Annotated in this window: 44 protein-coding genes and 1 pseudogene; 22 read left to right on the forward strand and 23 right to left on the reverse strand. The window is 72.5% G+C overall.

Annotated elements, in window-relative coordinates; all coding sequences use genetic code 11:
- A pseudogene (locus C3488_RS23155) lies at positions 1-1,671 on the forward strand (ATP-binding protein); the annotation flags it as partial.
- 8 nt (positions 1,672-1,679) lie between these two features.
- Here the strand turns inward: C3488_RS23155 and C3488_RS23160 are convergent.
- Positions 1,680-2,096, reverse strand: coding sequence for an ATP-binding protein (locus tag C3488_RS23160; protein WP_103842337.1), 417 nt, complete (start codon positions 2,094-2,096; stop codon positions 1,680-1,682).
- Between the two features lie 146 nt (positions 2,097-2,242).
- On the opposite strand from C3488_RS23160, the gene C3488_RS23165 reads away from it, so the two are divergent.
- Positions 2,243-3,010: an IclR family transcriptional regulator gene (locus C3488_RS23165; RefSeq protein WP_103842339.1), complete on the forward strand. Its 768-nt coding sequence runs from the start codon at positions 2,243-2,245 to the stop codon at positions 3,008-3,010.
- Between the two features lie 41 nt (positions 3,011-3,051).
- The gene (gene glpK, locus C3488_RS23170) at positions 3,052-4,566 is read left to right on the forward strand and encodes a glycerol kinase GlpK (RefSeq protein ID WP_103842341.1); all 1,515 of its coding nucleotides are present in this window, start codon (positions 3,052-3,054) and stop codon (positions 4,564-4,566) included.
- Between the two features lie 268 nt (positions 4,567-4,834).
- On the opposite strand, the gene C3488_RS23175 is transcribed toward glpK, so the two are convergent.
- Positions 4,835-5,527, reverse strand: coding sequence for an NAD(P)-dependent oxidoreductase (locus C3488_RS23175; RefSeq protein WP_308460686.1), 693 nt, complete (start codon positions 5,525-5,527; stop codon positions 4,835-4,837).
- A 124-nt stretch (positions 5,528-5,651) separates the two neighbouring features.
- On the reverse strand, positions 5,652-6,317 hold the full coding sequence (locus C3488_RS40705) for a hypothetical protein (RefSeq protein ID WP_181139156.1): 666 nt from the start codon (positions 6,315-6,317) through the stop codon (positions 5,652-5,654).
- A 29-nt stretch (positions 6,318-6,346) separates the two neighbouring features.
- Between C3488_RS40705 and C3488_RS23190 the strand changes: the two genes are divergently transcribed.
- From C3488_RS23190 to C3488_RS23200, 3 genes are all read left to right on the forward strand, one after another.
- The gene (locus tag C3488_RS23190; RefSeq protein WP_103842347.1) at positions 6,347-7,081 is read left to right on the forward strand and encodes a glycosyl hydrolase family 28 protein; all 735 of its coding nucleotides are present in this window, start codon (positions 6,347-6,349) and stop codon (positions 7,079-7,081) included.
- A 25-nt stretch (positions 7,082-7,106) separates the two neighbouring features.
- Complete coding sequence (locus C3488_RS23195) at positions 7,107-9,317, forward strand: glycoside hydrolase 43 family protein (protein WP_103842349.1); 2,211 nt, start codon at positions 7,107-7,109, stop codon at positions 9,315-9,317.
- Between the two features lie 68 nt (positions 9,318-9,385).
- A complete protein-coding gene (locus C3488_RS23200) occupies positions 9,386-9,736 on the forward strand; it encodes a glycoside hydrolase family 95-like protein (protein ID WP_181139157.1) in 351 nt (116 codons plus the stop codon).
- Between the two features lie 191 nt (positions 9,737-9,927).
- On the opposite strand, the gene C3488_RS23205 is transcribed toward C3488_RS23200, so the two are convergent.
- Positions 9,928-11,664, reverse strand: coding sequence for a thiamine pyrophosphate-dependent enzyme (locus tag C3488_RS23205; protein WP_103842351.1), 1,737 nt, complete (start codon positions 11,662-11,664; stop codon positions 9,928-9,930).
- Between the two features lie 326 nt (positions 11,665-11,990).
- Here C3488_RS23205 and C3488_RS23210 point away from each other — a divergent pair, with 326 nt between their 5' ends.
- Positions 11,991-13,553: a cytochrome bc complex cytochrome b subunit gene (locus C3488_RS23210; RefSeq protein ID WP_103842417.1), complete on the forward strand. Its 1,563-nt coding sequence runs from the start codon at positions 11,991-11,993 to the stop codon at positions 13,551-13,553.
- A 13-nt stretch (positions 13,554-13,566) separates the two neighbouring features.
- On the opposite strand, the gene C3488_RS41755 is transcribed toward C3488_RS23210, so the two are convergent.
- From C3488_RS41755 to C3488_RS23265, 12 genes are all read right to left on the reverse strand, one after another.
- Positions 13,567-14,058, reverse strand: a complete 492-nt coding sequence (locus C3488_RS41755) for a hypothetical protein (RefSeq protein ID WP_258053606.1) — start codon at positions 14,056-14,058, stop codon at positions 13,567-13,569.
- Positions 14,059-14,061: 3 nt separating this feature from the next.
- Positions 14,062-14,424 carry a hypothetical protein gene (locus C3488_RS23220; protein ID WP_103842353.1) on the reverse strand — a complete coding sequence of 121 codons (363 nt, stop codon included), beginning with the start codon at positions 14,422-14,424 and terminating at the stop codon, positions 14,062-14,064.
- Positions 14,421-16,094, reverse strand: a complete 1,674-nt coding sequence (locus tag C3488_RS23225; RefSeq protein WP_103842356.1) for a cbb3-type cytochrome c oxidase subunit I — start codon at positions 16,092-16,094, stop codon at positions 14,421-14,423. The genes C3488_RS23220 and C3488_RS23225 overlap by 4 nt, the downstream gene beginning before the upstream one ends.
- Entirely contained in the window at positions 16,091-16,750 is a 660-nt protein-coding gene (locus tag C3488_RS23230) for a cytochrome c oxidase subunit II (protein ID WP_103842358.1), read from the reverse strand. The genes C3488_RS23225 and C3488_RS23230 overlap by 4 nt, the downstream gene beginning before the upstream one ends.
- A gap of 96 nt (positions 16,751-16,846) precedes the next feature.
- Positions 16,847-16,996, reverse strand: a complete 150-nt coding sequence (locus tag C3488_RS40710) for a hypothetical protein (RefSeq protein ID WP_181139158.1) — start codon at positions 16,994-16,996, stop codon at positions 16,847-16,849.
- Positions 16,997-17,077: 81 nt separating this feature from the next.
- Positions 17,078-17,284 carry a hypothetical protein gene (locus C3488_RS23235; RefSeq protein ID WP_103842360.1) on the reverse strand — a complete coding sequence of 69 codons (207 nt, stop codon included), beginning with the start codon at positions 17,282-17,284 and terminating at the stop codon, positions 17,078-17,080.
- Positions 17,285-17,304: 20 nt separating this feature from the next.
- Complete coding sequence (locus C3488_RS23240) at positions 17,305-17,892, reverse strand: DUF5947 family protein (protein WP_103842362.1); 588 nt, start codon at positions 17,890-17,892, stop codon at positions 17,305-17,307.
- The gene (locus C3488_RS23245; protein WP_103842364.1) at positions 17,889-18,440 is read right to left on the reverse strand and encodes a NifU family protein; all 552 of its coding nucleotides are present in this window, start codon (positions 18,438-18,440) and stop codon (positions 17,889-17,891) included. Before C3488_RS23245 ends, C3488_RS23240 begins: the two co-directional genes overlap by 4 nt.
- Entirely contained in the window at positions 18,433-20,226 is a 1,794-nt protein-coding gene (locus tag C3488_RS23250) for a nickel-dependent hydrogenase large subunit (RefSeq protein ID WP_103842366.1), read from the reverse strand. Before C3488_RS23250 ends, C3488_RS23245 begins: the two co-directional genes overlap by 8 nt.
- Before the next feature lie 8 nt (positions 20,227-20,234).
- Entirely contained in the window at positions 20,235-21,356 is a 1,122-nt protein-coding gene (locus tag C3488_RS23255) for a hydrogenase expression protein HypE (protein ID WP_103842368.1), read from the reverse strand.
- On the reverse strand, positions 21,353-21,898 hold the full coding sequence (locus C3488_RS23260; protein WP_103842370.1) for a hemerythrin domain-containing protein: 546 nt from the start codon (positions 21,896-21,898) through the stop codon (positions 21,353-21,355). The genes C3488_RS23255 and C3488_RS23260 overlap by 4 nt, the downstream gene beginning before the upstream one ends.
- 55 nt (positions 21,899-21,953) lie before the next feature.
- A complete protein-coding gene (locus C3488_RS23265; protein WP_146067911.1) occupies positions 21,954-23,051 on the reverse strand; it encodes a hypothetical protein in 1,098 nt (365 codons plus the stop codon).
- A gap of 218 nt (positions 23,052-23,269) precedes the next feature.
- On the opposite strand from C3488_RS23265, the gene C3488_RS23270 reads away from it, so the two are divergent.
- A complete protein-coding gene (locus C3488_RS23270; RefSeq protein ID WP_181139159.1) occupies positions 23,270-23,695 on the forward strand; it encodes a phage holin family protein in 426 nt (141 codons plus the stop codon).
- Between the two features lie 237 nt (positions 23,696-23,932).
- Positions 23,933-24,142, forward strand: coding sequence for a hypothetical protein (locus C3488_RS23275; RefSeq protein WP_146067912.1), 210 nt, complete (start codon positions 23,933-23,935; stop codon positions 24,140-24,142).
- Between the two features lie 25 nt (positions 24,143-24,167).
- Here C3488_RS23275 and C3488_RS23280 read toward each other — a convergent pair whose 3' ends face one another.
- Genes C3488_RS23280 through C3488_RS23300 form a run of 5 tightly spaced genes read right to left on the reverse strand, consistent with a single transcriptional unit; the run spans position 24,168 to position 34,228 of the window.
- Positions 24,168-26,153: a hypothetical protein gene (locus C3488_RS23280; RefSeq protein WP_103842378.1), complete on the reverse strand. Its 1,986-nt coding sequence runs from the start codon at positions 26,151-26,153 to the stop codon at positions 24,168-24,170.
- On the reverse strand, positions 26,150-27,349 hold the full coding sequence (locus C3488_RS23285) for a VWA domain-containing protein (protein WP_103842380.1): 1,200 nt from the start codon (positions 27,347-27,349) through the stop codon (positions 26,150-26,152). The genes C3488_RS23280 and C3488_RS23285 overlap by 4 nt, the downstream gene beginning before the upstream one ends.
- On the reverse strand, positions 27,346-29,715 hold the full coding sequence (locus C3488_RS23290; RefSeq protein ID WP_103842382.1) for a DUF5682 family protein: 2,370 nt from the start codon (positions 29,713-29,715) through the stop codon (positions 27,346-27,348). The genes C3488_RS23285 and C3488_RS23290 overlap by 4 nt, the downstream gene beginning before the upstream one ends.
- Entirely contained in the window at positions 29,715-30,812 is a 1,098-nt protein-coding gene (locus C3488_RS23295; protein WP_103842384.1) for an AAA family ATPase, read from the reverse strand. Before C3488_RS23295 ends, C3488_RS23290 begins: the two co-directional genes overlap by 1 nt.
- The gene (locus C3488_RS23300) at positions 30,809-34,228 is read right to left on the reverse strand and encodes a DUF4132 domain-containing protein (protein WP_103842386.1); all 3,420 of its coding nucleotides are present in this window, start codon (positions 34,226-34,228) and stop codon (positions 30,809-30,811) included. The genes C3488_RS23295 and C3488_RS23300 overlap by 4 nt, the downstream gene beginning before the upstream one ends.
- A gap of 241 nt (positions 34,229-34,469) precedes the next feature.
- Here C3488_RS23300 and C3488_RS23305 point away from each other — a divergent pair, with 241 nt between their 5' ends.
- The 7 genes from C3488_RS23305 to C3488_RS23335 all read left to right on the forward strand — a co-directional run bounded on the left by C3488_RS23305 (position 34,470) and on the right by C3488_RS23335 (position 42,681).
- Entirely contained in the window at positions 34,470-35,207 is a 738-nt protein-coding gene (locus C3488_RS23305; RefSeq protein ID WP_103842388.1) for an SOS response-associated peptidase, read from the forward strand.
- A gap of 88 nt (positions 35,208-35,295) precedes the next feature.
- Positions 35,296-36,387, forward strand: a complete 1,092-nt coding sequence (locus tag C3488_RS23310) for a substrate-binding domain-containing protein (protein WP_103842390.1) — start codon at positions 35,296-35,298, stop codon at positions 36,385-36,387.
- A 112-nt stretch (positions 36,388-36,499) separates the two neighbouring features.
- Positions 36,500-37,831, forward strand: a complete 1,332-nt coding sequence (locus C3488_RS23315; RefSeq protein WP_103842392.1) for an ABC transporter substrate-binding protein — start codon at positions 36,500-36,502, stop codon at positions 37,829-37,831.
- A gap of 26 nt (positions 37,832-37,857) precedes the next feature.
- Complete coding sequence (locus C3488_RS23320) at positions 37,858-38,835, forward strand: carbohydrate ABC transporter permease (protein ID WP_103842394.1); 978 nt, start codon at positions 37,858-37,860, stop codon at positions 38,833-38,835.
- Positions 38,832-39,695: a carbohydrate ABC transporter permease gene (locus C3488_RS23325; RefSeq protein ID WP_103842396.1), complete on the forward strand. Its 864-nt coding sequence runs from the start codon at positions 38,832-38,834 to the stop codon at positions 39,693-39,695. The genes C3488_RS23320 and C3488_RS23325 overlap by 4 nt, the downstream gene beginning before the upstream one ends.
- 56 nt (positions 39,696-39,751) lie before the next feature.
- Complete coding sequence (locus tag C3488_RS23330; RefSeq protein WP_103842398.1) at positions 39,752-40,783, forward strand: hydroxyacid dehydrogenase; 1,032 nt, start codon at positions 39,752-39,754, stop codon at positions 40,781-40,783.
- The gene (locus C3488_RS23335; protein ID WP_103842400.1) at positions 40,780-42,681 is read left to right on the forward strand and encodes a DUF2264 domain-containing protein; all 1,902 of its coding nucleotides are present in this window, start codon (positions 40,780-40,782) and stop codon (positions 42,679-42,681) included. Before C3488_RS23330 ends, C3488_RS23335 begins: the two co-directional genes overlap by 4 nt.
- A gap of 17 nt (positions 42,682-42,698) precedes the next feature.
- Here C3488_RS23335 and C3488_RS23340 read toward each other — a convergent pair whose 3' ends face one another.
- Positions 42,699-43,547: a chitosanase gene (locus tag C3488_RS23340; RefSeq protein WP_103842402.1), complete on the reverse strand. Its 849-nt coding sequence runs from the start codon at positions 43,545-43,547 to the stop codon at positions 42,699-42,701.
- Positions 43,548-43,687: 140 nt separating this feature from the next.
- Positions 43,688-46,477: a SpoIIE family protein phosphatase/ATP-binding protein gene (locus tag C3488_RS23345; protein ID WP_103842405.1), complete on the reverse strand. Its 2,790-nt coding sequence runs from the start codon at positions 46,475-46,477 to the stop codon at positions 43,688-43,690.
- Positions 46,478-46,697: 220 nt separating this feature from the next.
- Between C3488_RS23345 and C3488_RS23350 the strand changes: the two genes are divergently transcribed.
- The 6 genes from C3488_RS23350 to C3488_RS23375 form a co-directional block, all read left to right on the forward strand.
- Positions 46,698-48,458 carry an enoyl-CoA hydratase-related protein gene (locus C3488_RS23350; protein WP_103842407.1) on the forward strand — a complete coding sequence of 587 codons (1,761 nt, stop codon included), beginning with the start codon at positions 46,698-46,700 and terminating at the stop codon, positions 48,456-48,458.
- On the forward strand, positions 48,455-49,645 hold the full coding sequence (locus C3488_RS23355) for a hypothetical protein (protein ID WP_103842409.1): 1,191 nt from the start codon (positions 48,455-48,457) through the stop codon (positions 49,643-49,645). Before C3488_RS23350 ends, C3488_RS23355 begins: the two co-directional genes overlap by 4 nt.
- A complete protein-coding gene (locus C3488_RS23360) occupies positions 49,642-50,184 on the forward strand; it encodes a hydrogenase maturation protease (RefSeq protein ID WP_103842411.1) in 543 nt (180 codons plus the stop codon). Before C3488_RS23355 ends, C3488_RS23360 begins: the two co-directional genes overlap by 4 nt.
- 75 nt (positions 50,185-50,259) lie before the next feature.
- Positions 50,260-50,655 (forward strand): hydrogenase maturation nickel metallochaperone HypA, encoded by a 396-nt coding sequence (hypA, locus tag C3488_RS23365; protein ID WP_103842413.1) that lies wholly within the window; start codon positions 50,260-50,262, stop codon positions 50,653-50,655.
- A 3-nt stretch (positions 50,656-50,658) separates the two neighbouring features.
- Positions 50,659-51,408, forward strand: a complete 750-nt coding sequence (hypB, locus tag C3488_RS23370; RefSeq protein WP_103842415.1) for a hydrogenase nickel incorporation protein HypB — start codon at positions 50,659-50,661, stop codon at positions 51,406-51,408.
- The coding region (locus C3488_RS23375) for an acylphosphatase (protein WP_181139160.1) at positions 51,405-52,075 on the forward strand (671 nt) is incomplete at its 3' end. The genes hypB and C3488_RS23375, both read left to right, overlap by 4 nt.

The raw sequence follows: 52,075 nt of genomic DNA on the forward strand, positions 1-52,075 counted from the left end.
GACGCGGTCGACTGCCTGCGCGAGGCCGCCCGTGACCACCTGCGCGCCGGGGCCCCCGAGGCCGCCCGGCGGGTCCTGACCCGGGCGCTGCGCGAGCCGCCCGCCGAGGAGGAGCGTGCCGCGCTGCTCCACGAACTCGCCGGTGCGACGTTCCTGATCGATCCGGCTGCGACCGTCGGCCATCTGCGGGCGGCACTCGCCGAGCCCGTGATCGACGACGAGCTGCGCGCCCGTATCGTCTACCGGCTGACGCAGGCGCTCGCGCACACCGACCAGGTGGCTCAGGCCGCGGCCGTGGCCGCCCAAGAGGCGCGCCGGGCGACGCATTCGCGCACGCGCCTGAGGATGCGGGCCGACCACTTCCAGTGGAGTTCCTGCCGCACCGACGAACCCGACCCGCGGGCCCGCTCCCGCCGGCTGGCCCGGCTGGCGGCCCGGCTGCCCGGCCGGAGCCTGGAGGAGCGCTGCATCCTCGGGCTGAGGGCCTGGGACGCCCTCCTGCGCGGCGAGCCGCGCAGCACGGTCCTGGAGTACACCGAGAAGGCCCTGCGCGGCGGACTGAGCTGGACCGAGGAGAACCGCGGGTTCGAGGTGCCCGTCTCGGTCGCCCTCACGTTCATGTACTGCGACCAGCCACGACGGGCGGAGGAGCTGTTCACCCGGGGCATCGCGGAGTGCGAGGCGAAGGGCTGGCGCGGCTCCCACCTGGCGCTCGGCCAAACCCTGCTCGGCTACATCCGCTACCGTCGCGGCTGCCTCGCCGAGGCGGAGGACCTGGTACGGGAGGGGCTGCACATCGCCGAACGGGTGCGGGAGGCGGTTCCGGCGCAGTGGTTCGCGATCGGCATCCTCATCCAGATCCTGCTGGCCCGGGGGCGCACCGCCGAGGCGCGCCAGGTCGCCGACGCGCACCGCTACGGCGAGATCGTCCCGCACGCCGTCGTCTACCCCGACCCGCGCACGGTGTACGCCGAACTGCTCCTGGCGGAGGGACGCGACGAGGAGGCGGAGAGGCTGCTGTCCGCTGTCGGTGAGTGGCTGGAGTCCCGGGCCTGGCGCAATCCGGCCTGGTGCCCCTGGCAGCTCGACCTTGCGTCGGCCCTCGCCGCCAGGTCCCCGGAGCGCGCGGCCCGCCTGGCCGAGGAGGCCGTCAAGCGGGCCCGGGACTTCGGCGCGGCATCCGTGATCGGCCAGGCCCTGCACGTGGAGGCCGAGGTGACCGGTGGCGCCGCCGCTCTCGGCACCCATGCGGAGGCCGTGGCCCAGCTGGAGCGCTCACCGGCGTCATACGAGCTGGCCCGGGCCCTGATCGGGCACGGTGCCGCACTGCTGCGGGGCGCGAGGGTGCAGGAGGCCGCCGACCGGCTCTACCGGGGGCTGGAAGTCGCCGTGCACTGCGGCGCGGAGGGCGTCGCCACCCGGGCCAGGGCGGAGCTGTCCGCGGCGGGACTGCCGTCGCTGCCCCTGCGCTACGCCCAGTCGGACACCCTCGCCGCACAGGAACGCACCGCGGCCGAACTGACCGCACAGGGCCACCCGGCGTCGGTCGTGGCCAAGGAACTGCGCCTGACCGAGCAGGGCGTGAGGCAGTTGCTCTCGTCCGTCTACCGCAAGATCGGCACCGACGCCGCGGGCCTCGCCCAGGCCCTGACGACGTTTCCCCGGCCGTGACCGCGCGCTCACCCCACGAGCACGTCCGCCCAGTGGCTGGTGCCGCCCGGGTGCGTGTGCACACCGCACCGCGCCGACAGCGTGGTGACGATGTCGATACCGCGGCCGTGCTCGTCCGGGTCGACCTCGCAGGACGTACGCGCGGGTCCGGTGTCGGTCACATCCACCCGAACGGCGCCCTGCCCGTCCACCAGGGTCCGTGACAGTCTGAGCGTGGCCGGGGGCAGTGCGTGCACGAGCGCGTTGGTGAGCAGCTCCGAGGTCACGAGGAGCACGTCGTCCGCGGCCTCCTCGGGCACGTTCCAGCGGGTGAGGAGCGCCTGTACGCGTCGGCGTACCGCTGAGACGGCCCTGGGCGCGTACGGCAGCGGAAAAACGTGTTCCACCTCCGCGCACGGCGCGGCGTTGAGCTGCGCTGTGATCATGGGCCTTCCTCCTCCGGGCAGCGCCCTCGGCCGGAAGCCGGGCGTGATGGAACGCTAGGGACGGAAATGGTGCGGGTCAATGAACTGCGGTCGGCATTGCCGAACACAAGTCCTTAATCGGGACGAATCGGGACTATGATCGCTTCATGGCAGGCCCGGTCCAGTCCATAGAAAGGGCGGCGGCGATCTTGCGTCTGCTCGCCGCCGGCCCCCGTCGGCTCGGTCTCGGCGAGGTGGCGTCCTCGCTGGGCCTGGCCAAGGGCACCGCCCACGGCATCCTGCGCACCCTGCAGCACGTCGACTTCGTGGAGCAGGACGCGGCGACGGGAAAGTACCAGCTCGGGGCGGCCCTGCTGCACCTCGGCACCAGCTACCTCGATGTGAACGAGCTGCGGTCGCGCGCCATCAACTGGGCCGACGCCCTGGCCGCCCGCAGCGGGGAGGCGGTCCGCCTCGGCACCCCCCTGGAGGGCAAGGTGCTCGTGGTCCACCACGTCTTCCGGCCGGACGACACCCTCCAGACCCTGGACGTGGGCGCGCTGCTGCCGCTGCACGCCTCCTCGCTCGGCAAGGTCCTGCTGGCCTTCGGCGCAGCACCCGTGGAACCCCTGTTTGAGGCCGAACTGGAGGCGTACACCCGGCACACCCTGGTCCTTCCGGACGACCTCACCCGGGCGCTCGGCGAGATCCGGGAACTCGGCTGGGGCGCCGAGGTGCAGGAGATGAGCGTCGGCGAGGGCGGGATCGCCGCGCCGATCCGAGGGCACGGCGGTCTGGTGGTGGGCGCGATCGGACTGTCCGGCCCCGTCGAGCGGATCTGCGACACCAAAGGCCGGCCCCTGCCGGCCCTGATCACCTTGCTCCGGGAGGCGGCGCGGGCGATCTCCAGAGACCTGGGCGCGGCCCGCTGGTAGGTCCGGGCACCCCGGCGACGCATGGGAAGGCAGGCCCGATCATGGTTGAACGGTATGTGGTGTCCATCGACCAGGGCACCACCTCCACGCGGTGCATCCTGTTCGACCACCGCGGGCGGCTGGTGTCCGTCGCCCAGAGGGAGCACCAGCAGTACTTCCCCCGGCCCGGCTGGGTGGAGCACGACGCCGTGGAGATCTGGCGCAACCTGCAGCGCGTGGTGCCCGAGGCGCTGGCCAACGCCGGTATCGACCCCGGACAGGTCGCCGCCATCGGGATCGCCAACCAGCGCGAGACGACCGTCCTGTGGGATCCGCGCACCGGGGCCCCGCTGGGACGGGCGATCGTCTGGCAGGACACCCGTACCGGTCCGATGGTCGAGGACCTCATGGAGCGGCCGGGGGAGGAGTTCTTCCTGGACCGCTGCGGCCTTCCGCCCTCCACCTACTTCTCCGCGCCCCGGATCCGCTGGCTGTTCGACAACGTCGAGGGCCTCGAGCAGCGGGCCCGGGCCGGCGAGGTGCTGTTCGGCACCATCGAGAGCTGGCTGATCTGGAACCTGACCGGCGGCACCGACGGCGGTCTGCACATCACCGACGTCACCAACGCCAGCCGCACCATGCTGATCAACATCCGGACGCTGACCTGGGACCATGAGCTGATGGAGTTCTTCGGGGTGCCCCGCCCGATGCTGCCGGAGATCCGCTCCTCCGCCGAGATCTACGCCGAGGCCCGCTCGGTACTCCCGGGCGTGCGCATCACGGCCGCCCTCGGCGACCAGCAGGCGGCCCTGTTCGGGCAGACCTGCTTCTCGCCCGGCGAGGCGAAGTGCACCTACGGCACCGGCAGCTTCCTGCTGATGAACACCGGTACCGAGCTCGTGCGGTCCCGGCACGGGCTGCTCACCACCGTCGCCTACAGGATCGCCCCCCATCCCACGGTCTACGCCCTGGAGGGTCCGATCGCCGTCACCGGCTCCCTGGTCCAGTGGTTCCGCGACCGTCTCGGCCTGATCAACAGCGCACCCGAGATCGAGACCCTGGCCCGTACCGTCGAGGACAACGGCGGCTGCTACATCGTCCCCGCGTTCTCCGGCCTGTTCGCCCCCCACTGGCGCAGCGACGCACGCGGCGTCATCGTCGGCCTCACCTCCTACATCACCAAGGGCCACCTGGCCCGGGCCGTCCTGGAGGCCACCGGCTGGCAGACGCGGGAGGTCGTCGACGCGATCAACGCGGACTCCGGGCTCGCCCTGAAGCAGCTCAAGGTGGACGGCGGCATGACCTCCGACAACCTGCTCATGCAGTTCCTGGCCGATGTGCTCGACGTTCCCGTGGTACGGCCGATGGTCGCCGAGACGGTCTCCCTGGGCGCCGCCTACGCCGCCGGACTGGCCTCCGGCTACTGGCCCGATCTGGAGGTGCTGCGCCGCAACTGGCACCGGGCCGCCCAGTGGCTGCCCGACATGGACCCCGAGCGGCGGGAGTGGGAGTACGAGAACTGGCAGCGGGCGGTCGAGCGGTCCCTGGGCTGGGTCCGGCCTCCGAAAGGGACCTGATCCGTGCCGGACCGAACGCGGGCGGGTGGACGGGATGTCACAGGAAGGGCGACGACCTTCACTCGTCCCTCTCCGTCCTCGGGTGAACCCATGAGCACCGGGCGCGCCGTTCGGCTTGCGCGAGTCCTGGCGCTGCTCGTCGCCGCGGCCGGCTGTGGCGACGAGCAGTCCGCAGAACCGCGCCACCGCCCAGGCGCCGCAGCGGCCGACGCGCCCGCCTGGTCCCCGCCCGGGACGGCTCCCACGCCGACGAGGACCGGCGTGCGGGTCACCACCCGATGGGGGAGGCGGCGCTCGCCGAGGTCTGGTGCGGTCGGACTGCCATGCGCCCCCCGACGTACGCGGCGTCCGGATCACTCGGGCTCAGCGGGCCGCCGAACGACGCCAGCAGTTCGGCCGCGTACCGCTCGGCGTCGTCCCGGGGCTTGTACCCCAGTGCTCTGGCGCTGTTCAGCTCCCACCACGCCCGGGTGTTGGCGGAGATGCCGTTGACCGTGGCGTAGCGCAGCCCGGGTGCGCGCAGCAACGCGTCGGTGAGGCGGACGGCGTCGCCGGGGCTCAGCCAGGTGGCCAAGTGGCGCAGCTCGGTCGGCCGTTCGAAGCAGCTGCCGATGCGCAGGCACGCCACGGCCATCCCGTGCCTGTCGGCGTAGTAGGAGCCGAGCGCCTCGCCGAAGGCCTTGCTGACCCCGTAGAGCGTGTCGGGTCGTACCCGTGCGGCGCCGTCCAGGACGGCGGGGGCTTCGTGGCGGCCGACGGCGTGGTTGCTGCTGGCGTAGAGCACCCGGCCGGCTCCGGCGCGGCGGGCCGCCTCGAAGACCTGGTACGTGCCGTCGATGTTGGCGTGCAGCAGCGCGGCGAAGTCGTCCTCGTGGGCGATGCCCGCGAGGTGGACACCGCCGCGGCACCCTCCATCGCGACGGCCAGGTCGGCCGGATCGGTGATGTCCCCGGCCACCCACTCCAGGCCGTCGTCCTCGGCGGGCAGGACGCGGTCGAGGCAGCGCAGTTTCCAGCCGAGCCGGGGCAGGCCGGCGCGCAAAAAGGTGCCCACGCGCCCGGCCGCACCGGTCGACAGGACCGTCGTCACTGCTCGACTCCGGCGATGACCACCTTCGTCAGCTCCAGGTCCGACACGTTCGTCGCGATGTTGGCCTTCTTCAGCGCGCTGTCGATGGTCACGTCGACGAGGCGTACGGTGCCCACCGGATCGTTGGCATAGCCCTGGATGTTCCAGCCCTGGGTGGCCGACGTGACGTTCCAGTGGCCGAGGTTGATGTCGGTGACCGTGGGCAGGTAGGCGCCCGTGTTCCCCTCGCCGTAGTTGTAGTCGACCAGCAGCAGCGGTCCGCCGATGGCGCTGACGTCCACGCGGTACACGTGGCTGTTCTCGATGTATCCGCCGCGCACCGAGTTGGTCGCGAGTACCTCGTCGTGGACGCGGGCGTCACCCTCTACGCCACCCGTGACGCGAGCGCCTACCAGCAGGCGGGCAAGCCCGTTTGCGGCGCCCTCAGCAGCAGCGGCACCGGCTGCAACCCCTTCATCACCGTGCGCGGACGCGACTCCGGCGTGGAAGGCGTCCGGCAGGGCTCGGTCCAGGGCACCATCGACGGGCGCGGCGACCAGACCGTCCTGGGCACCGACACCACCTGGTACCAGCAGGCCGCCACCGCCAAGGCGGAGCGTCTCAAGCAGGACAACCCGCGGCTGATCCAGTCGAACAACTCCGATGACGTGACCTTCGCCCACCTGACCCTGGCCAACGCGGCCAGCAGCATCTGCTCGTCTCGCAGAGCATCGGCGCCACCGTCTGGGGCATCAGGGTCGACACCCCGGCGAACACCGGCAACACCGACGGCGTCGACATCGACTCCAGCACCGAGGTCACCGTCGCCAACTCCTCGATCATGGACGGCGACGACTGCGTGGCGCTCACCACCAACAACAGCGCCGAGTCCGCCGTCACGGTCAGCCACGTGCACTGCTACGGCACCCACGGTCTGTCCATCGGCAGCGGCACGACCTACGGCCTCGACTCGGTCCTGTTCCAGCACAACACACTGGACGGCAAGGACATCTGGGGTCACGTCAGCAGCCTCGACAACGGTATCCGCATCAAGAGCTACCCCGGCGCGGGCGGCCCTGTGACCAACACGGAGTACTTCGACACCTGCATGACCGGCGTGAGGAACCTGCTCGTCGTCACTCCCAACTACGCGGCCCCGAGCGGCTCCACCATCCCGTGGTTCAAGTCGGTCACCATCGACCGGGCCAAGTCCGTCGACTCCGTCGCCCACGCCTCCTCCGACCTCGAGGGCTACGACGCCGACCACCTGTCCGGCATCACCCTGCGCGACGTCGACCTGGACGCCACGGCGCTCACCGCCAAGTACGCCGACATCACCCTCAGCCGCACCGACCTGGACCCTGCCGGCACGGGCGTCACCGTCGACGACACGGGCGGCAGCCCCACCCCGATCAACTGCTCCTTCCCCGCCTTCCCGAACTCCTGACATCCACGAAGAGAGAGGCTGGACGATGACGCAGAGGATCAGCAGGCGCACCGTGCTGCGGGGCGCCGCGGCCGTGGCCGGAGCAGGAGCGTTGCCGGTCCTCGGCGCCGCGACCGCGCCGCCGGCGGCGGCCGTACCCGCCGCGGCGGATGCGAGCCACTGGCGGCGCGGTCCCGGCGACTGGGGCGACCAGGGTGACGGAACGTACCGCAACCCCGTGCTCAACACGGACTTCTCCGACCCGGAGGTGATCCGCGTCGGGGACGACTTCTACCTGGTCAGCTCGGAGTTCCACTTCATGGGGATGACCGTGCTGCACTCCCGCGACCTGGTCAACTGGAGTTTCCTCGGCCGGGTCTACGACCGCCTGGACATCAGCCCCCACTACGACACGCCGCGCCCGACCACCGACCCCGACACCCGCTATGGCAAGGGCAGTTGGGCACCGGCCATGCGGTACCACGACGGCCGGTTCTGGATCTACTTCTGCACCCCCACCGAAGGGCTGTTCATGACCACGGCCACCGACCCGGCCGGGCCGTGGGCGCCGCTGACCGCCGTGCACCTCTACGCCGCCGGCGAGCACCCGTGGGAGGACCCCTGCCCGCTGTGGGACGACGACGGCAATGCCTACCTCGGCCACAGCCTGAAGGGCGCGGGCCCGATCATCATGCACCGGATGAGCCCGGACGGCACCAAGCTCCTGGACGAGGGCACCCTCGTCTACCAGGGCCCCAATGCCGAAGGGACCAAGCTGTACAAGCGGGGCGGCCGCTACTACCTGGTCATCCCCCAGAACGGCTTCACGGTCGGCGATCAGTGGGTGCTGCGCAGCGACAGCGTCTGGGGCCCGTACGTCTCCGAGGCGGGCAAGCCCATTCTGCAGATCGGCAACGGCGTCACCGGCCCGCACCAGGGCGCCCTGGTCGACACGCCGACCGGCGAGTGGTGGTTCGTGCACTTCGAGACGCTCACCCCGATCGGCCGGGTGATGTGGCTGGAGCCCGCCTGGTGGACGGACGACGGCTGGCTGCGCATGGGCGTGGACTCCGTCGGCGACGGAGTCGGCCAGCCGGTGATCAACTATCGCAAGCCGGACGTGGGCCGGCAGGTCCCGCTTCACGCCCCGGCTTCCAGCGACGACTTCACCACCCCCCGGCTCGGCCTGCAGTGGGAGTGGAACCACAACCCGGTCGACGACCACTGGTCGCTCACCGCCCGCCCCGGCTATCTGCGGCTGATCCCGGTCGGCGCCGTGCAGGATGCCTTCCTGGCGAACAACACCCTCACCCAGAAGACCCTCGGCCGCACCGGCACCGTCACCATCGAACTGGACGCCTCCGGCCTGGTGGACGGGCAGCGGGCCGGTCTGCTGCACATCGGCAGCTCCGCGCAGTGGATCGGCGTCGCGCAGGACGGCGGTGTACGGCGGATCGCCGCCGTGATCGCGGGCAAGGAACAGGACGGCCCTCAACTGACATCCGACACCGTGCAGTTGCGCAGCGACATCGACCTGGACGGCGAGACGACCTTCTCCTACAGCCTCGACGGCGGCCGCACCTCCACGCAGCTCGGCGGGCCCGTCACCCTCGCCTACGTCAACTGGAAGGGCAGCAAACCCGGCCTGTTCACCTTCAACTCCCAGGGCATGGGAGGACAGGCGGACTTCGCGTGGTTCCGCTACGCCCACGACGGCCCCGACGGCGGCGCCCCGCGCAGCGACCGGGACCCGGCCTACCGCAACCCCGGCCCGATCACGTCGAGCACCAACGCAGGGCCCAACCCCTACGGTCTGACCAGCGAGCTGACCGTCGCCTTCACCCTCACCGCCGACCGGCTCACCGAGGCGGTCCCGCTCGGCAAGCTGCCCGCCACGGCGGACGGCCACGCGGGTGGCTGGGCGGTTGCCCTGCACGCGGACGGCAGCCTCGACTGGACCGTCGGCGGTGTCGCGGACGGTACCCACACGACGCTGAGCGTCCCGAACGCATACGCCGCCCGCACACCCGTCAACGTCGTCTGCACCCTGTCGGTGGACACCACCGGCATCCCGAAGGCCGCCGTCCACCTGGACGGAGCCCGCGCCGGCTACATCCCCCGTGTCCCGGCCGGCACGCCGGTGACGAACACCACCACCAACCTCCTCCTGGGCGCCCCTTCCGTCACCCTCACCGACATCCGTATCTGGAAACGCGGCCTGACCGACCGCGAGGCCGACGCCGTCACACAGCCGTAAGCCCCTCGAACACCGCACCCAGGAACGCCGTCAGGGGGTGATACGCGAGTTGATGTCTCTTTCGCGGCGTGGCGCGGGACGGCAACTTCGGCGCCACCTCCGGTGTGACCGAATGGCTGCTCCAGTCCCGCACCGGCGAAGTGCACCTGCTGCCCGCGCTGCCCCCGCAGTTCCCCGACGGCCGTGTCGCCGGCCTCCTCGCCCGCGGCGGCCTCACCGTCGACATCGCCTGGAGCGGCGGCGCACTGAGCAACGCCCGCCTGGCAGCACTCCAGAGCGGCACCGTACGGCTGCGCACCGCCGCACCGGTCGCCGTGCACTCCACCAGCAGCGCTCCGCCCGACGTGACGCGCCCTGAGGAGGCCGTCGCCGTGTTCGAAACCGAGGCGGGCGAGGAGTACGTGATCACGCCGCTCTGACACCTGGCGGCGCCACAAGCCCCTCGTCCTATCAGACGGGGGAAGACATGCGGCGCCGTTCCGTCTCACTCGGCCTCGCCGCCGCAGCCTGCGCGGCCGGCCCCACCCTCGTCAACGCTCCTACCCGGCGCTCTGGGAGATCTGTGACCGGGGCGGGCCGCCGGCCCGCGGCGCAGCCGGCGGCTCGCCGCTCAGCTCCTCCGTCCGCGCAGCAGCGCCCGGATGCCCCGGCGCCCGCCCTCGTCCGCCGGGCCGGGTGGCCGTGCGGTCGGCGGCTCGGTCTCCGCGTCGACGACGAACTCCACGACCACGGGCCGCCGCGCGGCGAGAGCGGCGTCCCAGGCGGCGCCGATGTCCTTCGGGCGGAAGCAGTGGACGCCGTCCAGACCGAGCAGGCGGGCGTAGGCGGCGTAGGGCACGTCCGGGACCGAGGAGGTGCCGCTCAGCCGGGGATTGCCGGTGGCCGCCCGCCGGTCCCAGGTCGCCTGGTTGAGGTCCCGGTTGTTGAACACGCAGAAGACCAGCGGGGGGCCGCCGGACAGCCGCTCCAGATGGTCCTTGACGGTGATCATCTCGGCCATCCCACTCATCTGGAAGGCGCCGTCGCCCACGAAGGCGACGACCGGCCGGTCGGGGTGCGCGAAGCGGGCCGCCAGGGCGTACGGGACGGCGGTGCCCATGGCCGCGTGGTGCCCCGAGAGCGCGGTGCGCATGCCCGCGCGCAGGTGGAGATGGCGCGCCCACCACACGGTGCCGGCGCCCGCGTCGGCCGTGAGCAGCGCCCGGTCGGGGAGCCGGTCGGACAGCTCGGTGACGACGGCGGCCGGGTTGATGAGGTGACCGAAGTGCTGCCGGGCCTCGGTGCGCCGGTTCCTGTGCCAGGTCCGGACGCTCTTCTCGACGCTTCGGCGCCAGGCGCGGTTCTTCTTGCGGTGCAGCAGGGGCAGCAGCGCCTCCAGGGTCTCCTTGGGATCGCCGACCAGACGCACGTCCCCCGGTCTGCACGGAGCGGTCACGCCCGACTCCGGGTTGATCTCGACGCTCCGCACCGCCCACCGGCCGGGCGGCAGCCATGCCTCGCGGGGCCCCGCCCCGACCAGCAGCAGGGTGTCACAGGCACGCACCAGCCTCTCGCTGGCCGGACTGGCGACCCGGCCCGCCGGGCCGGTCACGTACCCGAGGTCGTCGGGGAGAACGTCCAGTGCCAGCAGCGCCTTCGCCACCCCGGCACCGAGCACCTCGGCCGCCCGCTCGACCTCCGCCCCCGCCCGCGCCGCTCCCCGCCCGATGACCACGGCCACCTTCCGGCCCTCGTCGAGGATGCCGGCGGCACGGTGAAGCTCCCCCTCATCCGGCACAAGGAGCGGCCGGCTCGGTCCGGGCGCGAGGACGTCCGCCGGAACCGCGGCCCCGGCCGATGGCGGGGCCTGCTGGTCCAGGACGTCGGCCGGCAGGATCACCACGGCGACACCGCGCCGGGCCGACGCCGTCCGGAAGGCCCGGTCCAGGACGGGCCCCGCCTGGTCCGGGGAGACGACCACCTCGCAGGACTCCGACACGTCCGCGCACAGCCGGTCCAGGTGCACCGCCTGCGGCCGACGTGCCCCCGGGCCGGTCCGCGGCGCGTCGCCGAGCAGGGCCACCACCGGCTGCCGGTCCAGCTGGGCGTCGTACAGGCCGTTGAGGACCTGCACGGCCCCCGGCCCGGACGGGGCGAGGCAGCAGCCGACCGTGTCCGTGAACCGCGCGTGCCCGCAGGCCATGAAGGAGGCGGCCTCGCCGTGCCGTGCCTGGACGAACTCCGGCTCCCGGCCCGCCCGGCGGAAGGCCTCCAGCAGCGGGTCGGCCCCCTGCCCCGGATAGCCGTACACCCGGACGACGCCCCAGGCGCGCAGGCGCTCCCGTACGACTTCCGCAACCACGGCCATCAGTCCTCCCGGCACACGTGCTGTCACGAGACCTGCCCCGAGCCCGGCCGTCCCCGACCGCCGCCGGGGGGAATGGGTCCCGCCGGACCGCTTTTTCCACCCATTGGCGCAGGTTCCCGCCAGGCGTGCCCGCCCGCCGGCGGGGCCGGGCGCGGGCACCCGTACGGCGCAGCGGGCGTTTCACCCGCGCCACGAGAGGACACGGCTGTGTCGATCGAAAGCGACGGCTGCCCCGGGAGGACGAGCGCGTGCCGGCGTCAGAGGATGAGCGGTCCGGTGCGGCGGAGCACCGCGGAAAGCGCCTGGTGTCGGTGCTCGACCGGCGTATGCCGCTGCGGACGCTGGCACGGGAGTACCTGCGCAAAGCCTTTCCCGACCACTGGTCGTTCCTGCTCGGCGAGATCGCCCTCTACAGCCTGCTCGTCCTGGTCGTGACGGGTGTCTACCTCACGTTCTACTTCCACCCGGACATGACCGAGACCCCGTACACCGGCTCCTACGCCCCGCTGCGGGGCACCCGCGCCTCCCAGGCCTACATCTCGACGCTGTACATCAGCTTCGACGTCCGGGGCGGGCTGCTCATCCGGCAGATCCACCACTGGGCAGCGGATGTCTTCGTCGCCGCCATCGGCTGCCACCTGCTGCGGATCTTCTTCACCGGCGCCTTCCGCCGCCCTCGCGAGGTCAACTGGATGATCGGGGTGACGTTGTTCCTGCTGGCCCTGCTCGAGGGGTTCTGCGGCTACTCGCTCCCCGACGACCTGCTCTCCGGCACGGGGCTGCGCACCTCGCAGGGCATCGTGCTGTCGATCCCCGTCATCGGCACCTATCTGAGCTTCTTCATCTTCGACGGCCAGTACCCGGGACACGCCATCATCTCCCGGCTGTACATCGCGCACGTCCTGCTGGTCCCCGGCCTGCTGCTGCTCCTGGTCCGGGTGCACCTCGGACTCGTGGTGCAACTCAAGCACACCCAGTGGGCCGAACCCGGCCACACCAACCGCAACGCGGTCGGCAAGCCGTTGTTCCCCCAGTACGCCGCCAAGTCGGCAGGTCTGTTCTTCGCCGTCGCCGGCGCCCTCACCCTGATGGCGGCGCTGTTCCAGATCAACCCGATCTGGGACTTCGGTCCCTACCGAGCCGACCAGGTGTCGCTGGACTCGCAGCCCGACTGGTACGTCGGATACCTGGAGGGCGCCCTGCGCCTGATGCCCGCCTGGGAGATGAACTTCGCCGGCCACACCGTCGCCTGGGACGTGTTCCTGCCGGGGGTGGCGCTGCCCGCGGTGCTGTTCGGGGTCCTCTACTGCTATCCGCTGTTCGAGCGCTGGCTGACGGGACCGTCCCACGAGCACCACCTGTGCGACCGGCCGCGCAACCAGCCCACGCGTACGGCGCTCGGCGTGGCGGGCGTGACCGTCTACGCGGTGCTGCTGATGGCCGGGGGCCAGGACGTGCTCGCGTACGTCTTCCACGTTCCGGTCGAGTACCTGACGTACGCCTTCCGCACCCTGCTGTTCGCCGGGCCGCTCTTCGCCTACTGGGCGACGCGGCGTCTGTGCCTGGGGCTGCAGGCGGCGGACCGGCGAAGGCTGCGGGAGGGCGGGGGTACCGGGGACGTACGGCGGACCGCGGCGGGTGGCTACCGCGAGGGCCGGACACCGCTGCCGGCCGAGGAGGCGTACCGGATCCTGGTGCGCGACACGCCCCGCCCCAGGGCGCACGGCACGGAGGCGTGGCGGCTCTTCCGCAGGCACCGGGTGCGCAACCGGCTGAGCGCCTGGTACTTCGGCGACCGCGTCGAACTGCCCGCCGCAGACTGGCAGCGGCGGGCGGTACGGGCTGTGACCGCCGACCCGGAGGAGGCGGAGAAGGCCCACAGCGGCTGAGGTCTCGCCGGGGTCAGCCGCTGTGCCGCAGCTCCCGGGCCTCCTCGGCGTGGATCCACCGCCAGGTCACCGTCAGCGCCGCGAGACCGACCGGCAGCATGGACACGACCATGGCGAGCCCCGGCGCGGCCTCACCCGCGGCGATCAGCCCCACGGCGGGCAGGTCGAGCAACGGCATGGACAGGTAGAGGTAGAGACACCTGCCGGGGTCCGTCAGACGGTGCCGGGTGCCCACGACCGGCAGCCAGAACCACAGCGCCGCCACCACCACGGCCGTCTCCCAGCAGATCATGGGGCCCGGCGGCCGGGCAGCCCCGGTGTGCGCGAGCGTCACCGCGGCGTGCAGCACGAGGAAGAACGGCAGCGCGGCCCCGGCGGGCAGCGACAGGCGCCACCACACCGGGTGCCGCCGGGTGGCCCGGATCACGCCCGGGACCAGCGCGGAGACCGACAGCCCGGTCACGGCCATGCTCCAGGCGGGGCCGGCCATCGCGTGCCCGGTCACGCCTCAGCCCTCACCCGGAGTGGAGGCGCCCCGTACGGCGAGGGCGGCGGCCAGCCCCAGCAGCGGGACGGCCACGACCAGCAGCCACAGGCCGTACACCGCGGAGAGCACGCCCAGGGTGATCCCCGCCGCCGCGGGCAGGACCGCCGCCGCGCCGCCCCGGGGCAGCCGGTAGCGCGTGTGCTCCTCCGGCCCGGCCTCCGAGGAACCCAGCACGAGCAGGGCGGCAAGTTGGAGCAGCGCCACCACCGAGCCCCACAGCCAGTAGACGAGGCTCGTCTCCCCGTAGACGGCGAGGACTGCGAGCAGCACGCCGTTGAGCAGCCCCCACCCCGCCACCATGAGCGCCGCCGCGTGCCTTTTCACCCGTGGCTCCCGGACAGCGCTGCCCGGTCGTCCGGCTCTCCCCGCCCCTCCCGCAGCGTCAGCAGCGGGGCGTGACCGTGCACCGGCGGCACCGGATACTCCGGTGTGAAGTTCGTGGCCGGCGGGGGTGAGGAGGTGGCCCATTCCAGGGTGCCCGCACCCCAGGGGTCGGGCGGCGCGGGCACATGGCGGCCCAGCGAGCGCTTTCGCAGCGTCCACAGCACATTGACGACGAACACGGCCATGCCCGCCGCCAGCACGGCCGCTCCGCAGCTGGCGAGCAGGTTGAGCAGGCTGAACCCGTCGAAGGGGGCGTAGCCGGCGACGCGGCGCGGCATGCCCTCGTAACCGAGGGCGAACATCGGCAGGAAGGTCAGGTTGGTGCCGATCACCAGCAGCACGAAGTGCAGACGGCCCAGGCGCTCGCCCAGCTCCACACCGGTGGCCTTCGGGAACCAGAAGTAGACGGCCGCGAACAGCCCGAAGGCGCTGCCGGCGAACAGCACGTAGTGCAGATGGGCCACCACGAAGTAGCTGTCCGTCAGGTGGTAGTCGAGGACCGGGGTGCCGACCATGATCCCGGTCAGGCCCCCGATCAGGAACTGCGGCAGGAAGGCCAGGGCGAAGAGCATCGGGGTCCGGAAGACCAGCCGGCCGCCGAGCACCGTGCCGATCATGGCGAAGTACTCCACGCCCGCCGGGACCAGCAGACTGATGGACGTCAGGGAGTAGTAGTCGTTCGGAACCTGTCCGGTCGCGAACATGTGGTGGGCCCACACACTCATCGACAGGGCGGCGAACACCAGCAGGGACAGGACGGTGCCCTTGTAGCCGAAGAAGGCCCGCCCGGAGAAGACGGCGAGTACCTCGGCGACCGCCCCGAGATACGGGAAGAACATCACGTACACGACCGGGTGGCCGTAGAACCAGAACAGGTGCTGGTAGCCGATGTTCCACGCGTTCGAGTGGAAGACGGACGGGTCGGCGCGGCCGGCGGCGAGCAGGGCCATCGCGGCCAGGAGCGAGGGGAAGGAGCCGATGACCATCAGGCAGCTGGCGACCATGGACCAGGTGAAGATGGGCATCCTGAGCATGGTCATCCCCTGGGTCCGCTTGCGCAGCGCCGTCCAGAGCACGGTCCAGCCCATGAGGATCATGCCCGTGGTGGAGAGCACCACGCCGACGATCCACAGGTCGGGTCCCACGCCGGGGGAGAAGTCGCTGTCGGCCAGCGGCGGATACGAGAACCAGCCCGAGCTGGCGCTGCCGTTGGCGGCGGCGAGACTGAGCAGCACGAGCACGGCCCCGCACACGTAGAGCCAGTAGCCGAGCAGCGTGGTGCGGGGCGCGGCGATGGCCGGGGCGCCGATCTGCAGCGGGACCAGGTAGACCCCGATTCCGAGGGCGAACGGCGTGATGACCAGGTAGATCATCCCCGAGCCGTGCAGGGTGAACAGTTGGTTGTAGGTGTGCGGGAGCACCAGGTCCAGCTCCGGCTGGGCGAGCTGACCGCGCATGATCAGGGCGAGGACGCCCATCGCCAGCAGCAGCACCAGTGAGGTGGCGACGGTCAGCAGGCCGATCCGTTTGTGATCGGTGCTGGTCGCCCAGCCGAGCCAGTTCCCCGCCGGCACCTGCTTGGACCCGCCCGGTGCCTGAGCGGTCGTCATGCGGGCGTACCGCCCGCGGGCGCCCCCGCGTGCTGTGCCAGCCACTTGTCGTACGCCGCGGGCGAGACGGCCTTGAGCCAGAAGTCCATCGTGTGGTGGCGGTCCCCGCAGAACTCCCCGCACCGTCCGATCCAGCGGCCCTCGCGGTCCACGGTGAGGGTGACGGTGTTCACGTGATGCGGGAAGATGTCCCGCTTGTAGCGCAGATCCGGCACCCACAGCGAGTGGATGACGTCCGGTGAGACCATCCTGAACCGGATCGGCCGTCCGGCCGGCACCACGAGAGTCGGCTGCCTTCCCGCCCGGCAGTCGGCACTCACCCGGAGCGGCTTGCCGGCCTGCGGGTAGTCGAACCGCCAGCACCACTGGAACGCCGTGACGGTCACCTCGACCGGATCGCCCTGCGCCGCCGCGTGATGCTCGTCGTGGTTCTGCCGGGCCGTGTAGGCCACGAGGAAGGCCGCCACGGCGACCAGGACGGCGACGTAGAACGCTTCGGGACGGGGGTGTTCGAGTCGCCGCGACGGGCGGCGCCGGGCCCCCGCCCGGCGTCGGACCACGGCGAGGCACACCAGCACCGCGACGACGGCGAACACGAACGCGGCGAGGGCGGACTCGAGGGCGAACACCGTCCCGAAGAACTGCCGCGTGGTCATGGGGCTCCTGCTGTGTCGCGCCGGACGCGTGAACAGGAACGGACATTACGGGCGAACGGAGCTTTCCGGCCAGGTGACACACCGTACGCCCACGGTTCAGCGGGGGTGCCGGGAGCCGTGCCGGAACGCAACCATCCGCCAGATCCTGACCTCGCGCATGATTCCGGGCATCTCCCTCACCAGCAGGGTCAGCGCCAAGCCGCCCACGATCAGCGCCTCCGCCATCAGCACTCGTCTGGCCGTCATCTTCCGTACTCCTCGCTCGTCGTGTGTGCGGCCGCGCCCGAGTCGGGCGCGGCCTCAGGGCCCGTCAGGCCTGACCGAACCTCACCCCGGGGACAGGCTCGGCATCATCTTCATGATCGCGTTGTGCTTCTTCCAGTGGATCCCGGTCGAGCGCCGCGCGTCGGCGGTGCCGTCCTTGTGGTGTCCGGGCTGCCGGTGGTAGGGGCCCTTGTTCCCCTGGTGCAGCCCGGTGACGTGCCGGGGCGTATAGGTTTTGACCTGCGGTCTGCCTACTCGGATCCTGCCCATCGTCAGCTCCTTGCCGGGTCCTACGGTTGTTCGGTCAGCTCCGCGAAGAACCGTTCGACGGCGGGCCACACCCGGCTGCCGCCGGACAGGCCCCGCCACTCCCGCCGGACGAGCGCGACCATCCGGAAGCAGTCGTCGATCGGGACGATCCAGTGGTGCTTCGCGGCCCATGCGGTGTTCACCAGCAGTGCCTCCACCTCCGGTGCGAGACCGGCGAGCGGGGGACACCGGGCGACCACGTCACGCCAGGCCCCCGGGTCCGCCTCCCAGCGGGTGGCGCCCGCGGGGCTCGGGTAGTGCGCGCTCACGGTGCCGTCCGAGTGCCGTACGAAGAACGCCAGGCCCACCGGCACACCGAGTTCCCGGGTGCTCACCTCGGGGAGCCGCACCCGGCGCCGAGGCACCAGCCGGTACCGCCCCTCACTCGCCTCCTCCTCCACGAAGAGCAGGGAGCAGGGCCGGCACGCGCACAGCACCTCCTCCTGCCCAGTGTCGTACAGATGCCGGTGCTCGGGCTCGACGTCGGCCCCGCACAGGTCGCACCGCTCCACGTCCGGCCGCCGGGCGGCGGCCGAGCGGATGACGCGGGCCAGCGCGCCGGTGGTCACGACCGCTCCCCGGCGGACACCGTGCGCACGGTGAGCGTGTCGACCGGGACGAAGGCGGGGGGCCTCACGTCGTCACCAGGCGCCCTTTCGACGCCGGAGAGTTCGGGCGCCAGGGCGAGCACGGCCTCGCGGACCGCCTCCTCCAGCGAGGCCGCGGAGGATCCGCACCCCTTGGCGGCGAGCCGCACCCGGGCGACCCCCTCCTCGACGCCCGCCAGCTCCACGTCCCCGCCCCGCTCCCGCACCGCCGGGCGCAGGCCGTCCACGGCGCGGGCCGCCCGCACCTCGGGCGGTTCGGGGTGGATGTCGTGCAGCACCAGGAGATGGCCGACGAGGTCGTCAGCGGCCATACGGTCGACCAGGGCGGGGTCGGCGGCGTCCAGGACGCGGGCCAGGGCCTCGCCGTAGATCTCGGTGAGGGTCCGCACCGCCTCGATCACCGTCCCGGTCATCGGACCCGGAGCTGCTTCCAGCTGTTCGAGCAGTCCGTCGAGGCGGGAGAGCCGCTCCACGACCGCCGCTTCGCCCAGCCGTGTGGAGTCATCCATGAGCCGCTCCGAAGGTGGGCGAGTGCAGCTTGGTCAGCGTGTTGCCCTTGCCGAGGTACATGTGGACACCGCAGGGCAGGCAGGGGTCGAAGCTGCGGACGGTGCGCATGATGTCGACGCCCTTGAAGTCGTCCGGGCCGTTCTCCTCGAAGATCGGCTGGCCCTGCACGGCGTCCTCGTACGGTCCGGGGGTGCCGTAGTGGTCCCGGGGGCTCGCGTTCCACGGCGTCGGTGGGTACGGGTGGTAGTTCGCGATCTTCTTGTCCTTGATCACCAGGTGGTGGGAGAGGACACCCCGCACCGCCTCGTGGAAGCCGCAGCCGATCGCCTCGTCCGGCACCTCGTAGTTCTCGAAGATCTTGGTGTCACCGCTGCGGACCTGGTCCATCGCCCGCTCCAGGAAGAAGAAGGCCATGGCGGCGGAGTAGGCGACGAAGTACGGCCGGGCCCGGTCGCGTTCGATCGTGTTGCTCCACTGGGGGATCTTCCACTCGAACGTCATCTCCGGCAGCTTGTCGCTCTTGGGCAGGGAGATGCGCACGCTGTGCCCGGTGGCCTTCACATACGGCGTGTCGACCAGCCCGTTGAGCGCCGTCGACCACAGCCGGGCGAGCGGGCCGCCGCCGGTGTCCAGCGCAAGGTGCTCGGCGGTGTTCTTGTCGTACCAGCGCGGGCTCATCACCCAGCTGTAGTTGCCCTCGAAGTTCCGCTTCTGAGGTACCGGCACCGTCGTCTGGTTCCACGGGTGGCGCATGTCGACGGCGTTGCCGAGCGGGTCGTGGGTGACGAACGGATTCTCGTTCACCCAGTCCTCGTAGTACGAGCTGCCCAGCAGGATCCGCATGCCCAGGTTGATGTCGACCAGGTCGTTGGTGACGAGACTGCCGTCCACGATGATGCCCGGGGTGACGAACATCGCCTTGCCCCAGTCGCTCATCGTCTCGTAGCGGTAGTCCACGACGTCCGGGTTCTGCCAGGCGCCCCAGCAGCCGAGCAGGATCCGGCGGCGGCCCACCTCCTCGTAGCCGGGCAGCGCCTCGTAGAAGAAGTCGAAGACGTCGTCGTTCATCGACACGGCCTGCTTGATGAAGTCCAGGACCCGCAGCAGCCGGGAGAGGTAGTCGGTGAACGTGGTCGGCTCGGGCATGGTGCCGACCCCGCCCGGATACAGCGTGGACGGGTGCACATGGCGCCCCTCCATCAGGCAGAACATCTCCCGGGTGATGCGGCTGACCTTGAGCGCCTCCTTGTACATCTCGCCCTCGAACGGGTTGAAGGCGCGCATGATGTCGGCGATGGTCCGGTAGCCGTGGATGTAGCCGTTGCGGGCCTCGGTGCGCTCGGCCCGGGCCATGACGCTCGGGTTGGTGGCCTTGACCATGGCCTCACAGAAGTCGACGAACACCAGGTTGTCCTGAAAGATGGTGTGGTCGAACATGTACTCGGCCGCTTCGCCCAGGTTGACGATGGTCTCCGCCAGTCGCGGCGGCTTGACCCCGTAGGCCATCTGCTGGGCGTAGTTGGAACACGTCGTGTGGTTGTCACCGCAGATCCCGCAGATGCGCGAGGTGATGAAACCCGCGTCACGGGGGTCCTTGCCCTTCATGAAGACGGAGTAGCCCCTGAAGAGCGAGGACGTGCTGTGGCACTCCACCACCTCGCGGTTCGCGAAGTCGATCTTCGTGTAGATGCCGAGATTGCCGATGATCCGCGTGATCGGATCCCAGGACATGTCCACGATCTGCGCGGGCTTTCGCGCCGCGGCCCGCGCCTCGGTTGCCGTCATGTCCGTGCCTACCTCGCTCTCTCTCGCTGTCGCCTGCGCCCGTCGGGGCGCCAGTACGGGTCGTAGCCGCTCGTCAACCTGTCCTTGTTGTGGCGCCACTTGGGCTCACGGTTGACGGCCATGTTGGTGATGCCGCGCAGGCGCCGGATCACGGCCCCGTAGGGCCTGATCACAGCGGACGAGAGGGTGCCGCCCGTCGGTTCGTCCATGAACGGCATGAAGGCGTCCGGGAAACCGGGCATCGTGCAGCCGATGCAGATGCCCCCGACGTTCGGGCAGCCGCCGATGCCGGCCATCCAGCCGCGCTTGGGCACGTTGCAGTTGACGACCGGGCCCCAGCAGCCCACCTTGACCTGGCACTTGGGGGAGTTGTAGTCCTTCGCGAAGTCGGCCTGCTCGTAGTAGGCCGCCCGGTCGCACCCCTCGTGCACCGTCTTCCCGAACAGCCACTGCGGGCGCAGCATGTGGTCCAGCGGGGGCGGCGGCGCCGAGCCGGCCGCGTGGTAGAGCACCCAGGTGAGGGTCTCCATGAAGTTCTCCGGCTGGATCGGGCAGCCGGGCACGTTGACGATGGGCAGCGCGCCCTGCGACTTGAAGTCCCAGCCGAGGTAGTCCGCGAGGCCCATGCATCCCGTGGGGTTGCCCGCCATCGCGTGGATCCCGCCGTACGTCGCGCAGGTGCCTGCGGCGACGACCGCCCAGGCCTTGGGCGCGAGGTTGTCGATCCACCAGTTGAGGGTGAGCGGTTCGCCGGTGTCCTGGTCGTTGCCGAACGACGTCCAGTAGCCGTCGCCCTCGATGATGTTCTGGTTGGGGATCGAGCCCTCGATGACCAGGATGAACGGCGACAGTTCACCGCGGGCCGCCGCGCGGAAGGGGGCGAGGAAGTGCTCGCCCCCAAGGCTCGGGGAGAGCACCTTGTTGTGCAGGTTGACCTTGGGCAGGCCCGGCACCAGTCCGGCGACGATGTCCTCGATCGCCGGCTGGCCGGACGCCGTCATGGAGACGGTGTCCCCGTCACAGCTCATGCCCTCGGAGATCCACAGGATATGGATCTCGTCGAAGCCGTTCCTCTGTTCAGCCCTCGTGGGCTGCTGGCTGACCTCCGTGGTACCGCTTTCGACGGTCATGTCCTCGGCCTCCCTTGCAGTCGGTCCCTAAGGCGGTCGTAGGCCGCGGCCACCGGTCCGGCGAAAGCCAGGGCGGGAGGCTCGTCCGGCGCGTTGGGGTGCGGTCGGGTCGGGGCGGTCTGCTTGGACCGCGCCAGGAGTTTGCCGAGCCGCAGCAGCTCCTCCTCGGAGACCGCGTCGCGGAGCAGGGGCATCAGCTCGCCCTCCTCCTCGCGGATGTGCTCCTCGACCTCGCGCCGCAGCTCGTCCATGAGTTCGCTCGTGCGCTCGTCGTCCCCGGACTGCTTGTCCAGGGCCAGGAGGGTCTCCTTGACCGCTCTGTGCTCGCTCAGGTGCTCCCGGATCCGCTGGTCCCCGTCCGACAGGACCTTCTTGGCCAGCGGGTAGACCATCAGCTCCTCGAGCGCCGCGTGCTTGGACAGCTCGCGGACCAGGGTTTCCACCACGGCCCGGCGCTGCGCTGGTGAGGCGGCGGCGTGGTAGTCGCGGAACAGCTGCTCGACCATCCGGTGGTCGTGCATCAGCAACTCGATGGCGTCCATTACGGCCTTCCTGGTCGGGGACGGTGGCGGCAGAAGAGGTGGGGGGATCCGCCGGCTAGGAGGCGGAAGAGGGGGACGGTGCCGGGGCGGGGGCGAGGGAGCGGATGGCGCCGTGCAGCCGGGCGAGCACCTCGGGCGGCATGGTCTCCACCCGGTCGAGGATCCGCGCGGCCCGCGGGTCCGTCGCGCGTGCCTCGCGTTTCTCGTCGTCCGTGAGCAGCAGTGTCCGAAGGGTCAGGATCTCGTCGATCTCCGCGGCGTCGTGCAGGTCGCCGGGGCTCTCCGGCGCCACCTGCGGGTGGTCGGGCAGGATGATCGGCGACGACAGGACGAGCGAGTCGGACCCCTCCGGGCCCGCGAGCACCGGGAAGGTGTGCAGGTTGCGGCATTCCCTCACGTACGGCGCGATGTCCTCGGGCGGGTCGATCGAGGAGTAGAAGCCGAGCCCCTCACCGCCGACCAAGGTGTGCGCCGCGATGAGCGAGTGCCGCAGGGCCTCGTCGCGGGGAGCGTCGGGCGGCGTCGCACTGCCGGTGTTCTCGGTGCGGACGCGCAGGCGGTACAAGGAGTCGGTGTCGGCGACGGGTTCGACGTGCAGTGTGGTGCGCGCCTCGACGGGGGAGCGGCGGCGCACCAGGCGCCCCGCGTCTGCGGGCAGGGGCTCGGTCTCTTGGCCACCGGGAGCGCCGAAGGTGAACTCCGCGTCATGAGCGAGGAGTTCGGCGAGCGGAGCGGTGAGGTCGGTCTCGCGTGGCATCGCCTCGTCGAAGGACAGTTGGACCGTACCGCCGGTCTCCAGCGAGTCCACCGGCGTGTGGTGACCGTCCTCGTCCCGTCGCTCCACGCCTCGGTACTGCATCTGCAGATAGCGCACGCGCACCCGCACCACGGCGCCGGGCCGTGCGCGCAACAGGCACTCGGTCTGCTGCTGCCAGGACTCCACGGACCCCGAGACGCCGGCCGTCACCGGGCCGTGGGCCTCGGCCCAGGCGCGAGGGGCGAGGATGCCGAACTGCCAGCGCACCCGGTTCTTGGCCGACGAGCGGCGGTACGGGTAGAGCAGGTATCCCTCGTAGAGGACGGCGTCGGCCACGGCGCACGCCTCTTCGACCGCGGAATGCACGCTCACGGTTTCACCCAAGGGGTCGCTCACCGTAACTCCTCACTTACCTACTGTGCGTAATGCAGTGGTTTACAACGATCACACCTTTTATTGCGATGGGCGCGCATTGAGCGCGGATGGGTGAGTGTGCGTCGAGAGTGGCGGGGAGTCGTCGTGTCGGCACGGTCTGAGCGGGTACTGCGGGGAGGTGACTGACGGCCGTCGGCCTCGGCGGGAACCCGATGCGGAACGAGACGGAGGCGGCAGCGATGCGCATGCAAGGCGACGACCCGGCGGAGGGCAGGAGCCGAGTGGGCGACGCGGCGGCGCGGCTGGCCCAGGACACGGCGCAGCTCGCCCGCCAAGAGATCATCGCGGTGCAGGGCGAGGTCAGGGCGGCGTTGCGCCGGATCGGAGCGGGCGGAGCGCTGCTGGGCGCAGCCGGGGTGTGTGGCCTGCTGGCCCTGTGGTCGGCCCACGAGACGGCTCTGCGTGCCCTGGAGCCGGCTCTGCCGGGCGCCCGCGCGTCGGCCGTGCTGGCCTGCGCCTACGCGACGGGCGGCGCGCTGCTGGGCGCCGCGGCCCGCAACCGGGTACGCGCCGCCGGCCAGGCGTCGGCGGATGCACTGGACCGGGCACGGGAGGCCGTTCCGGCGGGGGTGCGCAGGGGTGAGGGGGAGAAGGGGGCCGACTGAGAGCGCCGAATCCCGGCGATCCGGACGGCTCGGCCGCGTTGGGCTGTTCGGGTGGACGCGGGGGAGTCGGTGCGGCGCGTATGCGGGGCGGGGGCGCATGCGGGGTGCCGGGGTGGCAGGCTGCGGGGTCGGGTCGGGGCCATCCGGGCGAACCATGACCCTGCCGGGCGGCACCACGCTCGCGCGCCGTGTGGGCCGTCGGTCCATCGACGGCGCGTACGGAAGGAAGGGGTGTCCGTGGAGATGATCCCGGTCGGCTCCGAACCGGCTCGCTCCGGTACCGCGTTCACCGAGGCCGCGCACCGGCGGCTGCGAGCCGGGCAGGGCGGCAGTGCACCCGTCGGTGACGCGACCGCCTGGGACCTGTTCCGCATGGCCTTCGCCTCGGTGGCGCCGCCCGGCGCCGTCCGGCCGCCCGCGGGGGGCGGCGGCTGCCGACGCCCGTGACCACCGCCTGACATCAGTGTCTGCCTCACCTTGCCGCCGCCGGTCTCTCCGGCGCGTTCTCCTGGTGCAGGTCCAGACTCGTCGTCAGATGGATCTGGGCAGCCACCCAGTGGGGGACGGCCGCCGTCGCGCCCTGGGCGTGCAGGGTCCCGGTCAGGGCGTCCACGAGGCGGGCGGCTGTGTGCAGGCCGGTGCGGCGCAGGTGTGCGGCAGTGTCCGCGAGGGTGGTGCGGGACGTGCCGGTGAGGTGGCGTATGCCGTGATGGGCCGCGTCGGCCAGGGCGGTGAGTGCCGACTCGAGGGCCGTCGTGATCGGGTCGGACGGGCGGGGGCCGATCGTGGTGAGGCTGGTGTCGCCCTCGCCCGGGGCGAAGTCCGGGACGGTGACGCCCTTCGAGGTGAGGACGGCCAGCGGGTCCAGGACGATCCGGCCGCGGGCCCGGCCCAGCATGCCGCTGACGCAGCGGACCTGGCCGTCGGCCAGGTCCGCGGCCAGGGCGTCCAGGCCGCCGGGGCACAGCGGGTTGTACTCGGCGCGGAGGTGGACGGGGTTGCCCGCGGGATCGCGCAGCAGCGCTTCCAGGCGCTGTCCGGCGGGGTCGTAGCCGATGTCGTCCACGGTGTCCACCGCGATCACCCGTACCGCCTCCGCCGCGACCCGGGGGCGGATCAGGCGTGGCGGGCGCTCGCCGGCCTCCCGCAGGTGTGCGGCGGTGTCCCGCAGCAGCAGGCTGTCCGGCAGTTCCGTCCAGGCGGAGCCGACCGGTGTGATGCTGGTCGCGGCGATCCGGCCCCGCGAGAGGACGACCGTGCGGTCGGCGGCCCGAGCGGTGTGCTCGCTGACGACGTTGGCCGTGGCCAGCGCGCGCAGCGGGGAACCGAGGAGGCGGCGGGACGACAGCTCGTGGCCGGTGGGTGCCTGATAATCCGTCAGCTCCCACCGCTTGCGCAGGACCAACGCCGTGCCGGCCTCGGCGTGCGCGAAGTACGTCTCTGCCGTACGGTCCCGGGCGGTGCCGCCGATCCGGCAGCCCAGCGCCACCAGACGCACCCGCCGCAGCGGCGTCACCGGTGCCTCCGAGGTCCCCAGCACGCCGACCCGGTTGCGATCGGCCCCGCGGTGCCGGGCGTGCAGCTCGGCAAGGAGCAGGGCCAGGCGTTCGGGGGCGTAGCGACTCGCGCGGGCCGCGTAGGCCTCCAACTGGTCCCGCAGGTCGGCCACCGCGCCGGCGGGCCAGTGGTGGGAGACGGCGGTCAGCGCCTGTTCGGCGCGGCGCAGTGAGCCGGTGAAGACCGGCCCCGCCTGTGGCACACCGTCCAGGAGGAGTTCGTCGGCGAGGGCCACGGCCGCGCGAAGCGCCTCGTCGGCTCCGGCCGGGGCGGTCCTGCGGCCACCGACGGTCACTTCCTCCACCTGTTCGGCGTCCGCGGCGCGGAACGCCCAGACCGCCAGGGTGACGACCTCGCCGCGCAGCGGAGCCGCCGCGTCGCAGAGGGCGTAGCCCAGTTCGTGCGGGACCGGGAAGCGGACGGTGCAGGTGGGCAGTTCCACGCGGGGCGCCGGGTCGCCGGCGGTGGGCCGGTGCACACGGGCCGTGTAGCCGCGGTCCCTGGTGCGGCGGGCGGCGGTCACAGAGGAGCGGCCCAGCGCCCTGCCCAGCGCGTCGTCGTCGAACTCGGCCGGCGACCAGTCGGTGAACGGCTCCTCGGCCGCCTGAGGGCCCTCCGGCGCCGAGGGCGCGGATCGCTGGTAGGCCAGCACCAGCGCGATCCGGTGCCGGCACACGCCCGGTGCGGCGCAGCTGCAGTCGGCGGCGTCCAGGGCGGTGCCCGCAGGGAGCGCGGTTTCCGTGCCGTCCGGGAAGGCGCCGCGTACGGTGCCGTCGTCGCCGGTCGTCACCACCGGCCCGGAGCCGGCCGCCAGGTCCTTCTCGGCGCGCTTGACGAGGCCGCGGTTGGCGAGCGACGCGAGGGTCTCCGGCGTGAGCACCAGCAGGTCCGCACGGGTCATCGGGTCTGCCCTCCCCGGCCGATGTGCTCGGCGACGAACTCCGCGAGCGCGCCCGGCGTCATCGCGCCCACCGGGGCGCCCGCCTCGGCCAGCCGCCCGGCCAGGGCACGGTCGTAGACGGGATCGGCGGCCTCGTCGAGGGCGGCCAGGCACAGCACGGTCGTGCCCTGCTCGACCAGGTGCCGCACGGTGCGCACCAGGCGGTACGGGTCGCCGCCCTCGTAGAAGTCGGACACGAGGGCGACGATGGCCCGCCGCGGGTTCTCGACCAGCGACGCGCCGTAGTCGACGGCCCGCGCGATGTCGGTGCCGCCGCCGAGCTGTACCCGCATCAGCAGCTCCACCGGGTCGGTCACGTCGGAGGTCAGGTCGACCACCGCGGTGTCGAAGGCGACCAGGTGCGTCTTCAGACCCGGCAGGCTCCACAGGCAGGCGGCCGTGACCGCCGAGTGGATCACCGAGCCGGCCATGGAGCCGGACTGGTCGACCAGCAGCACCAGTTGCCACTGTTCCAGGTGGCGGCGGGTGCGGGAGTGGAAGTGCGGCCGCTGGATGAGGATGCGGCGCTCCTCGGGCTGGTAGTGGGCGAGGTTGGCGCGGATGGTGGCACGGAAGTCGAAGTCCCGGGCGATCGGCAGCCGGCTGGGGCGGCGGGAGCGGGAACCGGTGAACGCGCGGTGCACCTCGGGCCGCAGACGCTCCATCAGCTGCCGTACGACCGTCTCGACGATCCGCCGGGCCGCCGCCAGCACCTCGGGGTTCATCAGGTGCTTGGTGCGCAGGACGGCGCGCAGGAGGGTCTGGCTCGGTTCGACGCGGGCGAGGACGTCCGGGTCGGTGACGATCTCATGGATCTGGTACCGCTCCACCGCGTCGCGCTCCAGCCGTTCCACCGTCGTCTTGGGGAAGAGGCGGTGGATGTCGTCCAGCCAGTCGACGGCGGTCGGTCGGGACGGGCCGGTGCCGCCCTCGCGGGAGTCCGCCGTACCGCGGCGCACCCCACGTCGGCGCAGGTCCTCGTCGCGGCCGTAGAGCCACTCCAGGGCGGCGTCCCGCGCGGCGGCCGCGCCGTGCAGGGGTCCGGTGCGGCGTTCGGCGGCGGCGCCCAGGACGAGCCGCCAGCGCTCCAGGCCCGGGTCGGGGGCCGACGGCGTCCCGGACGGCTCCGGTACGGGTTCGGGCGGCGTGGAGGTCATCGGGGCGCCCCCAGGCCGTGGCGGTCGAGCAGTTGGATCACGTTCTCCTCCAGGGCCCGGGCGCGGGCCTGCAGCAGGGGGTCGGCTGAGGTGCGCAGCAGGGAGCGCGCCGAGCCGCGCAGGCCGCGGCGGTGCAGCAGGTGCTCGGCGATGCGCTCCCGTTCGCGGGGCGGGAAAAAGGCGAAGGCCTGCCGGAGCGCGGGCAGGCCGGTGAGGAAGTCGCCCTCGGCCATCGCCGACACGACGCCGTCCACGACGTCGACCAGGGAGTCCCCGCCGGTCGCGGTGGCCCGCGCCACCTCCTCACGGGCCACGGCGAACAGGCCGGTCAGCCAGTCGCCGAGGGTGTCCACGGCGGCCGAGGCCAGCGCCCGCACCACCGGTCCGGGATCGTCCGGGACACCCAGTGCCCAGCGCAGCCCGAACGCGGCGCCGCGCAGATCGGCGGGGGCGCGCGGATCGCGGCTGATGCGCGCGGCGGCCTCGGCGGCGGCCTGCGGGGTGACCGACAGCAGGTCGGGCGCGTGCCGCAGCGCGTCCCGCGCGGCCGCCAGGGCACGCAGCCGGGGAAGGTCCACACCGCGGTCGCCGTGCAGGCCCTCCGCCAGCCAGAACACCCGGTCGGCGGCGCCGCCGACCACAGCGCCCAGCAGCTTGTCGCGGGCCACGCCGAACACCCGGTCGTGCCGCCACAGGCCGAGCGTCGCCGCCAGTACCTCGCCGAGCGCCCCCAGATCGCCGACCTGCCCCACCCCGGCCGCGAGGGACACCAGCAGGTCCTCGCAGAGGGGCCCGACCCCGCACAGCACGGCGTCGAACAGCAACCCGGCCAGCGCACCGACCGCCGGGCCCGCCGCGTGCACCCGCTCGCCGAGCAGCGCCGCGGCGGCCTCGTCCAGACGGGCCCCGTAGGCGCCCGCCTCGATGAGAGCGGCCTCGCGCCGGGCTGCCGGCTCTGGCTCCCACACCTCGCTGAAGACCGGGTCGGCTCCGTCGGCCGGGCCCGAGACCCGGCTGAAGCCCGGAACGCCCAGCACGCGCAGCCGGTGCAGCGCGCGGCTGCGGGACAGGTCCTCAGCCCTCGTCAGGTCGAGAGTGACCGGCGCGTCGGCGTCGGCCAGACCCAGGCGGGCGAGCTGCGCGGCCACATCGTGCACCAGCGGGGGCAGCGGCGTGTCCGGGTGCAGCCGGCCCACGGCCTCGCCCGTGCAGGCGGCGACCATCTCCACCACCACCGGATGGGTGCCGGCGCCGAGTGTGCCTCGGGTGGTCCACGGCAGCGGCCGGTCCAGGTCGTCCGCGATCACGGCGCCGGCCAGGCCGTCGAGGACGTCCACCCGGGTCTCGTACGGATGACCGCGCAGTCGGGCCAGCCCCTGGGACAGGGTGCGGGCGGCGATCAGGTCGGCCGTCGAGAGCCGGATCCCACGGGTGCGCAGCCGCTCGGTGACCGCGTGCAGCAGGCCCCGCGCGGCCTTTGCCGGGCCGGTCTCCCACAGCTGCTGGTAGTAGCCGGGCGAGGGCATGCCGGACCGGTAGCCGGTGAAGGCGTCCAGTCGGTGGAAGGAGTAGGGCACCAGGAAGCTGCCGCCGAGCGCTCCTTCGGGCGGTTCGGGCACACTCGGCCAGTCGGTCCCGCCGTCCCCCTCCGGGGCCGGCAGGGCGGACAGGGCGCGCAGCGCAGGCTGGTGGAAGCCGCCGGTGACCACCAGCACCGGGCGGTCTTCGGCCCGAGCCAGCGCGGCGCGCACCCAGGACGCCATGTACTCCTCGCGCGCCCGGTCTCCCGGATCCGCCTGCGCGTCGCCGCGCACCAGGGCGAAGTAGGCGTCGAGCCGGGCACGCAGGTCCTCCGCGTCGCCCGGTTCGCCGCCGGCCCCGGAACCGTCGGCGTCCCCGAGGCCGGTCACCTCGAACAACCCGTCCCACAGGGCGTCCACCGAATCGACGGCGAAGCGCGTGCACAGCCGTCTCGTCGCCTCCGCGTACCTCGCCTCGGCGTCCGCATACCGGTTGGCGTACCGGTCGCCGTCCTCCGCGAGCGCCGGATGCCAGGCAGGCAGGTCGATGAAGCGCACCTGGGCCCCCGCCGCCCGCCCCTCCCGCAGGGCGATCCACTCCGGGGAGTAGTCGCACAGCGGTGTCCAGGACGTCGCCACGCGCTGCTCGTCGCGGTAGTGGCTGAACACGGCGATCGGCAGCGTGTGCCCGAGCAGCAGTTCCTCCAGCCGGTCGTTCATGTCCGCCGGCCCCTCCACCAGTACGTACGCCGGCCGCAGGGAGGCGATCGTCCGGGCCACCAGGCGCGCGCAGGCGGGGGAGTGGTGACGGACCCCGAGGAAGACGGGCGAGTTCCCGGCCGGCATCAGCCGGCCAGGAGATGACGTGCGTCGTACAGGGCCTGCCACTGCGACCCGGTGCGGCGCGGGGCCTCCTGCTGAAGGAAGCGGCGCAAGCGGGCCAGGTCCTCGGGGCTGTCCTTGGCGGCCGTACCGGCGAGGCACGCCACCACGTCGGCGGCGCTGCCCGGCTCCCCGCGCAGGAACCAGGCCCGTACCCCGACCGCGTGTGCCACGGACACCGCCTCCGCGGTGCTCATCACCGTGGACAGCCGCTCGCCCTGCGCCGCGCTGCCCCGCAGTTCGCGGAAGGTGCCCACCAGCACCTCCAGCACGTCCCGACGCGGCGGCGGCTCGACCCCGGACTGCCGCAGCAGTGCCGTGGCCTCGGCCTCGACGAGGGCGAGCTCGGTGTCGAAGTCGGCGATGGGGAACACCGTCTCGAAGTTGAACCGCCGTTTGAGCGCGGCGCTCATCTCGTTGACGCCCCGGTCGCGGGTGTTGGCGGTGGCGATGACGTTGAAGCCCTGCCTGGCGAAGACCAGGCCCTGCGGACCGTCCAGTTCAGGAATGGTGATGACCCGGTCGGACAGCAGGGACAGCAGGCAGTCCTGCACCTCCAGCGGGCAGCGGGTGATCTCCTCGAAGCGTACGATCCGGCCCTCCGCCATGCCGCGCAGCATCGGCGCGGGCACCAGCGAGCGCGGGGACGGACCCTCGGAGACCAGCAGGGCGTAGTTCCAGGAGTACTTGATCTGGTCCTCGGTCGTGGCCGCGCCGCCCTGCACCGTGAGCGCGGAGCTGCCGCTGACGGCCGCCGCGATCAGCTCCGACAGCAGCGACTTGGCGGTGCCGGGCTCGCCCACGAGCATCAGGCCGCGGTTGGTCGCCAGCGTCACCAGGGCCCGCTCCACGAGGGAGACGTCGCCGACGAACTTACGGCCGATGCCCGCCTGTTCGTCACCGACGATGAAGCGGCGGGCGGCCCGCAGGCTGAGCTGCCAGCCGGGGGGACGGGGATCGTCGTCCGACGCGCGCAGGGCGGCGAGTTCGTCGGCGTGGCGCAGCTCGGCGGGCGGCCGCTGGAGCAGGGCCTCGCCGGTCTCTTCGACGGCGGCGGTCACTTGGCGGTCACCTCCGTGAGGTCGGCGAGGATCTCGGAGGCGATGACCGGGTCCAGATCGCCGAAGCGCAGCGGGTATGTCCGGCTCGGCCAGTAGTCGTAGGGCCGGGAGTCGAGCCAGACCGTCTCGAAGGTCTGGTCGGGGAACATGTCCGGCACGCCCACGGCGATCCCCTCGTCGAGTCCGATCACCACGTAGTGGCCGTCGTCGATGCGCCGGTGGAACCAGCGCTCCACGCCCGCGTCCTGCGGCTCGCCGCGCTCCCAGCCACGCTTGGTCAGGCCGAGCAGCTTGCCGACCGGTACGGTCGCGCCCTCGAACCGGGCCAGCCGGTGCCCGGCGGCCTCCTCCTCGGTCAGCGCGTGCACGGCCCGGCCCAGCTGCGGGAACGGCTGGAGGATCTCGTAGTCGGCGAACAACTCCGACCAGGCCGCCAGATCATCACCCAGGTGCAGCGGGTGCGCCACCCGGACGGTGGCCTCCTCGGGCAGGATCAGCTCGTCGTCGTGGACGTCGGCGAAGGTGCGGTCCTCCGCCACCCGGAAGGCCCTCGTCCCGCCCGAGCCGTCCCCGGGTCCGTCGTCGCTGAGCCACACCAGGCGGCGGACCAGGTGCCACACCAGAGGGTGGGCGACGAACAGCTCCCGGAACTCCGCGGCGGTCCAGGTGCGCTGGGCCACCATCGCCGCCTCCAGCCGCCGCACCTGGTCGGCGGCGATCGTGCGGACGTCCTTCTTCAGCGCGGCGAACCGCTTGCGCTCCGCCGGTGCCAGCTCCGGGTCGTCCTTGACGCCGGGCGCGGGCAGGGCCTTGCGCGGCTTGCCGTCGGCGTCCCGGACGTAGGGGCGCAGCTGCTCGTCGAAGCCGACGGTGAACTGCCGGGGGCCGTAGTCGATGACGGTGCCGCCGTTCGCGTCGAGGCCGAGGTCGGGCACGAGCCGGTCGCCCAGCTGTTCGCCGGTGAGCCCCAGCTCCTCGGCGACCTCGGCGATCCTCTCCTGCGCGCGGAGCTTCAGCGCCTTGAAGGGCACCCGCTGGGCGATTCCGTGCAGATGCATCAGCGCCACGTCGGTGCCGATGCTCGCCAGCACGCCCAGTCCCTCCACGGCGCGGTGGTGGGCGCCCTCGCCCGGCCAGGCGCGCAGCACGGGGGTGAGGCGGCGCACCGTGTCGTCGTTCCCGAACCAGCCGAGCGCATGCAGCGCCCAGCTCTCCTTCGCCGGCATCCCGGCCAGCTGCCACTGCTCGAACAGGCCCCAGACGAAAGCGGCGAGGGAGTCGGCGGTGCAGTGCTCCCTGAGCACCTCCAGGCCCTGGTAGGTCTCGCCGGGCTTGGACAGCGCGAGGATCGTCAGGACGTGGCGCACCGCGTGGGCGGGCAGGGCGCCGCCCTCGGTGAGCAGGATCTGCGGCAGCAGCGCCGGGTCGGCCCAGGCGCCGACAGCCGGTATGCGCGTGGGCAGGGCGCTGACCAGAGGGTCGGCGGACAGTGCCTCCTCAACGATGCCCGCGGCCTCCGGGCCGCATGCGGCCACTGCCGCCAGCACCGCCTCGCCGCCGTGGGCGTCGGCCATCAGCCGCAACGCCTTCTCGGCGCCGCGCCGGACCGTGCCGACCGGCCCCACCGCGTGCGGTGCGAGCACGGCGACGGCGTCCAGACCGTGGCGCGCCAGCCAGGCGCGGGCCGTGGCGTCGGCCGACTTCAGCCGTGCCAGCCAGTCGCACACCAGCTCGGCGACCTCGACGTCCCGGTAGGGCATTAGGAGCCCGCCCAGGGTGCTCGGGTGGCGGGCGGCGGCGCGCCGCAGCAGCGGCAGGGCGGCCACCCCGTACTTGGCGGCGACCGGCTTCAGCGCGGCCTCGCCGTCCCAGTAGTCCTCCGGGGCGCACTCGGCGAGCAGCGGGCGCACCACGTCCTCGGGTCCGTCGACGAACAGCGCGACGTCCCGGACGTCCTTCATCTGCCTGCCCTGCTGGAGGGCCTTGATCTCGTCGGCCCAGCCGTACTGGCGGCGCCACCCGCGGTACCAGCTCTCGGTGTCGGCCCACGCCTGCTGCTCGCCCGGCTGCCACACGACCCGCGGCTCCGGGGCCGCCGGCGTCTCCGCGGCCACCCGCGCCGTGCGGGGCTTGCGCTTCGTCGTCCACGGCGGGCTGACCAGGAGCGGGGGCAGCGCCTCCGCGGGGGCGTCGGCCACCCGGTCACTGCGGCTGAGCAGCGGCGCGACGAGGGCTGCGGCCTCGGCGGGCAGGTCGCGCAGGACGGCCGCGGTCAGGTCGGCGTGGGCGCGGACGTGCGTGCCGAGCAGCCGGCCGGCCATCGATGCGTTCTCGCCGGGGCCGGTCGCCGCCGCGCCGAGCAGCCGCAGCGCACGCACCGGGTAGCGCCGCGTCGCCTCCAGCAGGTGGGGACGGACGTGCTTGTCCTCGACACGGTCCAGCAGGACGCGGAAGGCGTCGTCCGTCGGCAGCTCCACCAGGGCACCGGCGAGGGCTTTGAGCCGGTCGGATCCGTACGCCTGGTCGAGGGCCTCGTCCAGGAGCGGTGCGAAGTGCTTGCCGGTGCCCTCGGCGAGCGTGGCGACCAGGGCGGTGGACCAGCCGTTCCAGCCGAGCCCGGGCCGCCGGCCGAAGTGCTCCAGTTGCGCCGGGGAGCCCAGCGAGCACAGCAGCATCTCTCGCAGCCTGCCGTCGGCAGCCGCGACCTCCGCGCAGCACTCGTCGACCCACGCCTGTTCGGTGGGCAGCAGATACGACACGACGAAGCGGCGGCGCACGTCGGTCCTGCAGCGGGCCAGGGCCTCGACGGTCCGCTGGTAGGCCTCGTCGTCGGCCACGGACAGCAGGGCGCGCATCCGGTCGGCGAACTTCGGCCGCGCCCAGGCGCTGTCGGCGGCGGCTCCTGCGCGGAAACCGAGCCAGGGGTCCTCACGGCGGCTGCCGTACTGCATGTAGTGCGGCTCGACGTCGAAGTACTCCACCACCGCCCGCGCGGCGAACGGCAGGCTGTGCGCGCTGACCCAGGCGTCGACGAAGATGCCGTCCGGATACTGATAGTGGAAGGTCAGCGAGGCCACCACGGCGGCCCCCAAGGGGTTGTGGCTGCCGTTCAGATGCGCGCGGGTGGCCTCGACGATCCGCGGGTCGCTCTTCGGGGCGGTGAGCATCGCCTCGACCCAGTCGGCCTCCTCCTTCAACCGGTGCGCCGTCCGCTCCCCGGCTTCGGGGTGCAGGCCCTCGACGGTCCGCGCGATCCCGCCGCGCCGCGGAAACACCAGTCGCCGCCAGGCGGGAGGCATCCGGAAGGACTCCTCGTCGGGCAGCGCCACGGGCCCGTGCCCGTCCGCCACCTGCGTACCGACGCCGGACGGCCCTTCTGCCGCACCGTCTTCCGCCGACTCCCCAAGCTGCCGCACAACCCCTCCTCCGCCGACACCGACCTGTGGCCGGATCGATCGCTTGATCAGACGGCCGTCACCGTAGCCGGGCCCACTGACAACTCCCCGCCCGCACCGGCATCCGACCGCCACGACGGCCGTGCCCAGCGGCCCGCCCGGTCGAGGCGACGGATCCGGCGCTGACCCGGCACCGTCCTGACCTGGTGCGGACCGAGGCAGTATGATCTAGTATCTCCCCAGGTCAGAGGGGTGGTTTGGTATGTGCGGTCGATATGTCTCCACCCGTGGCCCCCAGGATCTCGTACGACTGTTCAGGGTCACCGACTGGGACGAGCGGGACGACCTGCCGCCGAGCTGGAACGTCGCTCCGACGGACGACGTGTGGGCGGTTCTCGAACGCGCCCCTCGCGGCTCGGGAGCCGTCCGACGGCAGTTGCGCCCGCTGCGGTGGGGCCTGGTGCCCTCCTGGGCGAAGGACCCGAAGATCGGCGCCAGGATGATCAACGCGCGGATGGAGACGGTGCACGAGAAGCCCGCCTTCCGCACGGCCTTCCTCAGACGGCGCTGTCTGCTGCCCGCCGACGGCTTCTACGAGTGGCAGCAGGTGCCGGCCGGCGACAGGCACAAGGGAAAGGCCCGCAAACAGCCGTACTTCATCACCCCTCAGGACGGCGAGGTCATGGCCCTGGCAGGGCTGTACGAGTTCTGGCGCGACCCGTCGGCGCCCGAGGACGACGACTCCGCCTGGTGGACGACCTGCACCATCCTCACCACGGAGGCCGCCGACGCCGCGGGCCGTGTCCACCCGCGGATGCCGCTTGCCGTGGCCCGCGGCCACCAGGACGCCTGGCTCGACCCCGCGCACCAGGACCCGGCCCGGCTGCGCGCCCTGCTGGACCCTCCCGCGGACGGCCGTCTGGACGCCCGCCCCGTCTCCGCGGCCGTCAACGACGTCCGGAACAACGGACCTCAGCTGCTGGAGCGAGTCGAGGCGTAGGCTCCGACGGCACGACGCCCGTCGGCACATTCGCTCGTATGCTGGTCCCCGAATCGCTCAAACGAACATTCAAGGGCGGGGAGGCCCCATGCGTGAGCCGGTCGACCTCAGGCGTCGGCGGATCCTGGCCGCGGTGCAGTCGCGCGGTGCTGCGCGGGTGCGGGACCTCGCCGCCGAGCTCCAGGTGTCCGTGGTGACGATCCGCCGGGACGTGGAGGAGCTGACCCGTGAGGGGAAGCTGCGGCGCGGTCACGGGGTGGTCCGCTCCACGCTTCCCGCCCAGGAGGTGCCGGGCACCCCTGTCGCGGACGGCGACACGGTCGCCGTGGTGGTGCCCGAGCGGCATTCGTACCTCTACGAGACCCTGCACGGCGCCCGCACCGCGCTGGAGGAGGCGGGCCTGCGCATCGCCCTGCACATCGCGCCGCAGGTGCCCGGAGCGGAGCGCCCGCAGGTGGAGCGGGCGCTGGCGGAGGGTGTACGCGGTGTTCTCCTCGCGCCGCGGTGGCGCACTCCGGCGGCGGAGGAGGCCGACCACGAGTGGCTCGCGGACCTGGGCGTGCCGACGGTGCTGATGGAACGGCGGCCCCGCAAGGGCAGCGCCCTGCACGCGATGGACTCGGTGTGCTCGGACCACTGGTACGGCGCCCATCTCGCCGTGCAGCACCTGGTGGGGCTCGGGCACCGGCGGATCGTCTTCGCGACACGGGACGACAGCCCCACCGCACGCACCCTGAGGGCCGCCCTGGGTGAGGTCGCCGAGGCGCATCCGCTCGTCGAGGAGTGGGCCTGGGCGCTCAGTTCGCCCGCGGCCGGGGAGGGCGCGCCGACGGACCTGGCCGCTCTGCTGCGCAAGGTGGGGGCCACCGCGGCCGTGCTGCACGGCGACGTCGACGCTCTGATGCTCGTCCAGCAGCTCGCCGAGAACGGGGTGCGGGTCCCCCAGGACTGCTCGGTGGTGGCCTACGACGACGTGGTGGCAGGGCTCGGCACCCCACGCCTGACCGCCGTCTCGCCGCCCAAGGGGGAGGTGGGCCGCGTCGCCGCCGAACTGCTGCTGCGCCGGCTCGGGGGCTCGGCCGGCGGGGCGCTCCCGTCCGTGCAGCGCATCGAGTTGCTGCCCACGCTGAGGGTCCGCGACTCCGCCGGTGAGCCCCCGCGCGCGGAGATGAGCGTTTGACCGTTTCATTTTCTTCTGATCGATCTCTTGACCGTTTCTTGTCCGGCCGTGAGGATTCCCGTGTCTCGAACAGGTCGTGTCCGTACGGACACCAGCAGCCACGGGAGGCGCCATGCCTGGTCGACAGAGCCGTCGATCCGTGCTCGCCGCGATGGCCGCACTACCGCTGACAGGGGCCGTGAGCGCCTGCAGCGGCTCGGCGGGCTCCCCGTCGCGCGGCACCGGCAGGACCACCCGCATCACCTTCTGGTCCGCCCTGCGCGGCAGCCAGGAGGTGGTGGACGCGTTCAATCGCACGCACGACCGCATCCAGGTCGACTTCCAGCAGATCCCCTCCGGAGGACAGGGCGGCTACGCCAAACTCAGCAACGCCGCCCGGGCCGGCAACGCACCCGACGTCGCCACCATCGAGTACCCACAAGTCCCCGGCTTCGCCATCGACGGCGTCGCCCGTGACATCACCGCGCTCGTCAGCGACACCCTGCGCGCCAAACTGCTCCCGCAAGCCCTCGGCCTGACCACCTTTCAGGGGCGGGTGTTCAGCGTCCCGCTCGACGTCGAGCCGATGGTCATGCACTACCGGGCGGACCTGTTCGAGCAGTACGGACTCCACGTGCCGCGTACCTGGGAGGAGTTCGCGGACCTGGCCCGCACCGTCAGGCGCAAGGCCCCGGGGCGGCGGCTGGTGCTGTTCCCCACCGACGGGGCCACGCAGTTCGCCGCGTACTCCTGGCAGGCGGGCGCACACTGGTTCGACACCTCCCACGGCGCCTGGAACGTCTCCCTCGCCGACGCCCCCACCCGGCGCGTCGCGGCGTACTGGCAGCGGCTGATCGACGACGCCGTCGTGTTCATGAACGCCGTCGAAAGCCGGCAGTCCGACGCGCAGATCGGCAACGGACTGGTCCTCACCCGGCTGAGCGGCGCCTGGGACGCCGGTGCCCAGATGAAGGCGCGGCCCGCGCAGAAGGGCCGGTGGCGGATCGCCCCGCTGCCCCAGTGGGACACCGGCCGGCCCCACGTCGGCACGCACGGCGGCTCCACCTTCGCCGTCACCAAGGACAGCAAGCACCCCGAGGCCGCCATGGAGTTCATCGAGTGGCAGGTCTCCCACCCGGACGCGCTGCGCGCCCGCCTCTCCAGCGGCACCAGCAGCCAGTACCCGGCGGCCTCCGCACTCGTCGCCGTGGGACGCGCCGCCTTCGACCGGTCGTACTACGGCGGCCAGGACATCTACCGACTCTTCGAGCAGGAGGCCCACAAGATCCGCGACGGCTGGGTCTGGGGACCCCGCATGACCGCCACCGGGAGGGTCATGCAGGACTCCTTCGCTCGAGTCGGCGCCGGCCAGGGCACCCTCATCGACGCCGTGCGCGCGGCTCAGGACGGCACCATGCCCGACCTGAAGGCCCTGGGCCTGTCCACCACCCAGCACAGCACCTGAGCCGCCCGAAAGGCAGGTGACGCCCCATGACCGCGACCACCCCGCACGCCCCGGCCACCACGCTCCGCACCGCCGCCCCGGCCACCGCCGGCCGCACCCGCAGGGCCGCCGGGCACCGTCGACTCGCCGCCTGCGCCGCCCTGATGGCGCCCTTCTTCGCCCTGCTCGTCACCGTCTTCCTGATCCCCGTCGGCACCGCCGTCTACCTCAGCTTCTACAGCGACGACCATCCCGGTCTCGGCTTCGGCCCCGGCCGCACGGTCTTCGTCGGGCTGCGCAGCTACGCTGCCGTCCTCACCGACCCGACCTTCCTGTCCGGGCTCGGCACGGTCGCCCTGTACTGCCTGGTCTACATCCCCGTCATGGTCGTCGGGGCGCTCGCACTCGCGCTGCTGCTGGACTCCGGCGTGGTACGCCTGCGCGCCTGGGCCCAGCTCGGGCTCTTCCTGCCGCATGCCGTGCCCGGCATCATCGCGGCCCTGATCTGGCTCTACCTCTACACGCCGGGCATCAGCCCCGTCATCGCCCTGTTCGCCAAGGCCGACATCACCATCGACTTCCTCGGCCTGCACACGGTGCTGCCCTCCATGGTGAACATCGCCCTGTGGAGCAACCTCGGCTACAACATGGTCGTCTTCTACGCCGCTCTGCAGGCCGTGCCCCGCGAGGTGATCGAGGCGTCCGTCGTCGACGGCGCAGGACCGGTGCGCACGGCCCTGCAGGTCAAGACGCCCCTGGTGCGCGCCTCCATCGTGACGGTGGCCATGTTCACCCTCATCTGGGGACTGCAGCTGTTCACCGAGCCGATGCTGCTCAGCCAGTCCTCACCGATGATCAACTCTCGCTTCTCGCCGAGCATGTACATCTACGACGCGGCCTTCACCCGCAACAACTACAGCCTGGCGGCGGCCGCCTCGGTCGTCCTGCTGCTGTGCACCGTCGCCCTGTCCTACGGCGTCACCCGCTTCACCAGCCGCTCCGCGACCGCCGAGGAGGCCCGATGAGCGCCGCCGGCACCACCCTCCCACGCCATCGGCTGCTCGGCCGGGCCACCGTCAACGCCGTGGTCGCGCTGTCCGTGCTGTACACCCTGCTGCCCGTACTGTGGCTGGTCCTCGCCGCGGGGAAGACCAGGGACGCGCTGTTCGGCAGCGACCTGCTGTCCCTGAAGGACTTCTCCTTCCTGGCGAACCTGCACGACCTGTTCGCCATGGACGAGGGCCGGTACGGCCGCTGGTACCTCAACAGCCTGCTCTACGCGGTCGTCGGCGCCGCGCTCGGCGCCCTGATCAGCGTGGCCTGCGGGTACGCCTTCGACAAGTACCGCTTCCGGCACAAGGAGAAGCTGTTCGGCCTGGTTCTCGCGGCGGTGATGGTCCCGCAGACCGTCCTCGCGCTGCCGCTGTACCTGATGGCCTCCGGCACCGGCCTGGTCAACACCTTCTGGGCGGTGTTCATCCCGGTCCTGTTCAACCCGTTCGGCGTCTACCTGGGCCGCATCTTCAGCCAGGGCTACGTGCCCGACGAGGTCCTGGAGGCCGCGCGCATGGACGGCGCCGGCGAACTGACCACGTACGTCAGGGTGGCGCTGCGCATGCTCGGTCCCGGCCTGGTGACCGTGTTCCTCTTCCAGCTCACCGCCATCTGGAACAACTTCTTCCTGCCCATGGTGATGCTGTCGAACCAGGACCTGTATCCCGTCAGCCTGGGCCTGTACACCTGGAACAGCTCGGCCTCCGTGTCACCCGAGTACTACCCCGTGGTGATCATGGGCTCGCTGCTGGCCGTCCTCCCGCTGATCCTCGCCTTCGCCCTGCTGCAGCGCTTCTGGCGCGGCGGACTGACCGCCGGCGCCGTCAAGTAGCCCTTCTCGCAGGAGTTCCCCGAACAGCCCCTCCCGTCAGGAGTTCCCGCACCGACATGACCGTCTCGACGCCAGGACCCGGCTTCCGCCCCCGTGCCGCCCTCGCCATGTCCGCGAAGGCCGCCGCCGCCGTCCTCGACCGCGAGTCGCTGGACGCGCTCGCCGCGCTCTGCGATCTCGCCCCGCCGCCCGTCCTGGACGACTTCACCACACCCCGGGCCCGGGCCGTCCTCGCCGACGTCGACCTGCTGGTCACCGGCTGGGGCTGCCCCCCGCTCGACGAGGTCACGCTCGCGGCGGCGCCCCGGCTGCGGGCGGTCGTGCACACCGCGGGCAGCGTCCGCGGCCACATCACCGACGCCTGCTGGGAGCGCGGCATCGACGTGTCCTCCGCCGCCTCCGCCAACGCCGTCCCGGTCGCCGAGTACACCCTCGCGATGATCCTCCTCACCGGCAAGCACGTCCTGGAACGCGCCCGCGCCTACCGCGCCACGCGCACCCGCGACGACTGGCTGCGCACCTCCCGCACCATCGGCAACCACCGCCGCACCATCGGCATCCTGTCCGCATCGCTCACCGGCCGCCGCGTCATCGAACTGCTCCGCCCGTACGACCTCCACGTCCTCCTGCACGACCCGTACGTCACCGACGCCGACGCCGCAGAACTCGGCGTGGAACGGGTCGAGTTGGACGAGCTGTTCACCCGCGGCGACACCGTCAGCGTGCACACCCCGCTGCTGCCCGCCACCCGCGGCCTGGTCAGCCGCGAACTGCTCGAGTCGATGCGTCCCGGCGCCGTTCTGATCAACACCGCCCGGGGCGCGGTCGTCGACCAGGACGCGCTCACGGAAGCCGCCGTGGCCGGCCGCATCCGGGCCGTCGTCGACGTCACCGAGCCCGAAGTCCTGCCGCCCGAACACCCGTTGTGGGACTGCGACAACGTTCTCATCACCCCCCACCTGGCCGGCTCCCAGGGCAACGAGTGGCGCCGCCTCGCCGACCTCGCCCTCGCGGAGACCGCGCGGTGGGCCTCCGGGGCCGGCTTCCTGCATCCCGTACGACGCGAAAGGCTGGCCTTCCAGGCATGAGCATCCCCGGCACCGCCTTCGAACTCCCCCCTGAGAACCACGAGTCGAGCCCGTACACGGGATACACGCGGGCCCACTGGGAGGCCGTCGCCGACGGGCTGCTCGCGTCCGCGTGGCGCTGGAGCACTCCGGGCTGCGCCCTGCTCGACCTGCCCGGGCGTCCCTCACGCTCGGGAGTGCGCTCCGACGGACTGGAGGGCTACGCCCGCACGTTCCTCGCCGCCGCCTTCCGGGTGGCGGGCGCCGCCGGGGACGACCCGCACGGCTGGCTGGAGCGGTACGCGCGCGGCCTCGCCGCCGGTACCCGCACCCCCGGCCGCGACGACGCCGAGTCCTGGCCGCTGATCCTCGACCACGACGTGCAGGGCCAGCCGATGGTGGAGTCCGCGTCGGTCGCGCTCGGACTGCGGCTGACCGCGCCCTGGCTGTGGAAGAACCTCGACACGGACGTCCAGGACCGGGCGGAGGCATGGCTGCGCGGGTCGCTGCGCCACACGCCGGCGCCCAACAACTGGTACCTCTTCCCGTACACCGTCGCCGGGTTCCTGGAGTCGGTCGGCCGCGGCGACGCGGAGACGGCCGCGGCACGGCAGCGGGCGCTGGACCTGCTGGAGGAGTGGTACCGGGGCGACGGCTGGTACGCGGACGGTGACGGCCGGGCTTTCGACCACTACAACGGCTGGGCCCTGCACCTGTACCCGGTGCTCGACGCCCACCTCGCCGGGGACGAGGAGTCGTCCGCCCGCTACGGGGCGCGGCTGCGGGAACACCTGGACGGCTTCTCGCTGATGTTCGGCGCGGACGGCGCGCCTGTGCACTTCGGCCGCTCGCTCGCGTACCGCTTCGCCGCGTCGGCCGCCGTCGGCCTGGGTGCCCTCACCGGGCACACCCCGCTGACCCCGGGCACCTCCCGGCGCCTGGCGAGCGGCAGCCTGCGCTACTTCCTGGAGCACGGCGCACTGGACGACGACGGACTGCTGAGCCTCGGCTGGCACGGCCCGCACGAGGCGACCCTGCAGACCTACTCGGGTCCCGCGTCCCCGTACTGGGCGTCGAAGGCGTTCGTGTCCCTGCTGGCACCTGCGGACCATCCCCTGTGGACGGCCCGGGAGGAGCCCGCGCCGGCCGAGGAGGCCGACCGGGTGCTCGCCCTGCCGGCGCCGGGGCTGCTGGTGCAGGCCACCCGGGCCGACGGGATCGTGCGGCTGCACAACCACGGCAGCGACCATGTGCGGCCCCACGAGGGCGAGTTCGCCGCCGAGGAGGATCCGCACTACGGGCGCCAGGCGTACTCCACCCGCACCGGGCCCACGGCCCTCGGGAACATCCCGGACAACCACCTGTCCGTCGAGGTCGAAGGGCGGGGAACCGTACGGCGGCGCGTCCACCCCCTGGGGGCGGGCCACGGCGACGGCTGGGGCTGGGCCGCCTCGTGGCACCGGCCCGTGTTCGTCTCCGGGCCGCCGATGGTGCCCGGTCTGCGGGTGGAGAGCGTCACGCTGGTCCGCGGACGGTACGAACTGCGCGTCCACCGCGTGATCGGCGCCCCGGACGGCGCCCGGGTCGGCCACACCGGCTGGGCCACCGGCCCGGACGAGCCCCTTGTGTCGGCGCTCCACGGGCTCCGCGGCTGGGACGAGGGCCCCGAGGCGGTCCCCGCGCCCGGCGGCACCGCCTACGCGCGCTGGGCCCGGGTCCCCCGGCTCACCGGCCGGGCCGGCGGCACGACCGTGCATGTGTGCCTGGCGAGTCTCACCGCGGAACCCGGCCCGGCGCCCCTGGCGGAGGCGGTCGCCGACGTGAGGGTCGACGACGACGGCGTCGAGGTGAGGTGGGCCCACGACGCGGCGCGGTTCCGGGTCGGGTTCCGGCCTTTCGGTGTCTCGCTCCTTCAGTGAGTGATGGTGGCGGGTCGTCAGGCGATGTGGTAGCTGTCGCCGTACACCTTCCAGTCCAGCGGCGGGTCGAGGTCCAGGTTGCCCTCGCGCAGGAACACCCGCTGCTCGGTGTCGACCCGGCTGGTGTCGCTGTGGGCCGCCTCCTGCTTCATGGCCCACACCCGTGCGTCGAGGAAGGCGTTCAGGTAGGCGACCTCGCCGCCGCCCTGCGCCGGCGGCTTCGCCGTGCGCAGGGCCCGCTTGCGGATGTTGCGGAAGCTCGTCGGGTCGTCCCCGTCGCCGTGCATCACGATGGCGTCGTAGTAGGTGAACTGCCCCAGGGCGCCCAGCCCGTCCGCCTTGCCCCGCTGGACGGCCGGGTTGAAGTACACCCGGTCGCGTTCGTCGTTCTGGGCCTGCTGGAACACCGTGTCCTGCGCCGCCTTGCGCCAGTCCTCGGGGAAGTTCGGGTCCAGTCCGTCGTGGGAGTCGCTGCCGTTCACCCGGCGCAGTGCCGGCAGGTACCTGGCGAGGACGTTGCCGGGCTTGCGGTCGGTGTAGAGCTGGACGAGGTCCAGCATGTCGCCGGTGCCGGAGCAGAATCCGATGATGCCGGCGGTGTAGCCGCGGCCGTCGCCGATGTCCTCGATGTACGTGTACTGGGCCTTCCAGTCGAGGGAGGAGTTCTCCGCGCTCGAGACCAGCTCCATGGCGATCTCCTTCTTCGCGGGGTCGTCGAGCCCGGCCGCCTTCGCCGCCTCGGCGGCCGCCGAGGCGCTCGGGGCGTCGAGAAGCGGGAGGGCCGCCAGCGAGGCGCCCAGGAAAGCGAGGACCGCGCGACGCGAGATGCCGGCGGGGTCTGCCGCGTCATGGTTCCGATGCACCACAGGGACTCCAAGTGATGGTGGGGGGTGGGTACTTGGGCCGTGCACTGTTAGGAAGGTTTCCTATCAGAGTGAAGCGCGTGCGGTCACCCGTGCGGCGGGCAAGTTCCTGGTAAAGAGGGGGAGAGGGGCGGGACGTCGCCTCAGGGCAGCGGCTGTTCCGCCCAGATGACCTTGCCCCGCGGCGTGTAGCGGGTCCCCCAGCGCTCCGTGAGCTGGGCGACGAGGAACAGGCCGCGCCCGCCCTCGTCCGTCATGGCCGCGTACCGCAGATGGGGTGAGGTGGTGCTGCCGTCGAAGACCTCGCAGATCAGGCTGCGGTCGTAGAGCATGCGGACGCGCACGGGTGCGCTGCCGTACCGGATCGCGTTGGTGACCAGCTCGCTGAGGACGAGCTCCGTGGTGAACGTCAGCTCCTCCAGACCCCACCGCGCCAGCTGTCGGGTCACCGACGCGCGCACCTCACCGACGGCCGCCGGGTCCGTCGGCACCGGCCACTCGGCCATCCGCTCGGCCGCGAGGGCCCTGGTGCGCGCGACGATCAGGGCGATGTCGTCGCTCGGCCGGTCCGGCAGCTCCGACTCCAGGACGGCCAGGCAGGTTTCCTCAGGGGACGGCCCGGCTCCGGCCAGCGCGGCACGCAGCAGCTCAAGACCGTCGTCGATGTCCCGGTCCCGGTCCTCGACCAGTCCGTCGGTGTACAGCACCAGCCGGCTGCCCTCCGCCAGCTCCAGGTCGGCCGTCTCGAACGGAAGCCCCCCGAGGCCGAGCGGAGGACCGGCAGGAACGTCGGGGAACTCCACACTCCCGTCGGGCCGGATCACGGCCGGCGGCGGATGGCCGGCCCGCGCGACCGTGCAGCGCCGGGAGACCGGGTCGTAGATCGCGTACAGACAGGTCGCGCCCGTGATCGGGGCGCTGCCCGGATCGGCCGCCTCGTCCTGGTCGATGCGGCCGACGAGCTCGTCGAGCAGCGCGAGGAGTTCGTCGGGCGACGGGTCGAGCGCGGAGAAGTTGTGCACCGCGGTGCGCAGCCGCCCCATCGTGGCCGCGGCGTGCAGCCCGTGGCCCACGACGTCGCCCACCACCAGCGCCACCCGGGCACCGGACAACGGCAGTACGTCGAACCAGTCACCGCCCACTCCGGCCTGCGCCGGAAGGTACCGGTAGGCGATGTCCAGGGCTCCCTGCTCGGGCAGCGTCCGCGGCAGCAGACTGCGTTGCAGCGTCACCGCCATGCTGTGCTCGCGGGTGAAGCGGCGAGCGTTGTCGATGGAGACCGCGGCGCGGGCGACCAGCTCCTCGGCGAGGGCCAGGTCCTCCGCGTCGAAGGGCTCCGGCTTCTCGCAGCGCCAGAAGTTGACCAGGCCCAGGACCAGGGACCCGGCCCGCACCGGCACCGTGATCAGCGAGTGGATCCCGTACTCCACCACCTGAGCCGCCCGCTCCGCGTCCTGTGCCAGCCAGCCCGGAGCCTCGCCGAGACGGGGTTCGAGCACGGCCCGTGCGCTGCGCAGCCCCTCGGCCTGCGGAGAGGACTCCACCCACTGGATCCGCTCGCCCACCGAGTACAGGGGAGTGTCCTTGCGGACACCGCTGAACGCCGCACGACGCAGCTCGTTCCCCGCCTCGGGCTCCTCGCCGTCCAGCACCGCGTCGAACAGGTCCACACTGGCGAAGTCCGCGAACCGGGGGACGGCCAGCTCGGTCAGCTCCTCGGCGGTACGCGTCACATCCAGACTCGTGCCGATGCCGAGACCGGCGTCGTAGAGCAGGCTGAGGCGTTCCCGCGCCACCTCGGCCCGGCCGGACAGGGCGCGCAGCTCCGTCGAGTCGCGGAGCGTGGCCACACTGCCGGGCGGGCCGCCGTCCACGTCGGTGGACCGCTGGTTGATGGCCAGCAGCCGGTCCCCGACCAGGTGCACCTCGTCGGTGGCGACCCGTCCGGACGCCAGCAGGGCGGCGATCTCCGTGGGGAGGCCGAGCTCGGACACGTGCCGCCGCTCGGCGTCCTTGGGCAGGCCGAGCAGGCGGTGCGCCTCGTCGTTGGCGAGCAGCAGGTCGCCGTCCTCGCCGAGGATCAGCACGCCTTCCCGTACCGAGTGCAGCACCGCGTCGTGGTGCTCGTACATCCGGGTCATCTCCCGCGGCCCCAGGCCGTGGGTCTGGCGCAGCAGCCGCCTGCTGACGAGTGCGGTGCCCGCTGTGGCCAGGGCGAGGCCCACGGCAGCGGCGGCCAGGACGAGCGGCATCTGCCGGTTCGCCGCGCCGCCCACGTGTTCCGTCGTGACACCGGCCGCCACCAGGCCCACGACCTTGCCGTCGGGCGCCCTGACGGGCACCACAGCCTGCACCAGCCGCCCGATGGTCCCGTTGATCTCCTCGATCTCGGTGCGCCCGGCCAGCGCCGGCTGGATGTTCCCGACGAACTTCTTGCCGATACGGTCCGGTTTCGGGTGGGTGTAGCGGATCCCGTCGGTGTTCATGACGACGATGAAGTCGACGTTCGTGGCCTTGCGGGCGGCCTCGGCCCGCGGCTGCAGCACGGCCGTGGGGTCCGGGCTGCCCAGCGCCTGGACGGTGCCGGGCGCGTTGGCGAACGCCTCGGCCACGGCGAGGGAGCGGTTGCGCGCCTCCTGTGTGGTGTCGTGCCGCACCTGCAGCAGCAGCGCCGCCACGGCCGCGACGACCAGCAGCAGCACGATGACGACCTGCAGGACGAAGACCTGCCCGGCGACGCTGCGCCCGCTCAGCGCCGCGCGCAGTCCCGACCGGGAACGGCCCGCCTCCTGCTCGCGGCGGGCGAGCGAACTGCGCGCCGCCGGCCCCGGTCCCTGCTCGGACGCCCCTGGAGCGCGGTCGTGCGCTGGTGCGCGCACACCGCTGGGACGACGGGGCGAACGGGTACCGGGGCGACCCGGAAGCCGGACCATGTGCCATGTCTACACTGCCGCGCCCCGGGAGGCGAGAGGCGTCACACACGGTGGCGGTTCCGGTGCGGTTCCCGTGGCCTGCCCGCCGCCGAGTGGTGGCCCCGGTACCCGCCTTTCGGGTGAACCTGCCGCCTGTCTGCGGGGGCGGCCGACGGGTGTGGCAGACGATCGCAGACGGCCGGGCACATCTGTCCGTACCGTCGTCCGCCGGGAGTACGCCGTGCACATTCTGCTCGTGGCCAGCGCGTTCAACAGCCTCACCCAGCGCGTCCATGCCGAACTGCGCGATCGCGGGCACACCGTCGCGGTGGAACTCGCCCTGCCCGACGGTTCGCTGACCGAGGCGGTACGGCGGCACGCCCCCCAACTGGTCCTGGCACCCCTTCTGAAGACGGCAGTTCCCCGCGAGGTGTGGTCGGCGTACCCGTGTTTCATCGTCCATCCGGGCCCCGTCGGCGACCGGGGGCCGTCCTCCCTCGACTGGGCCGTCCAGGAGGGCGCCGAGCGCTGGGGCGTGACGGTTCTCCAGGCGGAGGAGGAGATGGACGCCGGTGACGTGTGGGCCTCCGTCGCCTGCCCCCTCCCGCCGCTGTCCAAGAGCGACCTGTACCGGGGCGAGATCGCCGACGCGGCCCTCACCGCCGTCCTCCTCGCCGTCGAGCGCTTCGCCTCCGGGACCCACACGCCCGTGCGGCAGGACACGGCGCGGCCCCGTCCGTATCTCGACCAGAGCGTGCGGCACATCGACTGGGACACCGACACGACCGACACCGTCCTGCGCAAACTGCGCGCCGCCGACTCGCAGCCCGGCGTGTTGGACCTGCTGCTCGGCGAGGAGTGGTACCTGCACGGCGGCCACCCCGACAACGGCCTGCGCGGTGCCCCCGGGGAACTGCTCGCCACCCGGGCCGGGGCGATCTGCCGGGCGACACGCGACGGCGCCGTGTGGATCCCCGAGCTGCGGCGGCGGCGCCGCCCCGGGCAGCCGCGCTCGGTCAAGCTCCCCGCCGTGCAGGCCCTCGGCGACCGGCTGCCGGAGCTGCCCGAGCTGCCCGTGCCCCCGGGCGCGCGGTGGCCCACCTGGACGGACATCCGCTACCGCGAGGAGGGCGGCGTCGGCCTGCTCTCGTTCTCCTTCCCGGGCGGCGCGATGAGCACAACGCAGTGCCGGCGGCTGCTGGACGCCTACCGCCAGGCCTGCGCGCGCCCCACCTCGGTGCTGGTGCTCGGCGGGCAGCGTGACTTCTTCTCCAACGGGATCCACCTGGGCGCCATCGAGGCGGCCGAGGACCCGGCGGCCGAGTCCTGGGCGAACATCAACGCCATCGACGACCTGGTGGAGGCGGTCCTGACGACCACGGACCGGCTGGTGGTCGCCGCACTCGCGGGCAACGCGGCGGCGGGCGGCGTGATGCTGGCCCTGGCCGCCGACGAGGTGTGGTGCCGCTCCGGCTGCGTACTGAACCCGCACTACCGGCTGATGGGCCTCACCGGCTCGGAGTACTGGACGTACACGTTGCCCCGCCGGGTGGGTGCCGCCGCGGCCGACCGCATCATGCGCGAGGCGCTGCCGATGAGCGCCGCCGGCGCCCTCGGCCTCGGGCTCGTCGACCGGGTGATCGAGTGCTCGCCGCAGGACTTCTCCGACGAGACCGGCCGGCTGGCTGCGCGGCTGGCGTCGCTGCCGGGGACACGGGCACGGATCGCGGCGAAGAAGGAGGCGCTGGAGCGTCAGGAGAGCACCGAGCCCCTGTCCGCCTTCCGGGAACGGGAGCTGGCCGCGATGCATCGCGTGTTCCACGACCCGGACGCCCCTTACCACGCATTGAGACGCGCCTTCGTCCGCAAGGAGAACCCGTCGTGCACGCCCCCGCACCTGGCCCAGGCCACCGGGCCCCGCACCACGGTTGAAACCGTCCGGTCCGGCACTCCCGCCGACGAGCACACTCCCTGGGCGGCACCACCGGAAGGAGCGTCATGAGCGTGACCGCTTTCGCCCCGCAGACCGAGGCCCGCTTCGCCCTCGCCCGGAAGGTGGCGGACGCCGTCCTCTTCGAGGGCTGCCCGCTCCACCCGTACCGGACCTCCGCCCCCGGCACCCGCCTGCGAAGGCAGTGCGGGGTGCTCGTACCGCCCGCCTGGGGCGCGGGCAGCGAGGAGTACGACTTCCAGCACACCGAATGCCTGATGGAGCCGGGGCCCGGCGCCACCCTCGCGGTGGAGCTGCGTTTTCTGCGCGCCCGGCGGCGTACGGTGCAACGGGCATGCGGTGGTGGCGACTTCGAGACGGTGTCCGAACTCCGGCTGGGTGAAAGGCCCTTGATGTCCTGCGACGAGGGCACCGAGGAGCGGGTCGTGGCGGTCGTCGCCGTGGACGAGCTCACCGAAGGGGACGGGGTCGTCGTCGCCTTCGGCCGTCGCGCGGGGGAGGAGTACGAGCAGATCCTCGACGAGGACGGCCGGGTCGCCGGCCGTACGGTTCGCCGGGGCGAGGAGATCCGCGGTCTGCTGCGGCTGTCGGCACACCGGCTCGAGGGGCCCTGCCCGGTCCTGCGACTGACCGCCGTGGTCGAGAACACCAGCGTCTGGGCGCCCGAGGCCGGGGAGAGCGCCGACCGGGGCGCGGCGCTGCCGCACTCCCTGATCTCCACCCATCTGCTGATGGGGCTGAGCGCCGGGTCCTTCCTGTCGATGAGCGATCCCCCCGAGTGGGCCCGGGCCGCGATCGCTTCCTGCCGCAATCTGCACACCTGGCCCGTCCTGTCCGGTGAACCCGGCCGTGCCGACGTGATGCTGTCCTCACCGGTCATCCTGGAGGACCACCCGAGGATCGACGCGCAGGGCGTGCCGCCCGCGGACACGTCGTGGCGGGACCCGGCGAGGGAGCCCGGCGGCGAGCCGGAGGCCGGGCGGGTCGTGGTGAACGGGCGGCCGGTGGGTCCCGGCAGCCGGGTGCGGCTCAACCCGGGGCTGCGGCGCACCGACGCCCAGGACGTGTTCCTGAGGGGCCGCCCCGCCACCGTCGAGGCCGTGCGGCACGACGTGGACGGCTCGGTCCACCTGGCGGTGACCGTGGACGACGACCCGGGAGCCGACGTCCGCCGCGAGCGGGGAACCTTCCACTACTTCCGCCCCGACGAGGTCGCCCCGCTCGAGGACCACGTATGAGCGGCACCGTCCTCGTCGCCGGCATCGGGAACGTCTTCCTCGGTGACGACGGCTTCGGCGTGGAGACCGTCCGCGCGCTCACCTCGCGTGAACTGCCCGCGCACGTCGAGGTGGTGGACATCGGGGTGCGCGGAGTGCACCTCGCCTACCAGCTCCTCGACGGCTACGACACCCTGATCCTGGTGGACGCCACCGCGCGCGGCGAGGCCCCCGGCACCCTGTACGTCATCGAGCACGACGACCCGGGCGCCGACGATCGCGAAGTGGCCACGATCGACGGCCACCGGATGACCCCCGACGCCGTACTCGCCCTGCTGAGCACCCTGTGCGCCGGAACCGGAGCCGAACCGCCGCGCCGCACGCTGGTCGTCGGCTGCGAACCGGCCGCCGTGGAGGAGCGCGTCGGACTCAGCCCACCCGTCTCCGCCGCGGTCCCCGAGGCCGTACGGCTGATCGAGCAGATGGTGTGCGGCGAACGGCGTACGCCGCCGGACGGCGACGGCGTGCCGGTCCACGGGCCCGGGGTGCCTCACCTCTAATGGTTCGCGGCGGGCCGCGCACGCGGTCCCCGTCCCCACGGGGCGGGGACCCGGCCTTCGCCGGGACGGAGACCCATGCACGAGATGTCCATCGCGCTGGCGGTGATCGGCCAGGTGGAAGAGGCGGCCGAGCGGGCCGGTGACGTCACGGCGGTGCGTTCGGTACGGCTCCAGGTGGGCGAACTCGCCGGTGTCGTGCCCGACGCCCTGTCCTTCTGCTTCGAACTGGCCTGCGCCGGAAGCCTGCTGGAGGGCGCCGAACTCGTCACCGACGAGGTCCCCGGGCGGGCCCGCTGCGAGCCGTGCGCGCACGAATGGGCCGTAGGCATGCCGCCCCTGCTGAGCTGCCCGCGGTGCGACGGCGCAGCCATCGAACTGCTGTCGGGCCGCGAACTGCAGATCGTCAGCGTGCACTGGGAGGACGCCCGGACGCACGCACCCACCCGCGAAACCGTCCCCGAGGAGCGCTGAACCATGTGCCGAGTGGTCGACCTGCAGCAGGCCGTACTCGCCAAGAACGACGAGGCCGCGCACACGCTGCGCGCGGAACTCGCGGCCCGCGGCACCACCGTCGTCAATCTGCTGTCCAGCCCGGGCAGCGGCAAGACCGCCCTCCTGGAACGCGAACTCGTGCTGGCCCGGGAGCGGTCCGTGCCGGTCGCGGCGCTCACCGCGGACCTCGCCACCGAGAACGACGCCACACGGCTGGCGCGTTCGGGCGTGCCGGTCAAGCAGGTCCTCACCGACGGGCTGTGCCATCTCGAGGCCGACATGCTCGCCCGCCACCTCGAGGGATGGCTTCCGGAGGGGACCCGGCTGCTGTTCGTGGAGAACGTCGGCAACCTCGTCTGCCCGGCCTCCTACGACCTGGGGGAGACCCTGCGCGTCGTCCTCGCCTCCGTCACCGAGGGCGAGGACAAGCCGCTGAAGTACCCCACCGCCTTCGGCCTCGCCCACCTGGTGGTGGTCACCAAGACCGACATCGCCGAGGCCGTCGCCTTCGACCTGGCGGCGTTCCGCGCGAACGTCGAACAGGTCAACCCCGGTGTGGAGGTGCTGCTCACCTCCGCGCGCCGGGACCTGGGGCCCGGCGCCCTGCTCGACCGGGCGCTGGCCGCCGCGGACGGCGCCCCTCTGCACACCCCCGTCATGGCCAGGCCGGCCCACGGCCACACCCATGACCACGCGGACCGCGCCGGCGCCCTGGCGCAGTCCCGCTCGTGAGCGCCACAGCCCCGACGCCCGTCGCCGTCCAGGCGCCGTTGCGCCGCAGGGTCACCGTACGGGGCGTGGTGCAGGGCGTGGGCTTCCGGCCGTACGTCCACGCCCTCGCCACCTCCCTCGGCCTGTCGGGGCATGTGACGAACACCCCGGTGGGTGTCGTCGTGGAGGTCGAGGGGACGCCCGCCGCCGTCGGCCGGTTCTGCGACCGCATCGCCGAGGACGCCCCACCGCTGGCCCGCGTCGAGCACGTCGACCAGCAGGACGTGCCCGCCGCCGGCGACACCGCGTTCACCATCCTCGCCTCCCGCACGGACGGCCCCGCGGGCACCCTGATCCCGCCCGACACCGCCACCTGCGCCGCGTGCCTGCGAGAGCTCGCGGACCCCGCCGACCGGCGCCACCGCCACCCCTTCATCACCTGCACGCACTGCGGTCCCCGGTTCACGATCGTCACCGGCCTGCCCTACGACCGGGCGGCGACCACCATGGCCGGCTTCCCGATGTGTCCCGACTGCGCCCGTGAGTACGCCGATCCCGCCGACCGCCGCTTCCACGCGCAGCCGGTCGCCTGCCCCGCCTGCGGACCCCGCCTGCGGCTGCTCGTCCGCCCCCGGTACGGCGACGGCCCGCCGCGACCGGCCATGGACAGCGACCCGGTCGCCGGGGC

The sequence above is a fragment of the Streptomyces sp. Ru72 genome (genome assembly GCF_002920635.1).
Taxonomy (GTDB): domain Bacteria; phylum Actinomycetota; class Actinomycetes; order Streptomycetales; family Streptomycetaceae; genus Streptomyces.

Coding starts and splice junctions, on each gene's coding strand:
- C3488_RS23160 (WP_103842337.1), bottom strand. CDS start 2,096: ATGATCACAGCGCAGCTCAACGCCGCGCCGTGCGCGGAGGTGGAACAC.
- C3488_RS23165 (WP_103842339.1), top strand. CDS start 2,243: ATGGCAGGCCCGGTCCAGTCCATAGAAAGGGCGGCGGCGATCTTGCGT.
- glpK (WP_103842341.1), top strand. CDS start 3,052: ATGGTTGAACGGTATGTGGTGTCCATCGACCAGGGCACCACCTCCACG.
- C3488_RS23195 (WP_103842349.1), top strand. CDS start 7,107: ATGACGCAGAGGATCAGCAGGCGCACCGTGCTGCGGGGCGCCGCGGCC.
- C3488_RS23205 (WP_103842351.1), bottom strand. CDS start 11,664: ATGGCCGTGGTTGCGGAAGTCGTACGGGAGCGCCTGCGCGCCTGGGGC.
- C3488_RS23210 (WP_103842417.1), top strand. CDS start 11,991: ATGCCGCTGCGGACGCTGGCACGGGAGTACCTGCGCAAAGCCTTTCCC.
- C3488_RS23225 (WP_103842356.1), bottom strand. CDS start 16,094: ATGACGACCGCTCAGGCACCGGGCGGGTCCAAGCAGGTGCCGGCGGGG.
- C3488_RS23230 (WP_103842358.1), bottom strand. CDS start 16,750: ATGACCACGCGGCAGTTCTTCGGGACGGTGTTCGCCCTCGAGTCCGCC.
- C3488_RS40710 (WP_181139158.1), bottom strand. CDS start 16,996: ATGACGGCCAGACGAGTGCTGATGGCGGAGGCGCTGATCGTGGGCGGC.
- C3488_RS23235 (WP_103842360.1), bottom strand. CDS start 17,284: ATGGGCAGGATCCGAGTAGGCAGACCGCAGGTCAAAACCTATACGCCC.
- C3488_RS23245 (WP_103842364.1), bottom strand. CDS start 18,440: ATGGATGACTCCACACGGCTGGGCGAAGCGGCGGTCGTGGAGCGGCTC.
- C3488_RS23250 (WP_103842366.1), bottom strand. CDS start 20,226: ATGACGGCAACCGAGGCGCGGGCCGCGGCGCGAAAGCCCGCGCAGATC.
- C3488_RS23255 (WP_103842368.1), bottom strand. CDS start 21,356: ATGACCGTCGAAAGCGGTACCACGGAGGTCAGCCAGCAGCCCACGAGG.
- C3488_RS23260 (WP_103842370.1), bottom strand. CDS start 21,898: ATGGACGCCATCGAGTTGCTGATGCACGACCACCGGATGGTCGAGCAG.
- C3488_RS23270 (WP_181139159.1), top strand. CDS start 23,270: ATGCGCATGCAAGGCGACGACCCGGCGGAGGGCAGGAGCCGAGTGGGC.
- C3488_RS23280 (WP_103842378.1), bottom strand. CDS start 26,153: ATGACCCGTGCGGACCTGCTGGTGCTCACGCCGGAGACCCTCGCGTCG.
- C3488_RS23285 (WP_103842380.1), bottom strand. CDS start 27,349: ATGACCTCCACGCCGCCCGAACCCGTACCGGAGCCGTCCGGGACGCCG.
- C3488_RS23290 (WP_103842382.1), bottom strand. CDS start 29,715: ATGCCGGCCGGGAACTCGCCCGTCTTCCTCGGGGTCCGTCACCACTCC.
- C3488_RS23305 (WP_103842388.1), top strand. CDS start 34,470: ATGTGCGGTCGATATGTCTCCACCCGTGGCCCCCAGGATCTCGTACGA.
- C3488_RS23310 (WP_103842390.1), top strand. CDS start 35,296: ATGCGTGAGCCGGTCGACCTCAGGCGTCGGCGGATCCTGGCCGCGGTG.
- C3488_RS23315 (WP_103842392.1), top strand. CDS start 36,500: ATGCCTGGTCGACAGAGCCGTCGATCCGTGCTCGCCGCGATGGCCGCA.
- C3488_RS23320 (WP_103842394.1), top strand. CDS start 37,858: ATGACCGCGACCACCCCGCACGCCCCGGCCACCACGCTCCGCACCGCC.
- C3488_RS23325 (WP_103842396.1), top strand. CDS start 38,832: ATGAGCGCCGCCGGCACCACCCTCCCACGCCATCGGCTGCTCGGCCGG.
- C3488_RS23330 (WP_103842398.1), top strand. CDS start 39,752: ATGACCGTCTCGACGCCAGGACCCGGCTTCCGCCCCCGTGCCGCCCTC.
- C3488_RS23335 (WP_103842400.1), top strand. CDS start 40,780: ATGAGCATCCCCGGCACCGCCTTCGAACTCCCCCCTGAGAACCACGAG.
- C3488_RS23345 (WP_103842405.1), bottom strand. CDS start 46,477: ATGGTCCGGCTTCCGGGTCGCCCCGGTACCCGTTCGCCCCGTCGTCCC.
- C3488_RS23355 (WP_103842409.1), top strand. CDS start 48,455: ATGAGCGTGACCGCTTTCGCCCCGCAGACCGAGGCCCGCTTCGCCCTC.
- C3488_RS23360 (WP_103842411.1), top strand. CDS start 49,642: ATGAGCGGCACCGTCCTCGTCGCCGGCATCGGGAACGTCTTCCTCGGT.
- hypA (WP_103842413.1), top strand. CDS start 50,260: ATGCACGAGATGTCCATCGCGCTGGCGGTGATCGGCCAGGTGGAAGAG.
- hypB (WP_103842415.1), top strand. CDS start 50,659: ATGTGCCGAGTGGTCGACCTGCAGCAGGCCGTACTCGCCAAGAACGAC.